The sequence below is a fragment of the Streptomyces sp. NPDC102283 genome, from assembly GCF_044766265.1.
In the GTDB taxonomy this organism is placed as follows: Bacteria; Actinomycetota; Actinomycetes; order Streptomycetales; family Streptomycetaceae; genus Streptomyces.
The window spans coordinates 110337-165255 of record NZ_JBIWLQ010000001.1 but is presented as its reverse complement, the minus strand read 5'-3'; the positions used below and the strand labels follow the sequence as shown (position 1 = coordinate 165255).

The window sequence follows — 54919 nt, the reverse complement described above, 5'->3', positions numbered from 1 at the left end:
CGGCCCCGACGACGCCCCGGGCCGCTTCAACAACGTCGACCTGGTGCACGGACTGCGGCTGTCCCCGGGCCGGACGGCGGACCTGGCCGTCACCTCCGACCGGGGCCACGACCGGCTGCGTATCCACCGCATCGACCCGTCCCGGCCGGGCGGCCCGCTGACCGACGTCACCGACCCGGCGGCGCCCCGGGTGTTCTCCGCCGATCAGGACGAGGTGAACGAGCAGACGACGGCGTACGGCCTGGCCACCTGGACGGACCGCCGCAGCGGCCGTTCGTACGCCCTGGCCAGCCGGCGCAACCGCACGTCGGTCGCGCTGCTGGAGCTGCTCCCGACCCGGTCCGGCACCGTGACGTACCGCAAGGTCCGCAGCCTCGACCTGCCCTCCGCGTTCCGGCTGCCCGACGGCACGTCCTGGACGCCCTGCGGCGAACCGGGCGAACTGCCCCAGGTCGAGGGGATGGTGGTCGACCCGGCGGACGGCACGCTCTACGCCGGCCAGGAGGACGTGGGCATCTGGCGGATGCCCGCCGACCTGCGGGGGAAGCCGGTGCTGGTGGACAGGGTCCGTGAGTACGGCGTGCCGGGGACGTACGACGAGGAGAGCGAGGAGTGCGCCCCCGGGAAGGACCCGGGCTTCGGCGGCACCCGTCTCTCGGCCGACGTGGAGGGGCTGACCCTGCTCCCCGAACGGAACGGCGACCGCTATCTGCTGGCCTCCAGCCAGGGCGACGACACCTTCGCCGCGTACGCCCGCCGGACCGGCCGTGAGAACGGGACCGGCCGCGAGAACGGGACCGTTCCCGTGTACGCGGGTGGCTTCCGCGTGACGGCGGCCTCGGCGACGCTGGACGGGGCCGAGGTCTGCGACGGCGCGGCGGTGCTCAACGAGCCGCTCGGCAGCCGGTACCCGGGCGGCCTGCTCGTCGTCCAGGACGGCAGCGCCGCCCCCGCGCAGGACGAACGGGAGGCCACCGGCTTCAAGTTCGTCGATCTGAGGAAGGTGCGGGGAGCGCTGGGCCTCACGGGCGCCGGTGGAAGAACCGGCGCGGAAGAAGTCACCGAATAAATCGGTTGAAGCGCGATCCGGGGCGCTCCTAGGCTGTGGGCACACAGGAAAGGAGGTGTTCCGGAAGTGATTTCTTCTCGGACTCGTGAGGTGACTGCGGGCTGACGCCCGTCGTCGCACTCTTTCTGCAGTGCAGGCCGGACGCCGGCCAATCCCCAGCAGTCACCGACCCGCAGGCTCGCCGGTAAGTCCGGCCGGCTCCTCTGTGCACGGAGGAACCAGAGCCTGCGGGTTTCTGCGTTTCCCGGCCCCCGCAGGCCCTCGCGGAGTGAGGATCACGGGCAGAGCCGCTCCACCCGCCATTTTCCGACGCCCGGCTCGTCGCCCTCCCTCACGTACCGCAGCCGGTCGTGCAGCCTGTTCTCGTGCCCCTGCCAGAACTCGATGGTCTCGGGCACCACCCGGAAGCCTCCCCAGTGCGGCGGGGCCGGGACCTTCTCGCCCTCGGGGTAGCGGGCGGCCAGTTCCTCGTACCGCCGGATCAGCTCCTCGCGGGAGCCGACGACCGTGGACTGGGCGCTGGCCCACGCGCCGAGCCGGGAGCCGTGCGGGCGGGTGCGGAAGTAGCCCACGGTCTCCTCGCGGGAGGTGCGCAGGGCCGTGCCGGTGACGATGACCTGGCGGGCCATCGGGTGCCAGGGGAACAGCAGCGAGACGTACGGGTTGGCGGCCAGCTCGCGGCCCTTGCGGGAGTCGTAGTTCGTGAAGAAGACGAAGCCCCGGTCGTCGTACTGCTTGAGCAGCACGGTGCGCGAGGACGGGCGGCCGTCCGGAGCGGCGGTGGAGACGATCATCGCGTTGGGCTCGTGCAGCACCCCGCCGACGGCGACCTGGCGGAACCAGCGGGCGAACTGGTCCATCGGATCGGGGCTGAGGTCACGCTCGGTGAAGTCCTCCGAGCGGTACTGCTCGCGCATCGCCGCCGGATCGGTGGTGGAATCGGTAGGGGAGGGCTTACGGGAGGGCCCGGCGGAAGGAGCCTGATGATGGGCGGCGTGATCCGGTGCGGGCACAGCATGATCCGGATTCGGCACGGAGTGATCTGGTGTGGTCACGGGCCCATCCTGCCGCAGCAGCCCAGTGTGCCCGGCGGGGAGGGCCCGTAATCACGCGCCGTCGAAAGGGACCCCTGTGCCGGATGTCACGCTTCCCCGCTCCGTGGGAACCCGCCAATATCTTGGGGCAGGCCCCTGTGTCCTGGGGAGTCCTTCGCACAGCAGCGGCCTTCGCACACAGCAGCCTTGACGCACGTGCTCCGCGTACGCCACGGCCGCCCGACCACAGCACGCTGCCCGCCGCCCGCCGCCCGCCGCCCGCCGAACTGAGGGAGCCGCCTGATGTCCGACTTCGTACCCGGTCTTGAGGGAGTCGTCGCGTTCGAAACGGAGATCGCCGAACCGGACAAGGAAGGCGGTTCGCTCCGTTACCGCGGGGTCGACATCGAGGATCTCGTCGGCCACGTCTCGTTCGGAAACGTGTGGGGCCTGCTGGTGGACGGGGCGTTCGACCCCGGGCTGCCGCCCGCCGAGCCGTTCCCGATCCCCGTGCACTCCGGTGACATCCGGGTCGACGTGCAGTCGGCCCTGGCGATGCTGGCGCCCGTCTGGGGCCTGAAGCCGCTGCTGGACATCGACGAGGCGACCGCCCGCGACGACCTGGCGCGAGCGGCCGTGATGGCGCTGTCCTACGTCGCCCAGTCGGCGCGCGGCCAGGGGCGGCCGATGGTGCCGCAGAGCGAGATCGACAAGGCGCAGTCGGTGGTGGAGCGGTTCATGATCCGCTGGCGCGGCGAGCCGGACCCGAAGCACGTGCAGGCGGTCGACGCGTACTGGACGTCGGCGGCCGAGCACGGCATGAACGCCTCGACGTTCACGGCCCGGGTCATCGCCTCGACGGGCGCGGACGTCGCGGCCGCCCTGTCCGGCGCGGTGGGCGCGATGTCGGGCCCGCTGCACGGCGGCGCCCCGTCCCGGGTCCTCGGCATGATCGAGGAGATCGAGCGTACGGGCGACGCGAGCGCGTACGTGAAGCAGGCACTGGACCGGGGCGAGCGCCTGATGGGCTTCGGCCACCGCGTCTACCGCGCCGAGGACCCCCGTGCCCGTGTCCTGCGCCGCACGGCCCGCGAGCTGGCCGCCCCACGCTTCGAGGTGGCGGAGGCGCTGGAGAAGGCCGCACTGGAGGAGCTGCACGCGCGGCGTCCGGATCGCGTCCTGGCGACGAACGTGGAGTTCTGGGCGGCGATCGTGCTGGACTTCGCGGAGGTCCCGGCGCACATGTTCACGTCGATGTTCACCTGTGCCCGTACGGCAGGCTGGTCGGCGCACATCCTGGAGCAGAAGCGCACGGGCCGCCTGGTGCGCCCCTCGGCGACGTACATCGGCCCGGGGACGCGGGACCCGCGCGAGATCGACGGGTACGACGACATCGTGCGATGAGCCGGTCGGGGCAGCGTCGGGGCCCGGCCGGTGGGTGCGACGCGACGGGGTAGGCGCGGACGCCACGGGGTAGGCGCATCGGCACACCTTCGGCACGAGGAGGCTCACCGTGACCACGCCCCGCCCGACCCTGACCCTGTCCAGCACGGTGCTCGACGCCCCGGACCCGGTGGAACTGGCGGACTTCTACCGCCGGCTCCTCGGGTGGGAGCCGGTGCAGGAGGAGCCCGGCTGGGTCAAGCTCCTCCCGCCCGGCGGCGGCTCGGGCCTGGGCTTCCAGACCGCGAAGCCGTACGTCCCCCCGGTCTGGCCCGCATCCCCCGGCGACCAGCTGATGATGCTGCACCTGGACTTCGAGGTGACCGACCTGGAGGCAGGCGTGGCCCACGCGGTGGCGGAGGGCGCCACACCTGCGGAGTTCCAGCCGCAGCCCGACGTACGGGTGATGTTCGACCCGGTGGGCCACCCGTTCTGCCTGTTCGTGAGCGACAAGCTGCCGGGCGAGCCTCCGGCGATCAGCCCCGAGTGGGTGGCGGAGCAGACCCGGGAGATCGCCGGGCAGGACCGGGTGACGGCCGAGGACGCGGTGGCCTCTCCTGACCCGCGCGGGCCGGCACGGCAGGCGGAGCCGGACACGTCGGCGTAGCGGGCGGCGCCGGGTCGTGGTCGCGACGGACGGCCCCGGCCGTGGTTTCGGAGGACGTCTTCAGTCGCGGTCGCGACGGACGGCGATGACGTTGTCGGTCACGGTCGCGGTCTCGCCGCCGGGTCCGGTGGCGGTCCGCCGGGGCGCGTGGCACCGCTCGGTCCGCCATGCGTCGCCGAGCCGCAGGGACGCGAGCACGTCGTCGGGGGCGGGGAAGCGTACGTCCTCGTGGCCGTCCCGCCAGGACCAGGGGGCGAGCGAGGCGTGCTCGACCAGCACGAGCAGGCCGCCGGGGGCGACGGCCTCGGCGGCGCGCCGGAGCACCTGCTCGCGGGGGATCTCCACAGGGGTGTGGAAATAGCTGGCGGTCACCAGACCGAAGGTCCCGTCGGGGAAGGACCGGGCCAGGTCGTGCCGGCTCGGGTGGACCCGGTCGGCGAGCCCTGCCGCGGCGGCTCCGGCGGCGACCCGGCCCAGGGCGGTCGCCGAGACGTCGACGGCGGTGACGTCCCAGCCGAGCGAGGCGAGCCAGAGCGCGTCGCCGCCGTGCCCACACCCCAGGTCCAGCGCCCGTCCCCCGTCGCCCGGTGCGGGGGCCAGAGCGGTGACGACCTCGGAGAGTACGGCGTTGGGGCGGGTGCCCCACTGCGCGTCGACGCCGGCGTAGTGGTTCTCCCAGAAGGCGGCGGAGTCGGTGGCGCCGGTGGCACCGGTGGTGTCGCTGCTCATCGCTGTTCCCTTTCATGCCCGTGGAGGCCGCTCCGGACGAGCCGCCCACTGGACAGGAAGGTGCGCTGCGGCCTGCCTCCCTTGCAAGCTCCCATGCCGTTTCGGCAACCTGGCAGACATGGCACCCGGCGAAGGCACAGCAGACACAGCAGACTCGGAAGACACAGCAGGACGGACGCCCAAGGACACCAGGAAGCCCAAGGACGACGTCCTGGCCGCGGTGGGTCCCCGCCTCCGCGTACTGCGGCGCAGGCACGGGATGACGCTCGCCGAGCTGGCCGAGCGGACCGGGATCAATGAGAGCACCCTGTCCCGTCTGGAGGGCGGCACGCGCAGGCCGACGCTGGAGTTGCTGCTGCCGCTGGCGGAGGTCCACGCGGTACCGCTGGACGAACTGGTGGGCGCGCCCCGCACGGGCGACCCGCGCATCCACCTCCGCCCGGTCACCCGCGACGGCCTCACCTACGTACCGCTCAGCCGCCCCGGCGGCGTCCAGGCCCACAAGCTGCTGATCCCGCCGGGTCCGGACACCGAACCGACCCTGCGGACCCACGAGGGCTTCGAGTGGCTGTACGTCCTGGCCGGCCGGCTGCGCCTGATCCTGGGCGAACGCACCCTGGTCCTGAAGCCCGGCGAGGCGGCCGAGTTCGACACCCACGTGCCGCACTGGCTCGGCCCCGACGACGACCGGACGGTGGAACTCCTCGTCCTCTTCGGCCACCAGGGCGAACGGGCCCACCTGCGGGCCCACCAGGGGCCTTTGGGAGGATCAACCGATGCGCCCCACTGACGCGGCATCCGTACGCCACTCCCCCTCGACCTGGCAACAGCCCTGCCCCGCTACGGCGTCGGCCGAGCGCAGCGCCCTGACCGAAGCACTCGCGGAACGCATCCTGACCGCCGGTCCGGGCCGCCTGCTCGTGGGCATCGACGGCTTCACGGCAGCGGGAAAGACGAGCTTCGGCCACGAACTGGCCGCGCAGATCGCGGCGTCGGGCCGCCCGGTGCTCCGGGCCACGCTGGACGACTTCAAGAACCCGTGGAAGGACCGCCACCTGTACGACCGGGAGTCGGGCGAGGGCTACTACCGCAACGCGTACGACTACGACGCGGCCCGCCGCCTGCTGCTGGACCCCTGCCGGAACCCGGAGGCAGCACATCCTGCACGCTGTGTTTCATAGACCCGCTCACGCAGAAGAACCACGCGACGGAGACGACCCCGCTCGCCCCGGACTCGGTCCTGATCGTGGACGGAGTCTTCGCGTTCCGGCCCGAGATCGACACGTACTGGGACGTCCGCATCTGGATGGACGTGGACGCCGAACTCTCCGTACGCCGGGGCGCGGAACGCGACCAGAACTGGGCGGGCTCGGACGCGGAGGCGATCCACCGCGACCGCTACCTGGTGGCGGAGCGCCTCTGCCTCAGGGAGGTGGACCCGCTGCCGAGGATGGACGCGGTGGTGGACAACACGGATTTCGCGCGACCGCGGCTGGTCACGAGCTGACCCGCCGCCCCTCCGCGAGGTGGTCGCGTCGGCCGGGGCGCAGGGCCGGGAAATCCGCGTGCTCCGGCGGCGGAGCCGCGCTATCGTCGTCCGTATGAACGTCACCGGCCCACGCACCACCGCGACCGCGCGAGCGACCAGCTCGCCGGTTGCCGCCGCCTGACCTTCTCTCCCCCCGGCGACCGGAAACGGTCCGTCGGCAGTGCCGTGGAGCCTCTGGCCCCGGCCGGGTGACCGAACGGTCCCGTTCTCCGGTGCCTCCCCGCCGCAACGCGAAGGAGCCACACCCATGCGTACGGACCAACTGGTCAACACGTTCGTCGAGTACTACGAGGAGCGCGGCCATCGCCGCATCACCGGCTCGACCCTGCTGCCGCCCGACGGCGACCCCGTGCTCTTCACCACCTCCGGCATGCACCCGCTCACGCCGTACCTGGAGGGCCGCCCCCACCCGCTGGGCCGGCGGCTGGTGAACGTACAGCGCTGCCTGCGCACCACGGACCTGGACGAGGTCGGGGACGCCACCCACCTGACGGTCTTCGAGATGCTCGGCACCTGGTCGCTGGGCGACTACGAGGGCCCGCTCAGCCTCGACTGGGGGTACGGGCTGCTCACCGAGGGCCTGGGCATCGACCCCGGTCTGCTGCACGCCACCGCCTTCGCCGGGGACGGACGGACAGGGCCGGACACGGCCTCCGTCGACCTGTGGCAGGGCCTGGGCGTCCCCGTGGAACTCACCGTGGAGGACAACTGGTGGCCCAACGACTCGGTCGGCCCCTGCGGCCCCGACTCGGAGATCTTCCTGTGGACCGGCGACGGCCCGCCGCGGTCGACGCCCACCCTCGACGACCGCTGGGTCGAGGTGTGGAACCACGTCACGATGACCCACCGCCGCCTCGACGACGGCTCCCTCGTCCCCCTCCCCCAGCGCAACGTCGACACCGGCCTCGGCCTGGAGCGGCTGGCCTCGCTGCTCCAGGGCAAGTCGTCCGTCTTCGCATGCGACGTCTTCGACCCCTGGCGCCATCTGGTGCCCGCCCTGTGGCCGCTGGACGAACCTTCACTGCGCCTGGTCTGCGACCACCTGCGCTCGGCCGTCGTGGTGCTCGGCGACGGCGTACGCCCGGCCAACACAGGGCGCGGCTACGTGCTGCGCCGCCTGGTACGACGGGTACTCACCGTGCTGTGGCGCGCCGATCCCTCGCGCAGCGTCGGGGACCTGCCGCACGAACTGGTCGAGCACACAGGGGACCACTTCCGGCAGGACATGCGCCCGGGTGATGTGCTCCGGACGCTGCTCGAAGAGGAGCACCGGTTCCGCCGCCTCCTGGAGCGCGGCCGAGGAGTGCTCGCCAAACCCCGGTTCCAAGGTCCCCTGACCGAGGAGGACTTCCACTACCTCCACGACACCCATGGGCTGCCCCGCGAGCTGGTGGAGAGCCTGCGCCGGGAGTGAGGACGTGAAGCGCACCGCCACCGCCACCACGGTTCCAGCGGTTGGACGTGCGGTGATATCCGTTCTGACCGCTGGGGATGTGGTGGCAGAGCCTGTCCGTGTGCGGAGCCGAGGGCGAGTCCCAACCCGTTGTGCTCCAAGAACTCAAGCGTGCCTGTGCTGCGACAGATCGTGGCCCGGGGCAGCACGGTGTGAACCGTACGGCGATCCGCCGACGCCGTGGAGCCGAGGGCGCGGGCGGGAGCGCGCCGGAGCAGGGCCCGGCCCACCAGGGCTGCCCGAGCCCATGGGGCCGCGAACGCTCGGACTGCCCAAAGCCGCGCGCCAACTGGCCACCTGTCGTGCTCAATCAAGATCGCACTGGGGCGTGTTTCGAAAGTAGCGCCGTCCGCCCGGAGGGCGGGCTCGGCGGCGTCCGGTGCGTGCGATCGCACGGCGGAGGGCCGCCCCGATACCGGCTGTATCGGGGTGATCCCGACAACGCGGCGAGGGATGGGGCCGCCCCTGCTCGAGCGAGGCCGAGAGCTTGGGGAAGGGCCAGGCGTCGTCGAGCAGGCGGGACTTTCGAAACGCGCCCCAGGGCCAACGTCGCCTGCACTGGCCTGCCGCACGGACAGGCATCATGATCCGGGCACTTTCGCAGGACTTTGGCACACTGCGGGGTCCCGAAAGGCTCGCTCCTGACAGACGACGCCAGGTGCGGATGACGGAGGCAGATCATGGGAGCAGACGCGGACGCGGGTTCGCTGGACTGGGCGAAGGCCTGGATGTGCGCTACTTTCATCCGCGGTCTCGGCCCCGAGGAGGTGTTCGCCCGCTACGGCGCCGATCCGGAGCGGGCGCGCCTGCTCGACTGGGACGCGGCCTCGGATCTGCCCTCGGGCGCATCGGACCACGGGACGGTCTCGCTGCTACGGGCCGGCAGGATCGGTGAATGGGCCTTCTGCGTCGAGGAGGAAGGCGGCATCGGCTGCCGGGAAGAATCGCTCGCGAAGCTGTCCAAGGGGACTGAGACGTACAGCGTGGCGACCACCGAGGGCATCGACGTGTTCCAGCACTGGCGCGACGGTGAGTGCGTCGAGTATTTCGAGCCGGGCATGGAGCACAGTCGGTCCGAACCGCTCGGCCCCTGGTGGGATCGGGTGGACGAGGCGCTCGCCGCACACGCAGGCGAGGGCTCCGGGGTGGCCCCGGTGGTGGCCCTCGTGCTCGACCACCTCGGCATCGTCCTGGACGACGCGATCCTCGCCGGGCCCTGGCCCAGCCTGACGCTCGCCGAGGACGACACACCAGCGGCACCGCCGGGCCCTGCCTACGCGGGCGAGGGGACGGTTCCGACCGGGACCGTCCTGGATTTCGGCCCTTCAAGTGGATGGTCCTGAACGGCAGAATCGTCGTTCGCCGCCCTGGGCCACGACCTGCGGCCGGCCGACGCTACGCCCTGCCGGGCCGGGTGTCCTCGGCCGGGTCCCGGAGCCAGACGTGCCGGCCCCGGTCGGTCACGGTGAGCCCGAACTGCTCGGCGTCGGGCCGTCCCACAGCCTCGTCATCCCGTCCTGAGCCTCTACGGAGAGTCCACGACCCGGGGAGCGTAGGCGCGCAGGAACGTGTCGACCGCGGCCCGCCCCACGGCGCGCAGTTCGGCGTCGGACACCTTGCGCGTGCCCAGCCGGGTGCGCAGCGTCATCGGGCCCGTGAGCAGCGCGAGGAACTGCTCGGCGGCCAGGTCGGGGTCGCTGGTGTGCAGGCGCCCGGAGAGCACGAAGCGTGCCAGGCGGTCGGCGAGCGCGTCGTGGAGGCGCTGCTCGCTCTCGCGCTGGATGGTCTCCAACAGGTCGGGAAACCGCGCCGCTTCCGCGGTGAGGAGCCAGCGCAGCGCCTGGGACTCCGGGTCGCAGTGGTTCTTCAGAATGCGGTGGCCGGCTTCCTCCAGCATGGGGCGCACGTCACCGTCAGGCTCCCGGAGCTGTTCGAGCGCTCCGAGCCCCGCGCCGCTCGTACGGCCGCCGGCGGCCAGCATCGCCTCGCGGAACAGCGTCTCCTTGTCCCCGAGGTGGTTGTAGATGGTGGGCTTGGCCACGCCCGCCTCGGCCGCGATCTCCCGTACGCAGGACTGTCCGTATCCCTCACGGGCGAACGTCCTGAACGCGGCTTCGAGGATCGCCTGCCGCTTGTCGATGCGCCCGCGCGGCGCCTCGCGTCTGCTCGCGTTCGAGGTCTTGGATCCGTCCACGCGGCCATCGTACCGCGCCAACCCCATAGATGAACCGTGCGGTTCAATTCTTTGGTCGTGTTGGTTGCAACAGGTCTTGGCGGGTCGTTACATTGAACCGCCCGGTTCAACAAGTGCTCGCGTGTCGCTCTCAACGGAGTTGGAAAGTGATGTCTCAAGTCAGAGATGACCGGCTGGATCCCGGGCTGTTACGGCTCATCGGGGTGACCCTGCTGGGCGGGATCATGGGGATCCTCGACAGCACGATGGTCACCGTTGCGGCCGACACCCTCGCGGCGGAGTTCACCACCTCTCTGAGTTCCATCAGTTGGGCGACGACCGGCTACCTGCTGGCGCTCACGGTCACCATTCCCGTCACGAGCTGGGCGGTCGGCCGGTTCGGGGTCAGGAAGCTCTGGCTGTTCGGACTGGTGCTCTTCCTGGTCGGTTCACTCGCCTCGGCCCTCGCCTGGAACGTGGAGAGCCTGGTCGCCTTCCGGGCCGTCCAGGGTGTGGGCGCCGGTGTCGTCGACCCGCTGGTCCTGGTGATCCTGGCCCGTGCGGCGGGCCCCAGCCGTGCGGGGCGCGTGATGGGCATGATGGGCGTGGTCCTGTCGCTCGGGCCGGTCCTCGGGCCCGTGCTGGGCGGGGTCGTGCTCGAATCCATGGGCTGGCGCTGGATGTTCTACATCAACCTGCCCATCGGGATCGTCGCGGTCCTGCTCGCGCTGCGGGTGATCCCGGCCGGCCCGCCCGTCACGCGCGGATCAGGGCCTCGTCTCGACATCGTCGGCGCCCTGTTGATGGCTCCCGGTCTCGCGGCGATCCTGCTCGCCCTCACGGAGGCGGGCGAGCGCGCCCGGTTCGCCGTGCCCTCCGTGCTCATCCCACTGGCCCTGGGCGTCGCGCTGCTCGTCGGGTACGTGATCCACGCGCTGCGAGCCCGCCGCACCGAACCGCTGATCGACATCCGACTGTTCAGCAGCCGGAGCTTCGCCGCGAGCGTGACCGTGCAGGGGCTCGTCGGACTGGCCACGTTCGCCGTCCTGTTCGCCCTGCCGCTCTACTACCAGGTGCTGCACGGGCACGGCGCCCGCGCGGCCGGACTGCTGGTGGCGCCGCTGGGCCTGGGATCGGCGCTCGCCATGCCTCTCGCCGGCCGCCTCAGCGACCGGCTGGGAGCGCGCAATCTCGTACGCGGCGGTGCGGTCGTGGCGGCGCTCGCCTCGGTCGGCCTCACCCGTATCGGCGCGGACAGCGGTGAAGTGTGGTCCGTGCTGGCCGCGTTCGCCGTCGGCCTGGGCCTGGGCGGCGTCGGCGCGCCGACCATGGGTTCGCTGTACCGGACGCTGCCACCGGAGAAGGTGCCACAGGGCAGTTCCGTCGTCTACAACCTCAACCAGTTGGGCGGCGCGCTCGGGGTCGCGTGTGTCGCCCTGATCCTGGCGGCCGTCGGAAGTGGTGCCGCGGCCGGCGACGCCGCCGGGATCGGTGGATTCCAGGGTGCCTACTGGTTCGTTTTCGCCATCACCCTGGTGATTCTGGCCGCCTCTCCGCTGCTGCCCGGCCGCCCCGAGGCCCCGACCGCGGTGCAGGCCGAGGCATCGTCCGCCGACGGCTCCGCCATGGCGCACCCATAGCGGCCTACCGGTGAAGAATCAGAACTGACGACGCGCACCGAAATCGCGGTAGTGAAGGCCGGGGCCGCGCCACGTGCGGGCCCGGCCCCAGCGCGCCCGCGCCCTCTAGCCCTCTGGTCGGGTCACTCTTCCGGGGGTACGTGAGCGGGCCTCCGGCCCGAAGCTCGGGTGCCGGGGCTCGGGCGTCGGGATGCGGGACCCGTGGTTCGAGCGCCTTCTTTAACCGGCAGGGAGAAATAGGGGTTTGGGGAAACCTCCCCTACCTCCCTGCCCTGTCACGGCCAGCAAGTATGACTAATCGTGACAGCTTGCGGCACAGCGTCACGACTGCTTACGGTGCGAGAACCAAACGACCCCGACCGGTGTTGCCACACCAGGCCGGGGTCTCACCGCAAGATCGATAACCCAGAAAGACGATCCCTTGGCTACCCAGCACCCTAGCTCCGCCCTGCACGCCCCCGCACACTCCGCCGCGTACCCGATGGCCAAGCCCGGCTACGGCAAACGCTCCGCACCGGATCAACTTCCCCGTGCGCGCCATGATTTCGCTCTCCTGCCGACCCGTGAGCGGTACGTCGCCGGGTTCGTCGACCACCTCCCCGAGGGCGCCGCGATGAGCGTGAAGACCCTCGCGAAGCAGCTTCCGCTCTACGGACAGCAGGCCATCTCCACCGCGCTGACGGCTCTGTCCGTCGCCGGGCATCTGCGGCGCGTGCGGTGCGCGGTCGGCGCGGGCGACGAGATGCGCTGGGTCTTCCGCACCTTCTGGTCGCGCACGGCACGCGACAACGAGTGGTGGAACACCTACCTCGCCACCGAGAAGGCCGCCATGGCCGCAGCCCCAGCCCCTGCCCCTGCCCCTGCCCCCGTAACAGTTGCGGCCGTTCCAGACGCAGCACTGCCGCCACCCTGGGTTCCGGCCGAAGGCCCGCCGCCTTCCGCGCCGCCGGAGGGGTTCCGGGGAGAAGCCGTCCGGGAGTCGCCGGAGCCACCTCACGCGGACGCCGCCCCGGGGGCCGCAGAGCCTGCGGAGGCCCCGGCCCCCACCTCCGTACCGCACCAGCGCACCCCGGCCGAATCTCCGGACACCGCACCCGCGCCGGGCTCGGCCCAGACAGCTGCCCCGGCAAAGAATCCGACAGGTCCGGCGAACCCGACGGACCCGACCGGCTCGACGGGCTCGACGGGCTCGACGGGCTCGACGGGCTCGACAGCACCGGCACCTCACCACTCCCCCGCCTACCTCGCCCTGGCCCGGCTCGGCCGTACGGATCATCGCCTGGGGCTGTCCGCCGACGACTGCGCCGTGCTGGAGGCGCAGGCCGCCGAATGGCTCGCCCGAGGTGTGACCGTGGACTACCTGACCGCCGCCCTCACCGCGGGGCTCCCCGCCACGGTCGACAGCCCCCTCGGCTTCGTCCGCCGCCGCCTCGCCGACAAGATCCCGGCGCGGCTTCCCGCCGAGCAGGCCCCGCCCGGCGCACCCGCCCGCCGTGTCCTGATGGAGTGCACCGACTGCGGCGCCCCCGGACGCCCCGAGGCCCTCCCGGACGGGCTCTGCCGCCCCTGCCGCGAGGCCCACCGCCCCGGGTCGGCCGGGTCCCCGCCCCGGTCTGCCGAGGTTCCGGCCGACGCCCGCGACATCGGGGCGTACATCACCGGCCTCCGCGACCTGCTCAAGGCTCCCTGAGAACGACGCGGGTGTCGTCACGCCATCTGAGACCGTGGTGCGGTGTGACGAACTGGTTCGTGACGCCGGTCAGGTCCGGTGATCGAGCGATCTAGAGTGAGCCCCTCGACGACTCGGCGGAGGCACGCGGGGGTACGCCATGGAGATCACCGTCCAGTGGATACGGACGTCCTGGACGAAGGAGTCCCGGGGAGGGGAGGCTGCCTCACGCAGGAACGCGGCCCCGATCGGCTTCGCTCTCCCGCCTGCCGAGACCGCCACCTCCGCACACGTGATTCGTATGCATGAGCGTGATGGCTTTGAGCCCCTTCGCACCCAGGAAGACCTGCGCGAAGTCGATGTCCAGCTTCGGGAAGCCGACGGACGACTGCGGGTCTTCCCCCGAGTCCAGCCCCTGTTCGCTCTGCCGCCCCGGCCGCGACGGCCCCCGGCAGTGCGGCTCGCCGCCGGCCAGTGGGTGCGCTGGCAACTCAACTACCGCTTCAGCAGTGCGCTGGGGATCCGGGGCTGGTCGTACTGGCTGGACACGTTCAACATCGCCTACGGGCCGGTGGACCCTGGTGTGTTCCTGTCCACGCCCACCGTGTTCATCGACGAACAAGGACCGCTCCGATAGCGACAGCCCTGTCCTGAACGCAGGCAGCGCCGGTAACGCAGGCAGCGCCGGTTGTTCACGAGAACGGGGCCCGGCTCAGGTCGCTCCCGTCAGCAGGCCGTGTACCGGAAGTGACCAGCGCGCATAGGGTGCTGATATGTCGCTCAGCCACATAGCCCTCTCGTCGGGCCGCTCGATCGAGCTCACCGAGCTGCGGATGTCTTCGACGTATGGAGGTTTCCTGGAGGGCTACCCGTGGAAGCTCGTCAATGACATGAAGGTCAGCAGCCTCCAGCAGCAGGCTGAACATGCGTTTCCGTCCACGCCGGTCCATCTGGTTCCGCCGGCTCGCGAGTACCCGGACGAGGCTCCCGGCGGCTTCGGTCCCGTCGAGGTGCTGCCTTCCGTCGCCTGCATCGGCTCTTTCCGCTCGACACCGGTCGCCCCCGAGCTGGACTCGGTGCTGCACCGTTCCACTCTCACGGTGGTCTGGTTCCAGAACGGCTTGGACGTCCCGCCCGGCGAGGACGCGGACCTTGCGCTTCGCGGCATTCGCTGGCAGGAGCTGGCCCGGGACGAGGAGGTCTAGGGCACTTCTTTCGGATCTTTCGACCGGAGCGTGCCGACGGCGACGGCTTAGACGATCATCAGGTTGTGAACACGGAATACTGGACAGTGCTCGGGGACTCCGAGCGAGATCAGTGGACGTATTTCCCACGTCAGACCATTGGGCCGCTGAGCTTCGGGATGGACCGGGAGGAGGCCATCACCGCCATGGCGGCGTACGGCTTCGCCGCGGAACAGAGGGACATGGGGAGCTGGCACTTGACAGGCCGTACTCAGTGGCGCGTCGAGTTCCTCAAGCCCAGACCGGTGGCCTGGAGCCGACCAGGCGGGGTGAAGTGCTACTTCATCGAAGGCGCGGGCCTGACGTGTGTACTGGTCGATGGCCTAGCCGGCCCGCAGGTAACCCATGAAGGGATCCGCCTGATCGGGCGCGTGCCATCGGAGCTCTACCGAGACATGGAAGCCTATGCGCTCCAGCATGACCTCGGTCTCCAATCCAGCCCAGGAGGTGACCTGTTCGTTGAAGGCTTCGAGATCGAGCTGGGCGCCCAGCGTGCTGGTGACACGGTCCTGACCTGGGCCCTGTTCTTCAATACGGGGACGATTGCAGGTACCTCTTGGGACATTGCCCCCGCAGAAGTTTGGCACCAATGGTAAAACGCCACCCCAGGACAGAGACCTGAACACCTCGGGCTACCGATGGCGCGTGAGGAGTACGCCTTATCGGCCAGGACCACGATCGGCCTGGTCCGAGGCCGTCCCGTGGGGCGAGGAACACGCAAGCGCGTCATGACATCCGCGAAGGCGGGGGCGTCACCCGCGTCGGCCTGGGCCATCAGGGCGGCGAACACCCGCTCCCAAGTCCCGTCGCGGACCCACGTCCGCAGCCTGGTGTAAACGCCTCGCCAGTTGCCGTACTTCTCAGGCAAGTGGACCCACTGCATTCCGGTCCGGAACTTGAAGGCAATCGCGTCGATCACCTCACGATAATCCCGCCGTCTGCCACCCCGTATCGGAGTCCGGTCAGGCAGCAACGGCTCGATCCGTGCCCACTGCGCATCGGTCGACGACATGACCTGACAACGAGGTACATCGTGGCCGGATGCCCATCTATTCAGCCACGTCCGGCATCTGACGTCGCGCCTCCGAGATCCACAACCCTTCACCTCCGCGCGTCATGGACTCATCACACCCCTCGGCTGCATCCTCCAGGTACTCCAGCCGGGCCTGTCTCAAACTCAGCCTGCCGTTGGGCCCACCACGCACGATGTGCGCATCCGCGTCATCCTGGCCGTCGTCCTCCCATCCGCACTCCGGACAGATCTCGAAGTTGGCCCGTTCCTCCAAGGTCTTCTGGTAACAGCAAGGGCACGCGATGAGGCTGTCACCGGCGTTGGTCGACAGACTGGGGAACGGTTCTTCAGAGGCCATGGCCGACATCATTCCGCCCTCGCCGCAATGATCCAAGCGAAAGGCCCTAGTGCTCTGACCTGGATGGTTCACCGGGTTTCGGTTCACACTGTTGGATGGCGGGCCCGTTGGATGGGAGCTGACAGGCCGTCCGACAGGTGGAGGCGTGGCGACAGAGCCCGTTCGAGTCCGCCGACCAACTGACCGTTTCACAATGAAGCGTCGTAGTCAGACGTTGGCTGCGGGCTCGGACGTGGTCTCCGTCGCTCTCGGTGGAAACATGTCCGAGCCTGCCGTCTCTGAAGAGTCGGCCAGGAGCGAGCGCGTCGTGGAGGTGGTGGCCGGAGCACCGCCCCGGTCCACCCCCGACCGTCGTGCTGATGCGCTCACATGCCGATCGCCAACGCAGCCCCAATCAGGGCGATTCCCAGCCCTCCGTACAAAAGGGCTGCCACCTTGTGTGCGAACAGTGGCATGGTGTCCGGCAGATACATGCGGGTCGGCTCTCGCGGGTCGAGCTCCACCTTCACGGCCTGGCCGACTGAGATCCGCAATTTCTTCCCGTAGAGCGAGCCTTTTATCACGCGCCCTTCGTGCACGACCGGCCCCAAGTGATAGCGCGTCTCATCCGAGGAGAACCGGCCCGGCCCGTACCCGGAACACGGAACCTCCAGAGAGATCCGCCGCTGCCGGCTCCGCACGTCAGACACCGACAGCGCTACCGCCCACACGACAGCCCCGGCTGCCAGAACAAGAACCACGAGCACGTTCGCCCACCCCAGTCTCAGAAACGAGCAAGTAGCAAGAAGTCGGGTTTCAGATCACGGCGCGCTGCAGAGTCCCTGCTGTCCGCTCACACTCACCAAGCGATTTCACTGGTGAACAGACCCGCCGGTCGGGCTTCTTCCGCCACGATCTCGACGTGATCAGAGATCTCGTGCCCGACGATTTGTGGGCCCGCATCGCTCCGATTCTGCCACCCCCTCCGCAGCGGCGGAATCAACATCCGGGACGACGCCGGACAGACGACCGCACCGCCCTGGCAGGCATCCGTTGGGGCGGACGTCCCCTCGACACCGCGGCCCGACCAACTGCGAGCCGCAGCCCCGGAGGGCCGAACGGGGCCGGTTCAGGAGAAGGACGACTCAGGAGGCGGACGGGTCGATCTCCCCCGCGAAGACGATGACCTGGTCGATGAGGCTCCGCCGCAGATGGACGACGTCCGTTCCCGCCAGGCGGGGGCCTCCATCCGGCGTGGTGAAGACCCACTGGTACCGGGCCCACTCGTCCGGCATGTCCACCGCCGAACAGCGCACCATCGTGCCGGTCCCCGCCGGGTGGCGCCGGATGTCCAGCACGAACCGCTCGACCGCCTCGATCCCCTCGCTGCGGCCCAACGGCCCCCAGAAGACCACGTCCGAGGTCAGCGCCTGGGAGAGGAGCGCAGTCACATAGCTGTCGTCCGAGGCGTTGAACGCGGAGATGAACGTGTCGATCGCGGACCGCGCGGTTTCTTCCTGCATACACCAGTAATACCAGTCGTTTCGCGGAACACGCTCGCCCCGTAAGCCGTCTTCCGATCACAGTGAACCATCCCGGTCACAGCACTAGCTCGAGTTCTGGCCTCTGTCTGTTCCTATGGCGCCGGGTGCGAGGGTGTAGGGCACGCTCTGTGTATGTCCTCCACTAGATCACTTGCGGGTGTCGACGAGATACACGCCTATCTCATCGAGCAGTTGAACTCCGCCCTCCGGCGTCCCGGCACGTTCTCGCAGGGTGACGCTGCGCTGTGGATGCTGGTGAACCACCTGCTGTTCGTGGAATGCCAGCCCGAGGTATGGGCTGAGGAGCAGCGCTCCTGGGCGAGCCGAGGGTCCGGGAGCAGCACCGGTCTGGGCGGCATGTTCGGGGAGTTGATGCCGGGAGGCAACGACCAGGATTGCGTCGCCTCGGTCTACACCGAGTTCGCGCACCGCCGCGGCTGGCTCCGGCCTGATCGCCTTCTGGCCGCCGACGAGCATCACGCACTGCGGGCAAGAGTGCGCCAGTGGGCTCGGACGGACCGCTCGTGGGCAGACGTCCTCTCCGAGTTCGGCCCCCCGTCCATCCTGTGCGGAGGGGACAGCCCCCTGTACAGCAAGACGCTGGGCTACCTGGGGGAGGACCCCGAGGAGCCCATGGTCTTCTTCCATCTCTGGAATGGCAGCACCACGGCAGCCGGGTCCACATGGCACGAGCTCGACGAACCGGTTCTGCTCGCTGTCCGCTTCGCCGACGCACTCTTCGATGAAGCCTTCACCTTCACCCCTGAGGGGCAACGACGTCGCCCCGAGCCAGGCTCGCTCTGCGGCTGAGCACCGGAGAGGTTGCGCGATAATAGCAGGGCGGGCCTCTGCCCTGCTGGTGTTCCCCAACCCACCCACCGCTCCCTGCGCGATCGACCGCGAGAAGGCCTGACCGGCCGGACCTTCTCCAGCACGGACTCGCGCTGCGGCGAGTCCCCGCGGTGTCCAGCGGTCGCTACGATCGGCATGACTCAACAGGCGCTTCGCGCCACAGAACACCGGTCCGGACCCGGAACCGTTCGACCGCTGCGCGGGCGGCGTTCCGAGGTGATCAGTGAGCCTCGACCGGTGCGGCCGCCCGGGCGACCCGCTCGATCTTCGCGCGGTAGGCCGCACGGGCTTCCTCGTCGATCGGCCTCTCGTGTTCGGCGCGCATCCCGGTCCGGCCGTCGATGCGCTCGCGCAGGATGTCGGCGTGCCCGGCATGCCGGTTGGACTCGCCGAGGACATGGACCATGACGGCGAAGAGGTTCGTGTCGTGGTGAGGCTGCGGCCACCACGGCACGTGGCCGGGGGTGTCGAGCGGAAGTTCGTTGATCGTCGCGTCCGAGTGTTCCCACGCGCGCCGGCAGAACCCGAAGATCTGATCGCGGGTCTCGTCCTCGGCCGCCCACTGATCGCTGCCGTCGTTGTCCTCCCACCGGGCCAGCGGTTCCGGGAAGGGGCGGTCGAAGACCTCGCCGAAGTACCTGGCCTCGACGTTGGCCATGTGTTTGACCAGGCCGAGGAGGTTGGTCCCGGTCGCCGTCAACGGCCGGCGGGCGTCGTATTCGGACAGGCCGTCGAGCTTCCAGAGCAGCGCCTCGCGGTCCCGTCGCAGTCTCACGTGCAGGTTGTCCTTCGCGAATTCATCGATCATGCGGCATGAGCCTGCCATGGGCTGCTCGTCGTCTCAAGATCCATCAAGTGGCCGGCAGACGAATGGCAGTTGGGCCCGCAGGTGACGGGCAGCGCCTGGACCGGGCATGGCCGCCGCCCTGATCTGGTTCGAGAGCATCACCCGAGAGCCCCACCCGAGAAGCTCGCCCGCGAGCCTCGTCCGAGAACAGTGTCCGTCTGTGTCCTCAGCCCGAGCCGGCGACCAGTGCCTCGCCGAGCGGGGTACGCCGGTAGAGCACCGACCGTCCGGACCGGGCGCGGACCAGCAGCCCCGCGCCCCGCAGGATGGCGAGGTGGTCTCCTACCGCGCCGGGTGCCATGGCGAGGCTCCGGGCGAGGTGGCTGGTACTGGCCGGGGCGTCCAGCGCCAGCAGCAGCCGGGCCCGGGACCGGCCGACCAGGGCGGTCAGGGCGGTCAGCGCTTCCGGTTGCGGGACGGTCTCCGGTTCGCCCCACAGGGCGGCGGTGCCGCGGGCGGCATAGATCAAGGTCCGGGGCCAGGGGTCCTCCGTGTGGGCGGCGATATTCCTGACGAAGACCGAAGGGATCAGCAGGAGCCCGTCGCCGGCGAGGCGGACCGTTCCGACTCGGGGGAAGTGGCCGATCTCGATGTCGCCGTCGTGCCAGGTGATGCTCGGGTGCAGGCTCTCGATGGTCGTGGCCCATCCGTGTTCGCCGATCACCCCCACCCGGTGCACGATGTCGCGCTCACAGACCGCCCGCAGTTGCGGCCAGTCCGGGGCGAGCAGTTCGTACCACGCCCGGTCCATCGCCTCGGCGATCCTGCGGACGGCGTCCGTCGAGTCCAGCACCGCGCGTACGCGGGGATCACGGGCGGACGGGCCGGTCGCGGTGGTGGCGAGTTCGTGGCGGGCCGCTTCCAGCGGTGTGGCCCGGATGACGGCCAGGTCGTCCGCCCAGGTCTGGTTGAGGCCGCGCGGGGGCGGCGCGACGAAGTTCGGTCCGCCCTGCGGGGTGTACAGGGCGAGGGCGGCGTCCAGTTCGGTCTCGCGGCGCAGCCGTTCGAAGGCCGGCAGGAGCCGGGTGGCCCAGGCTCGCGGCAGTCGCCTGTCCCGGCCGGCGAGCGAGCCCAGCAGGAAGCACAGGTCCATGGCCGGGGACAGTGCGAAGCGGCTGCGCAGCAGGTCCTCGACGGAGACTTCGAAGCGCAGCACCCTGTCACGCTACCGCGGGCCGTTGTTCGGATTCGTCCAGCGACGAATCATTGGTGGGTGGTGTGGTCGCACAGCGAGGCTGCGCGTCATGACCCCGATGACCCCAACCGCCGAACCCGCGCAGGGCAACCACCGTGCCACCTACCGGGAGGTGCTGGCCGAGCCGCGGTTCCGGCTGCTCTTCTCGGCACGCGCCGTCGCGATCACCGCGGACGCGCTGCGGATCACCACGTTCTCGGTTCTGGTCTTCTCCTCCACCGGCTCCGCGCTACTGAGCGCGGTGGCCTTCGGCATCGGCTTCATCCCGCAGCTGTTCGGTTCGCTGCTGCTGGGCTCACTGGCCGACCGGCTGCCGCCCCGCGCGCTCATCACCGGTGGCTACGCCGTGACGTGCGCCACCGCCCTGCTGCTCGCCCTGGTGCGGATGCCGGTCGCGGCGAGCCTCGGAGTCGTGGCGCTGGTCTCTCTCGCCACACCGGTGTTCCACGGCGCGTCGAGTCGGCTGGTCGCCCAGTGCCTGGACGGTGACGCCTATGTACTGGGCCGTTCGCTGAACAACATCGTCGGCGCCGGCGCGCAGTTGCTCGGTCTGGCGCTGGGAGGTGCGGCCGTCGCGGCACTCGGCCCACGCCGGGCGCTCGCGGTCAGTGCCGTCCTCTACCTCGGCTGCGCGCTCGCTGTCCGCATCCGGCTCCCCCGGCTGCTACCGGGGGAGTTCGGCGGCACACCCGGCAGCGTGGGGGGCGAGGGCGGGGCGGACGGCGGGGCCGTCCGTGCCAGCCTCCAGGGTGCGGGCCTGCTGCTGCGCGGACGCACGGTGCGACGCCTGATGCTGGCCCAGTGGCTACCCGTCGCGCTCGTAGCGGGCGCGGAGGGCCTCATCGTCGCCTACGCGGGAGAACGCCGATTCGCGCCCGGCTGGTACGCGGTGCTGATGGGCTGCCTTCCGGTCGGCATGCTGGTCGGCGACCTGCTGGTGGGGCGGCTGCTGCGGCCCCGCGCCCGGGAGCGACTGGTGGTCCCGTTGGTCGCGCTGGCGGGTCTGCCTCTGATCGGCTTCGCCGCCGAGCCCGGGGTGGGCGTCTCGTCCTGTCTGCTGCTGCTCAGCGGCCTCGGATACGCCTACGGCCTCGGCCTGCAACGCCCGTTCCTGGACGCCCTGCCGCAGGACGGCCGGGGCCAGGCCTTCGGCCTGCTCGGCTCCGGCAGCATGACGCTCCAGGGCGTCGGACCGGTCTGCTCGGGCGCGGTGGCCGCCGGCATGGGGGCCGGCGGCGCCATCGCCCTGGCGGGCGGTGCGGTGGTGCTGACCGCCGGCTGGATTCTCACCTGGCGACCGCCCGCCTCGACGACATGGCGCTGACCTGGTCGGCGGCGGCTCCCCCGGCACCGAGGTCCGGAGCATTCCCCGTGGCTCCCCGGACCTGATCCGGACTGGCTCACAGCCGCTTGAGCCCCACGTACTGGAGGACGGCGAAGCCACCGACCGTCAGGCTCTGCAGCACGATCCAGACCGTGCCGACGCCGGTCGGAGACAGAACGCCGGAGATCGCCACCGCCAGGCTGAGCACCACCCACAGCAGGTTCGCCGCGATGACCGCCGTCAGTCCCGTGCGGCTGATCTCCTTCCGCGTCCCGATGGCGAGCACTCCCAGCGCGTAGAGGAGCAGGAACACTCCGACCGGGTACTGGACCGCCGTCGTGACGCCGAAGAAGGAGTCGAGGACCGTGGCGAGCGCCAGGTACGCGATGCCGTTGAGGCCGGTGACCACCGCGTCCAGCTTGAGCGCCGGCCTCGCGAGACCGTCGGATCCCGTCGCCCTCGCGTATGAAGTGGCCCCGTCGTACTGCGTCGAAGTCATGGTCGTCTTCCTCTCGTGCACCAGGGAGTTGCCCGGATACGGAAGCGACCCTCCGTGCGGCCGTCCGAACCATGCTGAAGGTAGGCGGCCCTCACGGGGGGCATCAATTACCTCCGAGGTAATCAGCTGCCTCCGATCAGCTGCCTCCGATCAGCTGCCGCGCTCCGCGCGAGCACAAGCGCGGCCACCGCGATCATCGGTCTGCGAAGACAGACGGTCACGCGGTGGCCGGGGAGGAATACGGGAATACGGGGCCCTGTGTCAGCTCTGCGCGGCGTCGTCGCCCGCCTGTGCGGTGTCGTCGCCCGGCTGCCCGGCGCCCTCGGCCGTGCCGGTCCTCTCGCGCATCTTGCGCACCAGCTCCGCCTTCTGGTCGGCCGCGCTCCGGCGGTCGAGGTTGCGGTGCGGGCCGTTGTTCTGCCGTTCGGCGCGGGACAGCTTCTTGCGCTGGCCGCCGCCCTGGCCCACGGGGTTGTTGATGTTCTTGCTCACGGTCACGGGCTCTCCCGGTAAGGGTGTGAAGTGATCTACGGATTCACCGGTGGGGGACGGGCGGCGACGTCGGCAGGACGTCAGCGGCGGCCCATCACGCGCTCACTCGTAAATCGGCGTCTGGAATGACGAAGACGTTACCCGGTTCCGCCGACCCCCGCACACCACCCATTCCGGGTGGCGGCTGCCGGACTCACCTAGCATGTAATCCATGAAGATGAATAATGACCCTTACGAACTGTCTGTCGAGCTGCCTACCGTCGAGACCTACCTGCGGCTACGACCTGCGGCGGGACTGAGTGCGATGCCCCCCGAGGCCGCGGCGCTGGGCTTGCCGAACACCTGGCATGCGGTTCAGGTCCGCCACGGCGGTGAGCCGGTCGGTATGGGGCGGGTGATCGGCGACGGCGGTTGCTTCTTCCAGGTCGTCGACATCTGCGTCCTCCCCGGACATCAGGGGCGCGGCCTCGGGAAGCGCATCATGGCCGAGCTGGTCGGCGAACTGGAGCGCCGGGCCCCGGCCGGCGCCTATGTCTCCCTCATCGCCGACGGCGACGCCCGGCATCTCTACAGGAAGTTCGGCTTCCGCGAGACCGCACCGGCCTCGGTGGGCATGCACCGCACTGTGTGAAGAAGGCGGTAACCCGCGCCGCCGTGACCGATGAGTTCCGCTCCCGCGTGCGGTCACCATCGATGCAACCAACCGCGCAGGACAACCGTGCAGGACAACCGCACAGACAGGGAACAGCACATGGGTCAGCTGGTCGTGGTCAACTTCGTCTCCTTGGACGGTGTCATGCAGTCGGTCCTCTCGGCCGACGAGGACCGGGCCGGTGGGTTCGATCAGGGCGGCTGGGTGCTGCCGTACGTCGACGAGGTGGTCGAGCGGTTCATGAGCGAGGCCACGGCCGGTGCCGGCGCCCTCCTCCTGGGGCGCAGGACCTACGAGATCTTCGCCGCCACCTGGCCCTACGCCGACCTGAACGACCCCGCCGTGGCCGCGATGAACGCGATGCCCAAGTACGTCGCATCCCGCACGCTCAAGGAGCTGGGCTGGGCGAACTCCGTCCTCCTCGGGGCCGATCCGGTGGAGGAGATCAGCCGGATCACGGCCGCGTCCGGGAGCGAGACGGTGGTGCTGGGCAGCGGAGAGCTGCTCGCGACCCTGATCGAGCACGATCTCGTCGACGAGTACCGGCTGCTCGTCTTCCCTCTCATTCTGGGCGGTGGCAAGCGGCTCTTCGCCGATGGCGGGAGCCCTCGTCACCTGGCGCTCACCGCCACGCGGCCGACACCGTCCGGCGTGCTGATCAACACCTACCGCCGCCCCGAGGAATGAGTGCGGGTCGGTGGCGTTCCGCGGCCGGATCAGGAAGGCTGGGACGCATGGTTTCAGTGGTACAGAACGTGGCGATCGACTGTGCGGATGCCTACGAGCTCGCACGGTTCTGGAGCGGTGTGACAGGTCGTCCGCTGCACCCGGAGGACAGGCCGGGTGTCCGGGAGGCTCAAGTGCTGCTGGCACAGGGCCCGGTACTGCACTTCAATCAGGTGCCCGAGGCCAGGACGGTCAAGAACCGGCTCCATCTGTGCCTGCGCCCGGAGACCTCGCGCGATCAGGAGGTGGAGCGGCTGATGGACCTCGGCGCCACGTTCGTCGCCGATCACCGGAATCCCGATGGTTCGGGCTGGGCGATCCTCGCCGATCCCGAAGGCAACGAGTTCTGCGTCCTGCGGAGTGAGTCCGACCGGGCCGCCATGAATTCCTGACGCTCGCGCCACCCGGGACGGATGACGCCTGCGACTCATCGGCGACGATGGCCGGATGAGCCCGGAGAACGAAGACATAAACGCGGCGATCGAAGGCGAGTTGCGGCTGATGGACCCCGCCGTCCGTCTCTCGCGGCCCATCGCCGGGACACTGCTCGACCCGGAGTTCGTCGAGATCGGGGCTTCCGGAAGGCGGTGGACGTACGAGGAGATGCTCGTCGCGCTCCCCGGCCTGGACGGCGGAGGCGCGGACAGCCCGCGCTACGAGCCCTCCGGTATGACCGGAGTGGTGCTGGGGCCCGGGCTGGTGCACCTCACGTACGAGACCGTCCTCGGCGTCGAACGGGCCCGCCGGGGTTCGCTGTGGCGCAGGCGGGCCGGGGAGACGTCGTGGCGGATGTACTACCACCAGGCGACGCCCGTTCCGGACGGGGTGCGGTCCCGGGGCCGTACCCCGTCCGGCACCGCCTGACGCCGCCCGGCACCGCTTGACACCGCCTGACGCCGACGGGTCCGACGTCCCTGTGCCGCGCGGCTCCGAACGAGTGGACTTCGCAGGGCGCGGCCGGGATGCGGTAAGGAGTCCGGAGGGCGGGTGGTGTCGTTGCCGTCGCTCCGCTCCCCTCCCTCCCGGTCCGGAAGAGGCCCCCATGCGACGCTCCCCCACCCGACGTCTGTACGCCGCGATGCTGCTCGTGGCGTCCGTACTGGCCCCGATGGCCGTGGCCCCCGCCCCGGCGGTCCACGCCGCAGGCCTCGACCGGCACGATCAGCACCACGGGAACGACCGGCTCGGCGGACACGACCGGCGCGGTGAGGACGACTGTCCGTCCGGCGGCCTCGGTCCCGGGCTGACCGCCAAGCTGGACAGGGCCATCGAGGACGTCCGCGAGCAGGCCGGCATTCCCGGGGTGGTGGTCGGGCTGTGGATGCCGGGGAAGGGGAGTTACGTCCACGCGGGCGGCGTCGCCGACACGGTCACCCGTGAGCCGATGTCGGCCGACACCCGGATCCGGATCGGCAGTGAGACCAAGACGTTCACGGTCACCGCGCTCCTCCAACTCGTCGACGACAAGCTCGTCAAGCTGGACGACCCGATCTCCCGTTACGTCTCCGGCGTGCGCAACGGCGACCGGATCACGCTGCGCCAGCTCGCCGGGATGCGCAGCGGGCTGTTCCCGTACACCGCCGACGCGGACTTCGTGCACGACCTGCTGAGCGACCCGTACCGCTCGTTCACCCCGCGGGGCGTGCTCGCGTACGGCATGAAGCACAAGAACACCTTCGAGCCGGGCGCGGAGTTCCAGTACTCCAACTCCAACCTCGTGCTGCTCGGCCTGGTGATCGAGAAGGTCACCGGTCAGAAGCTCCGCCAGGTCATCCACGAGCGGGTGCTCCGGCCCGCCCACCTGCACGACACGCTCTTCCCGACCGGGGCCGAGTTCCCCGAGCCGCACGCCCGCGGCTACACCGACCAGACGCTGAGCGGCGCGACCGAGGACGCCACGGACTGGAATCCCTCCTGGGCGTGGGCGGCGGGCGCGATGATCTCCGATCTGCACGACCTGCGCCGGTGGGCCAAGGTCGTCGCCACCGGCGAGCTGCTGAGCCCCGCGACCCAGGCACAGCGGCTCAGGACCCGGCCGACCGGCTTCCCGGGGCTCAGCTACGGCCTCGGCATCTTCGACGCCGACGGGTGGATCGGGCACAACGGTTCCCTGCCGGGGTACGAGACCGTGACCGTCTACCTGCCCTCGCAGAAGGCCACCATGGTCATCATGATCAACACGGACTCCCTGAGCGACGGTCAGGAGCGGTCCACCCTGCTCGCCCGCGCGGTCACGCGGATCGCCACCCCGGACAACGTCTACGACGGCAACGCCTCCCGGAAGCCGACCGCCCCGGCCACTTCCTGAGGCCACCCCGGCCGCTCCCTGAGGCCGCCCCGAAGCCCCGTCCGGGCTCTCACCCCAGCCCCTCCTCCACCAGCGCCGCCCACTGCGCCACCACCCTCGCCCGCCGGGCGGTGTCGTCGGTGAGGAGGTTGGCGAGGCCGAGGCCGCGGGCCATGTCCAGGAGGCCCTGGACCGTCTCGCGGGCTCCGGGGCGGGATTCGTCGGCGCCCAGGAGTTCGACGGCGATCCGGTGGGTCTCGCGGCCCACCCGCGCCTCCAGTTCCGTCACGCGCGGGCGGAGCTGGGCCTCGTTGGAGGCGGCGACCCAAAGCTGGAGCGCGGCCCGGAACAGGGGGCCGGTGTAGAGGTCGACCAGGGCCGCGACCACCTCGGCGCGGCCCTGGTCGGGAAGCGCGCGCAGGGCCGCGGAGCGTTCCTCGGCGACGTACTCCACCGCCCCCGTGAACAGGTCCTCGCGGGTCGGGAAGTGGTGCTGGGCCGCGCCGCGCGAGACGCCGGCGCGCTCGGCGACGACGGAGACGGTGGAGCCCGCCCAGCCGTGTTCGGCCAGGCAGGCCACCGCCGCCTCCAGGAGCCGCTGCCGGGTCGCCCGGCTGCGGTCCTGCTTCGGCGCGTGAGCGGCCTTGGAAGGGGAGGAGGAGGTCGTCACCGCACCCATGCCGGGTCCCGTCGTTCGAGGAAGGCCGTCATCCCCTCCCTCGCCTCGTCGGAGGCGAACAACGCGGCGGATCGGGCGACGAGGTCTTCGGCGTACTGGTCGAAGCTCCTGAGCACCGTAGTCGTGACCAGCTCCTTCGATGCGGCCAGCCCCTGTGGCGAGGCCCGGCGCAGCCCGTCCAGGACGGGGACGAGTGCCTCGTCGACGTCCTCGGCGGCCACCGTGACCAGCGAGATCCTGGCCGCCTCGACCGCGTCGAAGCGCTCACCGGTCAGGTAGTAGCGGTTCGCCGCCGTGCGGTCCAGGCGGGGGAGCAGGGTGAGCGAGATGACCGCCGGGGCCAGGCCGAGGCGGGACTCCGTCAGGGCGAAGGTCGAGGCCGGGCCCGCCACCGCGATGTCGCACGCCGCCAGCAGGCCCAGGCCGCCCGCCCGGACATGGCCCGTCACCCGGGCCACGACCGGTTTGGGCAGCGCCACGATCTCCCGCATCAGGCCCACGAACGCCTCCGGGTCCGGCGGCGCCTTCAGGTCCGCCCCGGCGCAGAACGTCGTGCCGGTGTGGGTGAGCAGTACCGCCCGTACGGTGTCGTCCGCCGCGCACGCCGCCAGGGCCGCGCGGAGTTCGCCCACCAGGGAGGCGGAGAGCGCGTTGCGGTTCGCCGGGGAGTCCAGCGTCAGCGTCGCCACTCCCCGGTCCGCCGTCCGTCCGATCAGGGTCACTTCTCCTCCGGGGTTTGCGCAGGGTCCCTCTTCTGCCGGTCGCGCAGCTCGCGCCTCAGGATCTTGCCGGACGCCGCCCGGGGCACGGCCTCGACGAACTCGGCCTGCCGGACCTTCTTGTACGGGGAGACGCGTTCGGCGACGTAGGCCATGACGGCGTCGGCGGTGAGGTCCCCCGCACCCGGGCCGCGGACCAGGAACGCCTTCGGGACCTCGTTGCCCTCCGCGTCGTACACCCCGATCACCGCCGCGTCCGCGAGGTGCTCGTGGGTCAGGAGGAGTGCCTCCAGCTCGGCGGGGGCCACCTGGTAGCCCTTGTACTTGATCAGCTCCTTGACCCGGTCGACGACGAACAGCCAGCCCTCCGCGTCCACCCGGCCGACGTCGCCCGTGTGCACCCAGCCGTCCGCGTCGATCATGTCGGCGGTGGCGTCGGGGCGGCCCAGGTAGCCCTTCATCACCTGGGGGCCGCGGATGAGGATCTCGCCGTCGGCCCCCGGCTCGGCGTCCTTCGCCGGGTCCTCCAGCGACACGATCCGCATCTCGGTACCCGGCAGCAGCTTGCCGACCGTGCCCGGCGGCGGCTGCTCGACGGAGAGCGGCACCACGTGCGTCCCCGGCGACAGCTCCGTCATCCCGTACGCCTGCCGCACCGGCGGCAGCCCCAGGCGGGCCGAGCAGGCGGCGGCCAGCTCGGCGTCGAGCGGGGCGGCGGCGCTGACGATGTACTGGAGCGAGGACAGGTCGTACTCCCCCACCAGCGGGTGCTTCGCCAGGGCCAGCACGATCGGCGGGGCCACGTACAGGCCGGTGATGCGGTGCGTCTGGATGGCCTCCAGGAACTGCGCCAGGTCGAAGCGCGGCAGCACGACGACGGTGGAGCCGCAGCGCAGCGGGACGTTCATGAGGGCGGTGAGTCCGTAGATGTGGAAGAAGGGGAGGACGGCCAGGATGCGGTCGCCCTCGCCCATCGGGATGAACGGTCTCAGCTGCTCCAGGTTGGTCACGATCGAGCGGTGCGTGAGCATCACGCCCTTGGGCGTGCCCGTCGTGCCGGAGCTGTACGGGAGCGCCGCGACGTCCTCGGCGGGGTCGATGGCGATCGTCGGTTCGGGGGCGGTGGAGGACAGCATGTCCAGGATGGAGGTGTGACCCTCCGCCTGGTCGCACACGTAGATCTGCCGTATGCCGCCCGCCAGTTCGGCCGCCCGGCGGGCGGTGTCGAGGAGTGGGGAGACGGTGACGATCCACTGCGCGCCGCTGTCGGCGAGCTGTTTGGCGAACTCCTCGGGCGTCGCCAGCGGGTGGGCCGTGGTGACGGAGGCCCCGGCGCGGGTGGCCCCGTAGAAGACCGCCGGATAGGCGATGGTGTTCGGGCTGTGGAGCGCGAGGACGTCGCCCTTGCGGAGACCGGCCTCGGCGAGCGCGGCGGCGATGCGCCGGTGGAAGCCGTCGAGCTGGGCGTACGTGAGGGAGGCGCCGTTCGTCCCGTCGATCAGGGCGACGGCGTCACCGAACCCGGCGGCCCCGCCGAGGACCGCTTCGTGGATGGGCGTGTCGAGGGCCGGTACGTCTGCGTACTCGCTGCGGAACACCATGGCGGTCCCCTGTCGTCGCGGATGCCCGCGCCGCCCGGGTGGCGGTGCGGGACGCCGTGCGGGTGTGGAGGGTGGAGGGTCAGAATCGCCTCTGTGGGGGAGGGATGGGGAGGGGTCGGACGTGCCTCTTCGCAAACAGGCTCTAGTACGACTTCGGCAGGCCCAGCGTCTGGTGCGAGACGTAGTTCAGGATCATCTCCCGGCTGACCGGGGCGATCCGGGCCACCCGGGACGCGGTGATCAGGGACGCGAGGCCGTACTCGCGGGTCAGGCCGTTGCCGCCGAGGGTGTGCACGGCCTGGTCGACCGCCTTCACGCAGGCCTCCCCGGCCGCGTACTTCGCCATGTTCGCCGCCTCGCCCGCCCCGACGTCGTCGCCGTCGTCGTACAGCCGGGCCGCCTTCTGCATCATCAGGCGGGACAGCTCCAGGTCGATGTGGGCGGTGGCGAGCGGGTGCGCGATGGCCTGGTGGGAGCCGATCGGGGCCTTCCAGACCTGCCGGGTCCTGGCGTACTCGACGGCCGTGGAGAGCGCGAACCGGCCCATGCCGATACCGAACGCGGCCGTCATGATCCGTTCGGGGTTGAGTCCCGCGAAGAGCTGGAGGAGGCCCGCGTCCTCGTCGCCGACCAGGGCGTCGGCGGGCAGGCGCACGTCGTCCAGGACCAGCTCGAACTGCTTCTCGGGGGCGTGGAGTTCCATGTCGATCCGACTCCGGCCGAAGCCCTCGGCGTCGCGCGGGACGATGAACAGGCAGGGCTTCAGCTTCCCGGAGCGGGCGTCCTCGGTGCGGCCGACGATCAGCGTCGCGTCGGCTATGTCGACGCCGGAGACGAAGACCTTGCGGCCGGTGAGCAGCCAGTCGGCGCCCGGCCCGGTGCCGTCGCGGCGGGCGGTGGTGGTGATGCGGTGGGAGTTGGAGCCGGCGTCGGGCTCGGTGATGCCGAAGGCCATGGTGAGGCTTCCGTCGGCGAGGCCCGGCAGCCACGTCCGCTTCTGTTCGTCGGTGCCGAAGCGGGCGATGACCGTGCCGCAGATCGCGGGCGACACGATCATCATGAGGAGGGGCGATCCCGCCGCACCCAACTCCTCCAGGACGATGGAGAGTTCGGCCATGCCGCCACCCCCGCCGCCGTACTCCTCGGGGAGGTTCACGCCGAGGTAGCCGAGCTTGGCGGCCTCCGCCCACAGCTCGTCGGTGTGGGCGCCCTCGCGGATGACGGTGGTCATGTAGTCGCGCCCGTACCGCTTGCCGAGGGCGGCGACGGCGGCGCGCAGGGCCTGGTGCTCTTCGGTTTCGAGGACGGTGCCGGCGGCGGTGCGGGCGGTGCTCATGCGGTCTCCTCCGGTACGGGGATGGCGGCCGGGTCCTCCTGGACCACGGCGAGCAGCGCGCCGACCTCGACCTGGTGGCCGGGGACGGCGTGCAGGGCGGTGAGGGTGCCGGCGGCGGGGGCGAGGATGCGGTGCTCCATCTTCATCGCCTCCAGCCAGATCAGCGGCTGCCCGGCCTCGACGGGGGCCCCGGCGGCCAGGCCCTCCGCGAGGCGGACGACGGTTCCGGGCATCGGGGCGAGCAGGGAGCCCGGCGCGGTGTGGGTGGCGGGGTCGGTGAAGCGGGGCAGGGCGGTGAAGGCGTACGAGGCGTCGGTCGTGTCCACGTACACCCGGTCGCGGTCGGCCGTGACCGTGAAGTGCCGTGCCACACCGCCCACTTCGAGGATGACCCGGCCTGGGGTGGCGGTGAGGACCCGGACGCCCGGGGCGTCGTGCGGTTCCGGGACGCCGGTGCGCGGAGTGTGGTGGGCGACCTCGTACTCGATCCCGTCCGGCTCGCTCCGGTAGCGCCGCCGCTGCGGTCTTGATGTCACGTTGCGCCAGGCCCCGAAGCGGGTGGGAGCGGGACCGCCGGGGGCGGTGGTGTTGCGGACGGCTGCCGCCAGGGCGGCGGCGAGGGCGGCCGTCGCCGGGTTCCGGCCGGCCGCCGGGGCGGTCAGCGTGGCGAGGTGCCGGTCGTAGAACCCGGTGTCCAGGCGTGCCGCCGCGAAGTCCGGGTGGCGCAGCGACGTCACGAGCAGGTCGCGGTTGGTCACGGGGCCGTGGATCCGGGCCCGCTCCAGCGCGCGGGCCAGCAGCCGGACGGCTCCGGCGCGGGTCGGGGCGTGGGCGATCACCTTGGCGAGCATCGGGTCGTAGTGGACGCCGATGGTGTCGCCGCCGGTGTATCCGGTGTCCAGGCGCAGGCCCGGGGCGTCCGGCACGTCCAGTGCGATGAGGACTCCGGTCTGCGGCTGCCACTCGCGGGCGGGGTCCTCGGCGTAGAGCCGGGCCTCCACCGCGTGGCCCGACGGCTGCGGGGGTGTCGCCGCCAGCGGCTCGCCCTCCGCCACGCGCAGTTGCAGGGCGACCAGGTCGATCCCGAACACGGCTTCCGTCACCGGGTGTTCGACCTGGAGGCGGGTGTTCATCTCCAGGAAGTACGGGCGCCCCTCGGCGGAGACCAGGAACTCCACGGTTCCCGCGCCCCGGTAGCCGACCGTCCGGGCCGCCGCCACGGCCGCCTCATGGAGCCGGGTGCGCAGGACGTCGTCCAGGGCGGGGGCCGGGGCTTCCTCGATGACCTTCTGGTGGCGGCGCTGGAGCGAGCAGTCCCGGGTGCCGAGCGCCCACACGGTGCCGTGCTCGTCGGCCATCACCTGGACCTCGACGTGCCGGCCACGCTCCACGTACGGCTCGGCGAAGACCTCGCCGTCCCCGAAGGCCGACGCGGCCTCGGCGGCGGCCGCGAGAAGTTCGCCGGGCAGCGCGTCGAGTTCGCGGACGATCCGCATGCCGCGTCCACCGCCGCCGGACGCCGCCTTCAGCAGCAGCGGCAGGTCGTCGGGGCCCGCCGTCGCCGGGTCCACGGGGGCGAGCAACGGGACCCCGGCCCCGGCCATCAACTCCTTGGCCCGGGTCTTGGACGCCATCAGCTCGATGGCCTTCACCGGCGGACCCACCCACACCAGGCCCGCGTCCAGCACGGCGGCGGCGAACGCGGCGTTCTCGGAGAGGAAGCCGTACCCGGGGTGCACGGCGTCCGCCCCGGCGGCCAGCGCGGCGGCCACGACGAGGTCGCCGCGCAGATAGGTGTCGGCGGGGGCCGCGCCCGGCAGGCGCACCGCGAGGTCCGCCTCCCGTACGTGCAGGGCCTCCGCGTCCGCGTCGGAGTGCACGGCGACCGTGGTGATGCCCAGGTCACGGCAGGTGCGGAAGATCCGGCAGGCGATCTCGCCCCGGTTGGCGACGAGCAGGGTACCGATGGTCATCTGGGCCTCACATCCGGAAGACGCCGAAGCCGCCGCGGGCGCCCTCGACCGGTGCGGTGTGGATCGCGGACAGGCACATGCCGAGGACGGTGCGGGTGTCGCGCGGATCGATGACCCCGTCGTCGTACAGCCGCCCGGACAGGAACACCGGCAGCGACTCCGCCTCGATCTGCTGCTCCACCATCGCCCGCAGCCCGGCGTCGGCCTCGTCGTCGTAGGGCTGCCCCTTGGCGGCGGCGGAGGCGCGGGCGACGATGGACAGGACCCCGGCGAGCTGCTGCGGGCCCATGACGGCGGACTTGCTGCTCGGCCAGGCGAAGAGGAAGCGCGGATCGTAGGCGCGGCCGCACATGCCGTAGTGGCCCGCACCGTAGGACGCCCCCATCAGGACCGACAGATGCGGGACCTTCGAGTTGGCGACGGCGTTGATCATCATCGCGCCGTGCTTGATGATGCCGCCCTGCTCGTACTCCTTGCCGACCATGTAGCCGGTGGTGTTGTGGAGGAAGAGCAGCGGGATGTCGCGCTGGTTGGCGAGCTGGATGAACTGGGCGGCCTTCTGCGACTCCTCGCTGAAGAGAACACCCTGCGCGTTGGCGAGGATCCCGACCGGATAGCCGTGCAGCCGTGCCCAGCCGGTGACCAGGCTCGTCCCGTACAGCGGCTTGAACGCGTCAAAGTCCGAGCCGTCGACCAGGCGGGCGATGACCTCGCGCGGGTCGAACGGCGCCTTCAGGTCGCCCGGCACGATGCCGAGCAGTTCGTCCTCGTCGTACTTCGGCGGCTCGGCGGGACCCGGATCGGCGTGCGCCTTGCGCCAGTTGAGGCGGGCGACGATCCGCCGGGCCTGGCGGATCGCGTCCTGCTCGTCGACGGCGAAGTGGTCGGCCAGCCCGGAGGTACGGGCGTGCATCTCGGCGCCGCCGAGGGACTCGTCGTCGCTCTCCTCGCCGGTCGCCATCTTCACCAGGGGCGGTCCGCCGAGGAAGACCTTGGACCGGTCCTTGATCATCACGGTGTGGTCGGACATGCCGGGCACGTACGCACCTCCGGCGGTGGAGTTGCCGAACACAACCGCCACGGTGGGTATTTGGGCGGCGGAGAGCCGCGTGAGGTCGCGGAAGAGAGCCCCGCCCGGGATGAAGATCTCCTTCTGGGACGGCAGGTCGGCCCCGCCCGACTCCACCAGGCTGATGGCAGGGAGCCGGTTGGCGAAGGCGATCTCGTTGGCACGCAACGCCTTCTTCAGCGTCCACGGGTTCGAGGCCCCGCCGCGTACGGTCGGGTCGTTGGCGGTGATGAGGCACTCGACGCCCTCCACCACCCCGATGCCGGTGACGAGCGAGGCCCCGACCGTATAGTCGCTGCCCCAGGCGGCCAGCGGCGACAGCTCCAGGAACGGGGTGTCGGGGTCGACGAGCAGCTCGATCCGCTCCCGCGCCAGGAGCTTGCCGCGCTCGCGGTGCCGGGCGATGTACTTCTCGCCGCCGCCCGCGAGGGCCTTGGCGTGCTCGGTCTCCAGCTCGGCGAGCTTCTCCACCATGGTGGACCGATGGGCTGCGTATTCGGGGCTCTTGGTGTCGAGCCCGGTGGGCAGGACGGTCATGCGGTCACCTCCGGGAGGGGGACGCCTTCCAGCAGCGGTACGGGGACGGGCAGCGACCGGGACCGCAGCCACTCCCCCAGCGCCTTGGCCTGGGGATCGAACCGGGCCTGGGCGGCGACGCCCTCGCCCAGCAGCCCGTGCACGGTGAAGTTCAGGGCGCGCAGGCCCGGCAGCACATGGCGCACGACGGTCAGGTCGGCTGTCTCCGGCAGGAGTCCCTTGAGCCGCTCCACGGTCAGCTCGTGCGCCAGCCACCGCCAGGCGTCGTCGTCGCGCACCCAGACGCCCACGTTGGCGTCGCCGCCCTTGTCGCCGCTGCGGGCGCCCGCGACCAGACCGAGAGGTACGCGGCGGGTGGGGATGGCGGCCGGATACGGCTCGGGGAGCGGCGGCGCGTCCAGACCGGTCAACTCCTGCGTGCGGGCCGGTGGTTCCTGAACCTCTCGGCGGCCGTCCGGGAGCACGGCGGTGTGCTCGACGTCCGCCACCGGTACGGGCCTGGCCTCGAACACCCCGTAGGGTGCGCCCTTTCCGGGCGGGGCGGTGACGTGGAAGCCCGGGTAGCTGCCGAGGGCCAGCTCCACGGCCGCCGCGGAGACGGCCCGGCCGACCGCGTCGGCTTCCGGGTCGCGGACGACGAGCCGCAGCAGCGCGCTGGCCCGCTCCTCGGTGTCGGCGTCTGCGTGGTCGGTCCGGGCCAGCTCCCAGCGCACCTCGGCGGGCCCGCGCCCGCCGGTCCGCTCCAGGGCGTCGGCGAACTGGTCCTTCACCAGGTCCGCCTTGGCCTCGACGTCCAGGCCGGTGAGGACGAAGACGACCTCGTTGCGCCAGCCGCCGAGCCGGGTGAGCCCGGCCTTGAGGGTGGGTGGCGGGGCCTCGCCGCGTACACCGTCGATACGGACCCGGTCCCGGCCGTCCGGGGTCAGCGTCACGGTGTCGAGGCGGGCGGTGACGTCAGGGCCCGCGTACCGGGCTGCGCCGGTCTCGTAGAGGAGCTGGGCGGTGACGGTGCCGACGTCGACGACCCCGCCCGTACCGTCGTGCTTGGTGATGACCGAGGAGCCGTCGGCGTGGATCTCGGCGAGCGGGAAGCCGGGGCGGCGGCGGAGGCGGGCGTCGTGCTCGCGGAAGAACGCGTAGTTCCCGCCGGTCGCCTGCGTACCGCACTCCAGGACGTGCCCGGCGACCACGGCCCCCGCGAGCGCGTCCAGGTCGTCCGGGCCCCAGCCGAAGTGGGCGGCGGCGGGCCCGGTGACCAGGGCAGCGTCGGTGACCCGGCCGGTGACGACGACATCGGCCCCGGCCCGCAGGCAGGCGGAGATCCCAAAGCCGCCGAGGTAGGCGTTGGCGGTGAGGAAGCCGTCCGGGACGGGCAGGCTGTCGCCCTCGACGTGGGCGACGGTGACGGGCACGCCGAGCTTCTGCGCCAACTGCCGCACGGCGTCGGCCAGTCCGGCCGGATTGAGGCCGCCCGCGTTGGCGACGATCTTCACACCGCGCTCGTGGGCGAGGCCGAGCCCTTCCTCCAACTGGCGCAGGAAGGTGGTGGCGTAGCCCTTGTCGGGGTCCTTGAGACGGCTGCGGCCGAGGATGAGCATGGTCAGCTCGGCGAGATAGTCCCCGGTGACGACGTCGAGGGGGCCGCCGGTGAGCATCTCGCGCAACGCGTCGAAGCGGTCGCCGTAGAAGCCGGAGGCGTTGCCGATCCGGAGGGGGCCGGGACCGGCACCGGGGCCGGGGACGTTCACCGGCGGTCGCCCTGTTCGGCGTGCTCCGCGCGGGGCGGGCGGCCCGGTCCGGGAGGCCCGGCGAAGGCCTGGGCGATGGAGAGCCACTGGTCGGCGTCGCGCCCCTCGGTGGTGACCGCGAGGTCGGACCGATGGGCGCGCTGGGTGACCAGGAGGCAGAAGTCGAGGAGCGGCCCGTTGACCCGCTGGGCGGCACCCTCCGGCCCGTACGCGATCATCTCGCCGTCCGGGGTGTGGAGTTCGACGCGGAACTCCTCCTCGGGCGCGGTGATCCCGCGTACCGCGTAGGCGTAGTCCCGGGCCCGTACGCCGATCCGCGCCACATGCCGGAGCCGGGCGGTGGGGGCCCGGGTCGCCCCGAGGGCGTCGGCGATGTCCTGGCCGTGCGCCCAGGTCTCCATGAGCCGGGCGGTCGCCATGGACGCGATGCTCATCGGGGGCCCGTACCAGGGGATCCGGGTGCCGGCCGGGGCGTCCCTGAGGACCTGGTCGAGCCGCTGCCGCCCCTCCCGCCACCGGGCGAGCAGGGCGTCCGGGCCATGGGCGGCGACCAGGGTGTCGGCCGCCTCGTCGACGAAGGACTCGGGCGCGGCCAGCGCCTTGGCCACCTCGTCCCCGAAGAGGTCCGGCTCCGTGGCCGCCAGCAACGCGACCTCGTCGGTCCAGCCGAGGTGGGCGATCTGGTGGGCGACGGTCCACCGCTCGGCGGGCGTCGGGCAGCGCCATGCCAGGGTGTCCAACCCTCCGACCAGGGCGTCGAGTTCGTCGCTCTCTTCGCGCAGATCATCGATCACGGCTACGACAGCGGACACGTGCGCCCCCCTCGGGACCGGGTGTGGTGCCCAGGAGCATGGCAGCGGGCCGGGAAACAATCAAGCACGCTTGCATGATTTTCCGCCGCCCTCCGCCGCCCTCACCCTCCTCCTGCCGTCCCCCTAGCCGGCTGCCGGCGCTCCCTGCCGCTCGCCCGCGAGGTCCGGTCCCGCCCGGACGGGATATTCCGGCAGCCGTCGGCCGTGGTGCGCTGTTAGCCTCCGTCGATGACTGCCCAACCCCGTGCGGTGACCGTCCGGTTCGACTCCGACAAGCTGGTCCTGGAGCCCCGGTACGACGCCGGGGGCCTGCACTACGCCTTCCCCGACGGGCACCCCGGCGATCCCGGTGCGCCGCGCGCCGCACTGTCCCTGGCGGAGGCCCTGCACGCGCGCATCCGGCCGGTCGGGACGGCGGAGAGGGTCCTGCGCGCCTGGGCGGAAGGCGCACCCCCGCGGGGCCCGGTGTGCCTGGAGGATCCTGCGGCCGTGCCGCCGGCACGGGTACGGGCCGGGGCGATCGTCATCCGTGACGGGGCCATGCTGCTGATCCGCTTCGAGGAGGACGGCGCGCCGTACTACGAGATCCCGGGCGGCGGGGTCGAGGCGGGCGAGACCCCGGAGGCGGCCGTCGTGCGCGAGCTCGACGAGGAGACCGGCCTGGCCGGGACCGCGGGGCCCGAGGTGGCACGCGTCTGGAAGGGCGGACGCCGCGAGCACTACTTCACCGTGTCCGCGACGGGCGAGGTCGGCCCTCCGGAGACACTGGACACCTACGGCGGCACCCCGGTCTGGATACCGGTGGAACGCCTGCCCGTCACCCCGCTGTGGCCCCGGCGGCTGTCCTGGCGCATCGAGCACTGGCACCGGACGGGATGGCCCGGGCGCCCGGCCGAGCTGGCCGACTCCATCACCGAGCTGGGCCTGCCGTGCGCCTGGTGAAGCGCTCGCGTACCCGGCTGGGCCTGCCGTGCGGTTGGTGAGGCGCTCGCACTGAGCCCGTCCGGCGCGCGGGCCGCTACCGGGAAGCGCCGGGCGGCCCGGCCGCATCCAGGGCCGGGGCGAGGAAGGCGAAGGCCCGGTCGGTGAGCGCGGCGGGGTCCTCGGCCCCGTCGCTGTCGCTCCAGCGCCGCAGCACGGTGTCGAACGCCGCGAGTGCGGCCCCGGCGGCGAGGCGCGGGGGGAGGTCCGCCTCCGGGTCGAGCCCGAGGCGGTGGCCCAGCTCCACGGCGAGGTCGTCGCGCCACTGGGCCTGGTGCTCCAGGAAGCGGGCGCGCAGGGCGGGTGTGCGCAGGATCAGCTGGACGACCCGGAGGGCCCGACCGGAGTGCTCGACACCGTCGGCGCAGGCCGCCATGGCGATCCAGACGGCGTGGCGCAGGGCCGCCGAAGGGGACTCGGCCGCGGGGCGGGCGGCCAGTTCGGCGCGCATGCCCGTTCCCATGTCGGCCAGGAACTGGACCACCACGTCCTCCTTGGACGCGAAATACCGGAAGAACGTCCGCTTGGACACTCCGGCGGCGGCGGCGATCGCGTCGACCGTGACCGCGTCGAACCCCTCCCGTGCCATCAACTGGAGCGCCGCTTCGGTCAGTTCGTCCGTGACGAGCTGACGTTTGCGCTGGGCCATGGTCACTGCGGGGCGGGTGCTCACTGCGGGGCGGGTGCTCACACCCATCATCGTAACGCCATGCCATCTTCGACACTCGGTATCCTCTTGAAACTCGGTATCTTCTTGACACCGAGTGCCACGCACGACAACGTATGCCGCATGAGGACACAGGACGGGAAGCAGAAGAAGCCGCGCTGGACCGCCGAGCAGATCCCCGACCAGAGCGGCCGGGTCTCCGTGGTCACCGGGGCCAACAGCGGCCTCGGGCTGGCGACCGCCCGGGCCCTCGCCCACCGCGGCGGGCATGTGGTCCTCGCCGTGCGCGACGAGGAGAAGGGGCGCCGGGCCGCCGCCGCCATCACCGCCGACCGGCCGGGGGCCTCGCTGGAGGTGCGCCGCCTGGACCTGGCCGACCTCGACTCCGTACGCGCGTTCTCCGACGCCCTGCGCACCGACCACGCGCGGCTCGACACGCTGGTCAACAACGCCGGGGTGATGGCACCGCCCCGCTCGGCCGGCGCGCAGGGGCACGAGCTCCAGTTCGCCTGCAACCACCTCGGGCACTTCGCGCTCACCGGCCTGCTGCTCGACCTGCTGGCGGCCGGGGGACGGGACCCGCGCGTCGTCACGGTGACCTCGGTCAACCACCGCAAGGCACGCCTGCGCTTCGACGACCTGAACGGCGAACGCGACTACGGACCGATGGCCTTCTACGACCGGTCGAAGCTCGCCAACGCCGTCTTCGGGCACGAGCTGCACCGCCGGCTGACCGCGTCCGGCAGCCCGGTCCGGAGCCTGCTGGCGCACCCGGGCTACACCGCCACCAACCTCCAGACGAGCGGGCCGACCGGCCTGGTGAAGCTGCTGTTCGGCCGTGTCCTGCGGCCCCTCGCCCAACACCCCGGCGCGGGCGCGCTTCCGCAGCTGTACGCGGCGACCGCCCCGGACGCGCGGGGCGGCGACCTCATCGGCCCGGACGGCCCCGGGGAGCTGCGCGGCGGGCCGACCCGGGTGCCCCTCGCCCCGGCGGCCGTAGACGCCCCGACCGGGCGGCGGCTGTGGGAGGTGTCGGAGGAGCTGACCGATGTCCGCTTCCCGCTCCCGGCCCCCGCGTGACGGGCATGCTTCGCAACTGGGCGGCGCACGCATCAAGGCACGCGCGTGCAGGCACGCGCATCGGGGCACGCACATCGGGGCACGCCCTGTAGGGGCGTCCGCCTGTACGCACGCCCGTGAACGGTACGGAAGGGAGCCCGGGTCGAATGGCACGGTGGCTTCCGCTGGCGGCGGAACTGGGGCCCGAGCGACGGCGGCTGACGGAGCGGCTCCGGCTGCTGAAGGACCGCTCGGGCCTGAGCCTGGGCGCGCTGGCGGCGAAGACGTCGTACAGCGCCTCCTCCTGGCAGCGCTGTCTCAACGCGGCCGCGGTGCCTCCCTGGGCGGCGGCGGAAGCGCTCGGGAAGCTCGGCGGCGCGGGACGGCAGGATCTGGTCCGGCTCCGGGTGCTGTGGGAATCTGCCGCGGAGGCGAAGCCAACGCCCCGAAAGAGTGAGGCGGTTCCGGCCATTCTCCGGACCCGGCAGGACGGGCACCGTGAGGAGCGGCGGGAACAGCCGTCGGAGACCGGTTCGGGTCCGGTCGGCGTCGAACGGCCGCAGGCGCGCACACAGGCGCAGGCGCAGCCACAGGTCCGGGCCCTTTCGCGGGTTCGGTCGTCGGCACGGCTGCGGTCCCTCGCGGCCGGCTTCGCCGTGGTCTGCCTGCTGGCCGTGCCGAAGTCCTCGGGCAGGACCTTCGAAGGCCCGTCGTGGCCCTGGCCGGCCCACCCCGGCCCCGCAGCCGACGTCGCGGACCGGGTGGCTCAGTGCCGGGGGCCCGGCTGCGAGGGGCTGGACCCGGTCCGCACGGGATGTGCGCGCGACGGGCGCGTTCTGGGCCGGCTCGACCGCGACGCACAGCGCCTGGAGCTGAAGCACAGCGCGCACTGCGGGACGGTCTGGGGCGAGGTGTCTCCCGTACGGGCATCGGACCGGCTGTCCGTCAGCTCACCGCAGCCGGCCCACCTGGACGAGCGACCCGGCACCGGCCGCACCCGCATGCTCCCGGTGCCGGACAGCGCGGGGACCGGCGCGCAGGCATGCCTCCGGGCGCGGGACGCGCATGCGTGCGTCGCCTCGGACAACCGCTCCTGGACGGACTGACCGCCGCCCGGATCAGCCGGGCCGCTCCGCGCACACTTCCAGGGTCGCCCGATAGCGGTGCAGTGGCTTGAACCGGCCCGCGTCCTTCACCAGATACCTCCCGTCGGCGGCGCGCCGGAAGGGCACGGAGTGCTTCGCCCCCTCGTAGTACACGGCGTCCGCGCGCTCGGTGAGCCGCTCTCCCGCCTTGCCGAACGACTGGGGGCCGATGATGCCGTCCGCCGGCAGCCCCCTGTTGCTCTGCCATGCACGGGTGGCCCGGATGGTCGACTCGCCGTAGAAGCAGTCGATCCGCGACCTGTTGACGTATCCGTCGGCCCACAGCACCGCCTGCCACAGGGCCACCAGGTCGCTGCGCGATGGCAGGTTCTCGCCCAGGAGGCCTTCGTCGTCCCAGTGCCCGGCAAGGGGACCGGCACCACGGACGTACGTTCTCTCCCGTGCCGAATCCGACGGGTCCGACGGGTCGGACGCGTCCGACGGGTCCGACGCGTCCGATGGAGGCGTCGGGGGCGTCGGGGGCTGTGACCGTTCGGCCGGGGAACCGCCCGTCGGGGAGCGGGAGTCACTTCCCGCGCAGCCGCTCGCCACGACAATGGCCACCAAAGCGAACACTGTCGACCATGACCGATGCATGCGGCCTTCCTCGCGCTCGCTGCCATCCCCTGGGCATATCCCCAGCAGTGTATGAGCGTTCGGGCGGGCGTGGACAAGGAAGGAAAATGGGTCTGTTATATGACTGAAGGGAAATCCTTACCCGAGCACATGAATCCCGATGTCGGCCGGCTCGTCGGGGAGTTGCGCCGGGCGAAGGTCGCGGCGGGCATGAGCCTGGCGGCACTGGCCGAGGCGACTCCGTACAGCAAGTCGTCCTGGGAACGGTTCCTCAACGGCTCGCAGCTTCCGCCGCGCGGCGCGGTCGAGGCCCTGGCCGTGGGGAGCGGAACCGACGGGGAGCGGCTGCTGGCCCTGTGGGAAGTGGCCGAGTCCGCCTGGAGCGGCAGATCACGCACCGCACGTGAGTCACCGCGTGAGTCACCGCGTGAGTCATCGCGGGAGTCATCGCGGGAGTCGCCCCGCCCCGGGCCTCCGACGGAGCCCGGGAACGGTGGCACGGTCGCGGAGGCCGCAGAAGCCGACTCCGTACAGGACCGGCCCGACCGGCCCGACCGGCCCGAGCTGCCCGCCCGTCGCCGTCGCCGTCGCGGGATCATCGCGGCACGGGTCGCGGCGGGTGCGGCCGTCGCCGCCGTCTGCGCGGCCGCCGTCCTCGTCGGCCTCGCCGACAGCGGGCCGGCGGACGGCGACGCCGCCCCGCCCGGGGCCGCGGATGTCCAGGAGCCCCCGGTCAAGGGCGTGGAGGCGAAGTGCTTCGGCACGGCGTGCGACGGCACGGACGCGGTGGAGATGGGGTGCGGCGGCGACGCCTGGACCGCCGCGATGACACGGGCGGGCGGGCGATTCGTCGAGGTCCGCTACAGCAGCACCTGCCGGACCGCGTGGGCACGCATCAAATCCGCGCGGCCCGGGGACCGGGTGAGGGCCGTCAGGAAGGACGGCCACACCTATGCCGAGGTGGTGCCCGACGACGCGAACCGCGCCGCGTACACCTTCATGATGTCGGCCCCGTCTCCCCGGGAGGTCAAGACCTGCTGGGAACTGTCCACCGGAGAGCAGGGATGTACGCGGCACGGCCGGGACAGGCCCCTTCCGGGGGCGTCACCGGTTCCTTCCTAGAACGCGGAACGCGGGAACGCCCGCCGACGAGCCGCTCGGGTGCGGTCCGCCGGCGGGCGCTCTGCGGGGCTGCTACTTGATCTTGTAGCGGATGTTGGCGGTGACCCTCACCGGCACGTCCCGGTCGGCCTGGATCTTGACGGCCTTGGACTTGCTGCTGCTGTTGGTCCAGGAGAGGACGTAGCCGGAGCCGGGGCGGACGTTGTACTCCTTGGCCAGCGCCTTCGAGCTCTTGTTGGCGATCCGGAGGTCGATCTTCTTGTTCCCGGAAGAGGTGAGCTCGACCAGGATGGTCCTGCCCTTCTTCACCGTGATCTTGCCGGCCTTCTTGCAGGTGGTCCACTTGGCGGTCTTCAGCACGCACTTGGCGGGCTTGGCCTTCGCCGCGGCGGAGACCCCCTGTGTCACCGCGGTGGGCTTGGCCGACGCGGTGCCGGGGGCGGCGGTGGCGACCGGTGCGAGGGCGAGGCCACCGCCGAGGACGGCGGCCGCGGTGATCAGAGTCAGGCCCTGACGTGATGCCATCACTGTGCTCCTTCGTAGGACGTTCTCGGTTCGCCCGACGCGGCGGCAGTCGTTGCCCGCCGGTCGGTACGTCACCGAGACTCCCCTCGTCCGCCGGGGCCCGTCCACGAAAACCGCCGGCCTGGGGGATCGTGGGACACCCACGTCTGTGACCTGCGGTGATACCGGCGCGGGTGACACCGCGGCGGGACGCCGGGAGGCCCGGAACCTCCACGGCGCCCGAGGTGCGGCTCACCCCTCGCGGCGCGGGCCCGTCCGGCTGCGCACCGCGCCGACGCTGGCCCCGATGACCAGGGCGATGGCGAGGGCGTCCGTGGTGGAGAGGGCCTGGTCCAGGATCAGGAAGCCCGCGCCGGCGGCGATGGCCGGCTCCAGGCTCATCATCACGGCGAACGTGGGCGCGGGCAGCCGGCGCAGCGCCATCAGTTCCAGGGTGTACGGAAGGACCGAGCTGAGGAGGGCCACCGCCGCGCCGAGCGCCACGGTGGACGGGACCGTGAGCTTCGCGCCGGACTCGATGATGCCCAGCGGCAGCGAGAGGACAGCGGCGACCACCATCGCCAACGCCAGCCCGTCCGCCTGCGGGAAGCGGCGGCCGGTGCGGGCGCTGAACACGATGTACGCCGCCCACATCGCCCCGGCCCCCAGGGCGTACGCCGCGCCGACCGGGTCGAGGCGGTCGAAGCCTCCGCCGCCCAGCAGCACGACGCCGGCGAGGGCGAGGCCCGCCCACACGAGGTTGATCAGCCGGCGCGAGGCGAACACCGAGAGGGCGAGCGGGCCGAGCACCTCCAGGGTGACGGCGATACCGAGCGGGATCCGGTCCAGCGCCTGGTAGAAGAGCGTGTTCATGCCGCCCATCGCGACGCCGAAGGCGAGCACCGTGCCCCAGTCGGCGCGCGAGTGGCCGCGCAGCTTCGGGCGGCAGATCACCAGCAGGATCAGCGCGGCGGCCGCCAGCCGCAGGGTGACGACGCCCAGCGCGCCCGCCTTCGGCATCAAAAGAGCCGCGACGGCCGAGCCGAACTGGACGGACAGGCCGCCTGCGACCACCAGCACGATCGGCGTCAGCGCCGCCCGGCGCTCGGCCCCGGTCCGCCCGGCGGGTGCGCCCGTGCCCACGCCGCCCTGGACGTCCGCACCCGCCCCGGCGCCTTCGAGTGCCGTCACCGCTTCGGGTACGGCGACGGCTGCGGCGGCCGGTTCGGCGGCGCTGCGCTGGTCGTTCACGGGGGACCTTCCGAGGGAGCGGGAACGGAGCGGGGACGGGGAGACAGGCGGGGAGACGAGACGGCTCAGTGCACTCTAATGGACTGGACGGTACGACAGAGCGCACTGTTCCGCCAACGGCTTTCCTTCACCGTAAGGACACCCGCGCGTTCCGTGAAATACCGATCAAGCTCCCGTTATGCTCCCCACGCATGAGCGAAGCGCCCTCCACCGGCCGCCCCGTGGAACTCCGGCACCTGCGGGCCTTCCTCGCGGTCGCCGAGGAGTCGAACATCACGCGGGCCGCCGCCCGCCTCCGGCTGACCCAGCCCGCCGTGTCCCGCACCCTGGCGGCGCTGGAGCGGCACCTGGGGGTCCGGCTCGTCGACCGTTCCACCCACCACCTCGCCCTGACCCCCGACGGCGTCGCCTTCCGCGACAAGGCAGCCGCCGCGGTCGCCGCCTTCGACGAGGCCCTCGACGCCGGGCGGCTGCGCACCTGGCCGCTGCGGCTCGGGCACGCCTGGTCCGCGTTCGGGCCGTACACCACGCCGCTGCTGCGGGCCTGGCAGGAGCGCCACCCGGGGACCCCGCTGGAGCTGCTCCGGATCGACGACCGCACCGCCGGCCTGACCCGGGGCGAGGTCGACGCGGCGCTGCTGCGGGGTCCCGTGGACGCGCCGGGGCTCGTCGCCGAGGTGCTGTTCACCGAGGTCCGGGTGGCGGCGGTGACCGCGGACGGGCCGCTCGCGGGGCGGGCCTCGCTCGCCCTCGCCGATCTCGCGGAAGGGCCCGTCGTCCTGAACACCGTCTCCGGCACCACCACCGCCGACCTGTGGCCGCCGCACGCCCGCCCGGCCGCCACCCTCACCGTCGGGAACACCGACGACTGGCTCACCGCCATCGCCGCCGGCCGCGGCAGCGGGGTGTCCACCGCCTCGACCGCGGCCCTGCACCCGCACACGGGGGTCGCCTACGTCCCGCTCGACGACGCCCCGGGCGTCCCGGTCCTCCTCGCCCGCCGCGACGCCCCCGGCCACCCGGCGCTGCCGGAGCTGGCCGCGCTGGCCCGGGAGATCGTCGCGCGGGGCTCGACGCGCTGAGCCGCGGGCCCGACCGCCCTACGCGTCGTCCTCCAGCCCCTCCGCGACGACCTCCGCGAGGTGCCGGGCCCGCCGTCCGGCCAGCTGGTCGAGCTGCGTACGGCAGGAGAACCCGTCCGCGAGGAGTTCCGTACCGGGTTCCGCTTCCCGTACGGCGGGGAGCAGCCGCTCCTCCGCGCAGGCGACGGACACCTCCCAGTGGCCCTTCTCGAAGCCGAAGTTCCCGGCGAGCCCGCAGCAGCCGCCGCTGAGTTCGCCGGTCAGGCCCATCCGTTCGCGCAGCCCGCGTTCCGCCGCGTCGCCGAGGACCGCGTGCTGGTGGCAGTGCGTCTGGCCGGCGGCCGGGCGGTCCAGTCGGGGCGGGGTCCAGTCGGGGGCGTACTCCTCCAGATACTGCGCGAACGTCCGCACGGCGGAGGCCAGTTCGGCGGCGCGCGGGTCGTCTGGGAGGAGTTCGGGCAGGTCGGTGCGGAGCGTCGCGGCGCAGCTCGGTTCGAGGACGACGAGCGGTCGGCCCGGCAGGAGGTCGAGGCGGTCCAGGGTGCGGCGCATCACGCGGCGGGCCGCGTCGAGCTGGCCCGTCGACACGTAGGTGAGACCGCAGCACAGCCCGCGCGGGGGCGGCAGCACCGTGCGCCCCGTCGCCTCCTCCAGGACCCGGACCGCCGCCCGGCCCACCTGCGGGGAGAGGTGCTCGGTGAAGGTGTCCGCCCAGAGGTGCACCACCCGGTTCGTGGAAAGGACGCGTGTGCCCTTGCCCTGACGTGCGCGCAGCCACCGGCTGTACGTCTGTGTCGCCAGAACCGGGATCGTGCGCTCGGGCGCGATCCCGGCCAGCCGTTTCACGAGCGCGGCGAGGGGGCGCAGCCGGGCCAGCGCGTTCAGCGGCCGGGCGAAGGGGGCGGCCAGGCGGAGCCAGCGCGGGAGGCGGCCCATGGCGTAGTGGGCGGCGGGGCGGAGCCGGCCCCGGTAGTGGTGGTGCAGGAACTCCGCCTTGTACGTGGCCATGTCGACGCCCACCGGGCAGTCGCTGCGGCAGCCCTTGCAGGAGAGGCACAGGTCGAGCGCGTCCCGGACCTCCTCGCTGCGCCAGCCGTCCGTGACGATCTCGCCCGCGAGCATCTCGTGGAGCAGCCGGGCCCGGCCCCGGGTCGAGTGCGCCTCCTCGCCGGTCGCCCGGAAGGACGGGCACATGACGCCCGCGCCGCTCGCCTCCGTCGTACGGCACTTGGCGACGCCGACGCAGCGGCGGACCGCGCCCGCGAAGTCCCCGCCGTCCTGCGGGTATCCGAACTCCACGTCCACCGGGCGTCCGGGGAGGACGGCGAAGCGGAGGTTCGCGTCGAGGGGTGCCGGGCGGGCCAGGATCCCCGGGTTCAGGCCGCCGTCCGGGTCCCACAGGTCCTTGTACCGGTGGAAGAGGGCGACGAGTTCGCCCCCGTACATCCGGGGCAGCAGCTCCGCGCGCGCCTGGCCGTCGCCGTGCTCGCCGCTGAGGGAGCCGCCGTGCTCGACGACGAGGGAGGCCGTCTGTTCGGAGAAGCGGCGGAAGCGGGCCACCCCGGCGTCGGTCAGCAGGTCGAAGTCGACGCGGACGTGGACGCAGCCGTCGCCGAAGTGGCCGTACGGGGTGCCGCGCAGGCCGTGTTCGGCCAGGAGGGCCCGGAAGTCGCGGAGGTACGCGCCGAGCCGGGCGGGCGGCACCGCGCAGTCCTCCCAGCCGGGCCAGGCCTCGGCTCCGTCGGGCATCCGGGTCGCTGTTCCGGCGGCGTCCTCGCGGATCCGCCACAGGGCCCGCTGCCCGGCCGGGTCCGTGACGACCGCCCCGTCCACCGCGTCGGCGCCCCGCAGGACGCGTTCCGCGTGCGCCCTCGCCTCGGCCGGGGTGTCGCCGCCGGTCTCGACGAACAGCCAGGCTGCCCCGCGCGGCAGCCCGGCGGACCGGGTGACGAGGTCGGCGGCCATGCCCTCGACGGTGAGCGGGCGGTACGGGAGGAGGCCCGGGGCGGCGTCGGCGGCGGCGGACTCGTCGGCGTATCCGAGGACGACCAGGGCGCGGGCGCGCGGGGCCTCGACCAGGCGCACGGTGGCCTCGGTGACGACGCCGAGGGTGCCCTCGCTGCCGCAGAACGCCCGGACCGGGTCGGGGCCGCCGGGGTGTTCGGGGAGCAGCGCGTCGAGCGCGTACCCGGAGATGCGGCGCGGGAGCGCGGGGTAGCCGGTGCGCAGGAGGGCGAGGTGGGCGGCGACGAGTGCGCCGACGCCCTCGGGCCCCTCGCCGCGCCCCTGTTCCAGGTGCAGCCTCTCGCCGCCGTAGCGGACGACCGACAGCTTCCGCACGTTGTCCGCCGTCGTGCCCCAGGCCACCGAGTGCGCGCCGCAGGAGTTGTTGCCGATCATCCCGCCGAGGGTGCAGCGGCTGTGGGTGGAGGGGTCGGGGCCGAAGGTCAGGCCGTGGGGTGCGGCGGCGGCCCGCAGGTCGTCCAGGATCACTCCGGGCTGGACGACGGCGGTGCGGGCGGCGGGGTCCAGGTCGAGGATCGTGCGCAGATGGCGGGTCAGGTCGAGGACGAGGCCGGTACCGGTGGCCTGTCCGGCGATGGACGTGCCGCCGCCGCGCGCCACCACCGGCACCCCGTGCTCCCGGCAGACGGCCAGGGCGGCGGCGATGTCGTCGGCGTCGAGCGGGGCGAACACACCGAGCGGGACCCGGCGGTAGTTGGAGGCGTCCATCGTCGTCAGTGCCCGGGCGGCGGCGCCGAAGTCGCTCGCGCCGCGTACGGCGGAGCGGAGCGCCGCGACGAAAGCCGGGGAAGCCGGGGAAGCCGGGGAAGCCGCCCGGGAGGTCGCCGGTCGAGTGTCGGTATGCGGTCGATGCTGTTCGGCCATGGTCTCAGCATGGAGCCGGGACGGGTGAACTCTTGGGATACGGGCGGATCAAAGCACGTAAGCAGTACAAAAAAGCCCACAAGATCTTCCCAAACAGACCGTCAAGTCTCCTATAGTGACCAAGACTTGCGCAGGAATTGGCAGCTCCAGTTGTGCAGGATCGCCCACACCCGTGCTGAACTGTCCTGAATTCGACTGGCCGATTTCACCTTGTTCGCACCACTTCGCACCACTTCGCACCACTCCGCACCACTCCGCACCACTTCGCACCGTCTCGCTCCACTCAGCACCGCCTCATACCGTCCCGCACCGTCCGCCACCGAGGACTCCGATTGCGCCCCTCACACCGGCCCACCGCACTCGCCCTGCTGATCTCGGCAGCCGCAACCGGCACGCTGACCCTGTGGGGCGTCGCCGCGGCCCCCGACGAGGTACGGACCCCGCTGGCCTGGGGCGCGGGCGCAGCCGCCGTGCTGCTGAGCGTCTGCGTGGCCATCACCGTCCACACCCTGGGGACCGCGCGGACCCTGCGCGCCCTGCGGGCCGCCGACGCCCAGCGGTTCACCGCCGAGACCTCGCGCCTGGTCTCCGCCTCCGCCGTCGAGGGCCAGCGCTTCACCGCGGAGACCGCCCGGATCAAGGGCGCCGCCTCCGCCGAGACCGCCCGCGTCGCCGCCGACGCCCGCGCCGAGAACGAGCGGATCGCCGCGGCCGCCGCCGCCGAACAGGGCCGGCTGGCCGTCTCCGTCGACCGGCTGACCGCCCGTGCCACCCGCGCCGAGACCGAGCGCTCCGCGGCCGTCGCCGCCTGCGCCAACGCGGCGGGGCGGATGCAGGCGCTGGCCACCAGCATGCTGGCCGACCTCCGCGAGATGGAGCACCGGCACTCCGACGAGTCCGTCCTCGGGGACCTGCTCCACCTGGACCACCGCACCGCCCAGGCGGGCCGCCTCGCCGACTCCATCGCCGTGCTGACCGGGGCCCGTTCCGGCCGGCGCTGGGCGAAGCCGATCGTCATGGAGTCGATCCTGCGCGGCGCGATGGGCCGGATCGGCAGCTACCAGCGGGTCCGCCTGCACTCCACCAGCGATGTCGCCATCGCCGGCCACGCGGCCGAGGGCGTCATGCACGCGCTCGCCGAACTCCTCGACAACGCTGCCAACTTCTCGCCGCCCACCGCCGAGGTCCATGTGTACGTGGAGGAGGTCCCGGCGGGCATCGTCATCACCGTCGAGGACAGCGGGCTCGTCATGAGCGAGGTGCAGCTGCGCCGCGCCGAGAAGGCGGTCTCCGCCGATCACCAGGACCTCACCAACCTCTCCGGCACCCGCCTCGGGCTCGCCGTCGTCGGCAGGCTGGCCCGCAAGCACGGTCTGACCGTCTCCTTCCGGCCGTCCGCCCGGGGCGGCACCGGCGCGCTGATGATGCTCCCCCAGGACCTCATCTCCCGCTCGCCCGCACCCGCGCCGGCGATCCCGGCCCAGGCTGTCGCGGCCCCGGCGGCCCCGGCCACCGCCACCGCCCCCGCCGAACCGGAGCCCTCGCACGCCTCGGCCGCCGGAGCGGACCCCACCGGCGCCGCCCCCGCGGCCCGGTCCCTCCCCGAGGACGACGCCTCCACGCCCCCGACCCCGGCGGCGGAGTCGGAGTCCGAGTCCACGGGCGCCGTGCCCGCGTTCGGCGAGAGCGGCCTGCCCAAGCGCCGCCGAGGCCGCACGCTGGCCGCCGCCGAGTCCCGTACCGGCAACGCCACCCCCGGCGGAGCCGACACCCCCCGGGCCCGCACCACCGACCCGAAGGTCCAGGCAGCGCGCTTCAGCACCTTCAGCAAGGCGGTACGGGCCAACTCCACGCACCCGGAAGGCAACACCCGATGACCGCGACCACCGACGAGAAGCTCAACTGGCTGCTGGAGGGGCTGCTCGACCGCACCCCCGGTACCCGCCACGCCCTCGTCCTGTCCCGCGACGGCCTCAAGCTGTGCCGCACCCCCGAGCTCTCCGTCGACCAGGCCGACCAGCTGGCCGCGATCTCCGCCGGGATCCAGAGCCTCTCGCACGGAGCGTCCATCGAATTCGGCGACGGCACCGGCGGCGTACGGTCCGCGATGGCCGAGTTCTACGGCGGCGTGCTGTTCATCGTCGAGGCGGGAGCCGGGGCCCACCTGGCCGTCGTCGCCGACGAGGACTCCGACGTGGGCCTCGTCGGCCACAACATGAGCGAGCTCGTCGAGCAGCTCGGCGAACACCTCGTCGCGCCGCCGCGCGAACCCGCCGAGACCCCGGCCGTATGACGACGGCACCCCGCCCCCGACCGGGCCGCGACGAGGATCCGGACCGGCTGTACACCCTCACCGGGGGCCGCAGCCGCTCCGACTCCGCCGCGTTCGACCTGGTGACGCTCGTCGTCGCCGAGTGCGACCCGGCCCCCGGGATGCAGTCCGAGCACGTCGCGATCCTGCGGATGTGCCAGGGACCCACCGCCGTCGTCGAGATAGCCGCGACCCTGAACCTGCCGGTCAGCATCGTCCGCATCATGCTGTGCGACCTGCTCGACACCGGCCGGATCAGCGCCCGCCACCCCCGTACAGCCCGTGTCGCGGACCGGCTCCCCGACCCCGACATCCTGGAACAGGTGCTCGTTGGACTCCGCAACCTCTGACCGCGCCGCCCTGAGCGCGACGGCCGACAACGGACTGAAGATCGTTGTCGTCGGCGGCTTCGGGGTCGGCAAGACCACCATGGTCCGATCCGTGAGCGAGATCCGTCCGCTCAACACGGAGGAGAGCATGACCCGCGCGGGCGAGGCCGTCGACCACCTCGACGGCATCCAGGCCAAGTCGTCCACCACCGTGGCGTTCGACTTCGGCCGCATCACCCTCGACGAACGCTCCGTGCTGTACCTCTTCGGCGCGCCCGGACAGGAGCGCTTCTGGTTCCTGTGGGACCGGCTGTTCTCCGGCACGCTCGGCGCGGTCGTCCTCGTCGACACCCGGCGGCTCGCCGACTCCTGGTACGCCATCGACCGCCTGGAGCACCACGGCACGCCGTTCATCGTGGCGTGCAACGACTTCGGCGGCCCGCTCCACAGCGAGCAGCAGATCCGCGAGGCCCTGGACCTCTCGGAGGACGTACCGCTGGTGGAGTGCGACGCCCGCGACCGCTCGTCCAGCAAGTACGTGCTCATCACGCTCGTCGAACACCTCGCCGCGCTCTCCGCCGCCCGCCTCCGCGCCCCCGAGGCGGCCCTGGCGGCGGCCGGCCCGACCCCGGAGCCCGCCCCGTGACCCCTGTCTCCGGCTGCCCCGTCACCCACGGGTCCGTCCCCCTGTCCGGGCCCCGCTTCCAGAGCGACCCCGTCCAGCTCTACCGGGACATGCGGCGCGACCACGGGGCGATCGCCCCCGTCGTCCTCGACGGCGACGTGCCCGCCTGGCTCGTCCTCGGCTACCGCGAACTGCACCAGGTCACCGGCGACCCGGCCCTCTTCAGCCGGGACTCCGACCTGTGGAACCAGTGGGACCGCATCCCCGACGACTGGCCGCTGCTGCCGATGATCGGGCGCAAGCAGCCCTCGATCCTCTACACGGTCGGCGAGCGCCACAGCGTCCGCGCCATGATGATCAGCAACGCGCTGGAGGGAGTCGACCCGTTCTCCCTGAAGCGGTACGCGGAGGAGTTCGCCGACGAGCTGATCGACCGGTTCTGCACCAAGGGCTCGGTCGACATCATCGCGGAGTACGCCAAGCTGCTGCCGGCCCTCGTGCTGGCCAGGATCTACGGCTTCTCCGACGAGGAGGCCCACCCGCTGGTCGGCGCGATCAACGACATGATCGACGGCCGGGAACGGGCGCTCGCCGGACAGCAGCACCTCGGCACGTCGATGTTCCAGCTGCTGGCCGACAAGCACGCCGAGCCCGGTGACGACGTCGCCACCCGGATGCTCGCCGACCCCGGCGGCTTCACCGACGAGGAGGTCGCCCAGGACCTCATGGTGATGATGGCGGCCGGCCACCAGCCGACCGCCGACTGGATGGGCAACTCGCTGCGGCTGATGCTCACCGACGACCGGTTCGCCGCCTCGCTCTCGGGCGGCCGGCACAGCGTCGCCGAGGCGATGAACGAGGTCCTCTGGGAGGACACCCCCACCCAGAACGTGGCCGGCCGCTGGGCCGCCCGCGACACGCACCTCGGCGGCCGCCACATCCGCGCCGGCGACCTGCTGCTCCTGGGGATCGCCGCCGCCAACGGCGACCCGCAGGTGCGGACCCACGCCTCGGCACTGACCGGCGGCAACAACGCCTTCCTCTCCTTCGGCCACGGCGAGCACCGCTGCCCGTTCCCGGCCCAGGAGACCGCCGAGGTCATCGCCCGTACCGGCATCGAGGTCCTGCTCGACCGGCTGCCGGACGTGGACCTCGCCGTCCCCGCCGAGCAGCTCACCCGCCGCCCGTCGCCCTGGCTGCGCGGGCTGACCGACCTGCCGGTGCTCTTCACACCCACCCCCGCCGTCGGAAGACCCGGAAACTTCGGAGGCCCCGCATGACCCGCATCACGCTCGACCCCTTCGTCAGAGACCTCGACGGCGAGAGCGCCGCGCTGCGGGCCGCCGGCCCGCTGGCCGAGGTGGAGCTGCCCGGCGGTGTACACGTGTACGCGGTCACCCGCCACGCGGAGGCCCGCGCGCTGCTCACCGACAGCCGCGTGGTCAAGGACATCAACGTCTGGAACGCCTGGCAGCGCGGCGAGATACCGATGGACTGGCCGCTGATCGGCCTGGCCAACCCGGGCCGCTCGATGCTGACGGTCGACGGTGCGGACCACCGCCGTCTCCGTACGCTGGTGGCGCAGGCGCTCACGGTGAAGCGGGTGGAGCGGCTGCGCGCCGGGATCGAAACGCTGACGAACGCGAGCCTGGAGCGGCTGGCGGCCCTCCCGGCCGGAGCGCCGGTGGACCTGAAGGCCGAGTTCGCCTATCCCCTCCCCATGAACGTGATCAGCGAACTGATGGGCGTGGACGCGGCGGACCACCCGCGGTTGAAGGAGTTGTTCGAGAAGTTCTTCTCGACGCAGACGCCGCCGGAGGAGGTCCCGCAGATGATGGCGGACCTCGGGACCCTCTTCACGAAGATCGTCGACTCCAAGCGGGCGAACCCGGGCGACGACCTGACCAGCGCCCTGATCGCGGCCTCCGAGGACGGCGACCACCTCAGTGACGAGGAGATCGTCAACACGCTGCAACTGATCATCGCCGCCGGGCACGAGACCACGATCAGCCTGATCGTCAACGTCGTGGAGGCGCTGGCGACCCACCCCGAGCAGCGCAGGAAGGTGCTGAACGGGGAGATCGGGTGGGACGGCGTGATCGAGGAGACGCTGCGCTGGAACACCCCGACCTCGCACGTCCTGATCCGCTTCGCGACGGAGGACATCGAGGTCGGCGACAAGACCCTGCCGAAGGGCGAGGCCCTGATCGTCTCGTTCGGCGCGCTGGGCCGCGACGAGGAGCAGTACGGCCCGACGGCCGGCGAGTTCGACGCCACCCGCACCCCGAACCGCCACATCGCCTTCGGCCACGGCCCGCACATCTGCCCGGGTGCGGCGCTCTCCCGCCTGGAGGCGGGCATCGCGCTCCCGGCGCTGTACGAGCGGTTCCCGGAACTGGACCTGGCGGTGCCCGCCGCCGAACTGCGCAACAAGCCGATCGTGACCCAGAACGACCTGCACGAACTGCCGGTGGAGCTGGGCTGCCCGTTCGGCCACGACGCCTAGCTCCTCCCTCTACCCGGGTCTCCACGGGCCGGAGCGCGCGTCTCATCCGACGGACACGGTTGCTGAGCCGTGCCACCGAGGGACTACGCTCCGTCCCGTGGCCGACATCCAGATTCCCGCTGACATCAAGCCCGCAGACGGACGCTTCGGCGCCGGTCCTTCCAAGGTGCGGACGGAGGCGCTCGACGCGCTGGCCGCCACCGGCACCTCTCTCCTCGGTACGTCCCACCGCCAGGCCCCGGTCAAGAACCTGGTCGGCGAGGTACGGGACGGCGTGCGCAGCCTCTTCTCCCTCCCCGAGGGGTACGAGGTCGTCCTCGGCAACGGCGGCTCCACCGCCTTCTGGGACGTCGCGACGCACGGACTGATCGAGTCGAAGTCCCAGCACCTGAACTTCGGCGAGTTCTCGTCCAAGTTCGCCAAGGCCGCGAAGCTCGCGCCCTGGCTGTCCGACCCCACCGTCATCGCCTCCGACCCGGGCACCCACCCGGACCCGAAGGCCGAGGCGGGCGTCGACGTCTACGCCTTCACCCACAACGAGACCTCCACCGGTGTCGCGGCCCCGGTCAAGCGCGTCGCGGGCGCCGACGAGGGCTCCCTCGTCCTGGTGGACGCCACCTCCGGTGCGGGCGGCCTGCCGGTCGACATCACCGAGTCCGACGTCTACTACTTCGCCCCGCAGAAGTCCTTCGCCTCCGACGGCGGCCTGTGGGTCGCCGTGTTCTCCCCGGCCGCCCTGGAGCGCGCCGCCCGGATCCACGCCTCGGGCCGGCACATCCCGGAGTTCTTCTCGCTGCCCACCGCGATCGACAACTCCCTCAAGAACCAGACGTACAACACCCCGGCGCTCTCCACCCTCTTCCTGCTGAACGAGCAGTTGAAGTGGATGAACACCCAGGGCGGCCTGGACTTCACGACGGGCCGCACGGCGGCTTCGTCGGGCCACCTCTACGGCTGGGCCGACGGGTCGAAGTACGCCACCCCGTTCGTCACGGACCCGGCGAAGCGCTCGCAGGTCATC

Annotated in this window: 55 protein-coding genes and 2 pseudogenes (2 of these 57 only partly in view); 32 read left to right on the top strand and 25 right to left on the bottom strand. The window is 71.9% G+C overall.

Annotation, left to right across the window (positions count from 1 at the left end; all coding sequences use genetic code 11):
• Positions 1–1069 carry the 3' portion of a phytase gene (locus ACIRJT_RS00850; RefSeq protein ID WP_403902780.1) on the top strand. Its footprint begins 344 nt before the window's first position, so the window shows 1069 of its 1413 coding nt (coding positions 345–1413); its start codon lies beyond the left edge, outside the window; its stop codon occupies positions 1067–1069.
• A 275-nt stretch (positions 1070–1344) separates the two neighbouring features.
• On the opposite strand, the gene pdxH is transcribed toward ACIRJT_RS00850, so the two are convergent.
• A complete protein-coding gene (gene pdxH / locus ACIRJT_RS00845; protein WP_403902777.1) occupies positions 1345–1986 on the bottom strand; it encodes a pyridoxamine 5'-phosphate oxidase in 642 nt (213 codons plus the stop codon).
• 420 nt (positions 1987–2406) lie between these two features.
• Between pdxH and ACIRJT_RS00840 the strand changes: the two genes are divergently transcribed.
• Positions 2407–3507 (top strand): citrate synthase 2, encoded by a 1101-nt coding sequence (locus ACIRJT_RS00840; RefSeq protein ID WP_403902775.1) that lies wholly within the window; start codon positions 2407–2409, stop codon positions 3505–3507.
• Between the two features lie 109 nt (positions 3508–3616).
• Positions 3617–4153, top strand: a complete 537-nt coding sequence (locus ACIRJT_RS00835; protein WP_403902772.1) for a VOC family protein — start codon at positions 3617–3619, stop codon at positions 4151–4153.
• 60 nt (positions 4154–4213) lie between these two features.
• Here ACIRJT_RS00835 and ACIRJT_RS00830 read toward each other — a convergent pair whose 3' ends face one another.
• Complete coding sequence (locus tag ACIRJT_RS00830) at positions 4214–4882, bottom strand: class I SAM-dependent methyltransferase (RefSeq protein WP_403902769.1); 669 nt, start codon at positions 4880–4882, stop codon at positions 4214–4216.
• 118 nt (positions 4883–5000) lie between these two features.
• Here ACIRJT_RS00830 and ACIRJT_RS00825 point away from each other — a divergent pair, with 118 nt between their 5' ends.
• The 5 genes from ACIRJT_RS00825 (at position 5001) to ACIRJT_RS00805 (ending at position 9227) form a co-directional block, all read left to right on the top strand.
• Entirely contained in the window at positions 5001–5672 is a 672-nt protein-coding gene (locus ACIRJT_RS00825; protein WP_403902766.1) for a helix-turn-helix domain-containing protein, read from the top strand.
• Positions 5659–6063, top strand: a complete 405-nt coding sequence (locus tag ACIRJT_RS00820; protein ID WP_403902763.1) for a hypothetical protein — start codon at positions 5659–5661, stop codon at positions 6061–6063. Before ACIRJT_RS00825 ends, ACIRJT_RS00820 begins: the two co-directional genes overlap by 14 nt.
• Positions 6064–6128: 65 nt before the next feature.
• On the top strand, positions 6129–6389 hold the full coding sequence (locus tag ACIRJT_RS00815) for a hypothetical protein (protein ID WP_403902761.1): 261 nt from the start codon (positions 6129–6131) through the stop codon (positions 6387–6389).
• Between the two features lie 289 nt (positions 6390–6678).
• Positions 6679–7845 (top strand): alanine--tRNA ligase-related protein, encoded by a 1167-nt coding sequence (locus tag ACIRJT_RS00810; RefSeq protein ID WP_403902758.1) that lies wholly within the window; start codon positions 6679–6681, stop codon positions 7843–7845.
• A 719-nt stretch (positions 7846–8564) separates the two neighbouring features.
• Positions 8565–9227, top strand: coding sequence for a DUF6461 domain-containing protein (locus ACIRJT_RS00805; protein ID WP_403902756.1), 663 nt, complete (start codon positions 8565–8567; stop codon positions 9225–9227).
• Between the two features lie 52 nt (positions 9228–9279).
• Here the strand turns inward: ACIRJT_RS00805 and ACIRJT_RS00800 are convergent.
• Together ACIRJT_RS00800 and ACIRJT_RS00795 are read right to left on the bottom strand one after the other, a co-directional pair.
• Positions 9280–9390 (bottom strand): annotated as a pseudogene (locus tag ACIRJT_RS00800) (methyltransferase); the annotation flags it as partial.
• Between the two features lie 19 nt (positions 9391–9409).
• Positions 9410–10078, bottom strand: coding sequence for a TetR/AcrR family transcriptional regulator (locus tag ACIRJT_RS00795; RefSeq protein WP_403902753.1), 669 nt, complete (start codon positions 10076–10078; stop codon positions 9410–9412).
• Positions 10079–10227: 149 nt separating this feature from the next.
• Between ACIRJT_RS00795 and ACIRJT_RS00790 the strand changes: the two genes are divergently transcribed.
• From ACIRJT_RS00790 to ACIRJT_RS00770, 5 genes are all read left to right on the top strand, one after another.
• On the top strand, positions 10228–11697 hold the full coding sequence (locus ACIRJT_RS00790; protein WP_403902751.1) for a DHA2 family efflux MFS transporter permease subunit: 1470 nt from the start codon (positions 10228–10230) through the stop codon (positions 11695–11697).
• A 421-nt stretch (positions 11698–12118) separates the two neighbouring features.
• Positions 12119–13387, top strand: coding sequence for a MarR family transcriptional regulator (locus ACIRJT_RS00785; protein ID WP_403902749.1), 1269 nt, complete (start codon positions 12119–12121; stop codon positions 13385–13387).
• A gap of 139 nt (positions 13388–13526) precedes the next feature.
• Positions 13527–14003: a hypothetical protein gene (locus ACIRJT_RS00780; protein ID WP_403902746.1), complete on the top strand. Its 477-nt coding sequence runs from the start codon at positions 13527–13529 to the stop codon at positions 14001–14003.
• Positions 14004–14139: 136 nt separating this feature from the next.
• A complete protein-coding gene (locus ACIRJT_RS00775; protein ID WP_403902744.1) occupies positions 14140–14571 on the top strand; it encodes a hypothetical protein in 432 nt (143 codons plus the stop codon).
• 65 nt (positions 14572–14636) lie between these two features.
• On the top strand, positions 14637–15206 hold the full coding sequence (locus tag ACIRJT_RS00770) for a hypothetical protein (RefSeq protein ID WP_403904480.1): 570 nt from the start codon (positions 14637–14639) through the stop codon (positions 15204–15206).
• Positions 15207–15247: 41 nt separating this feature from the next.
• Here the strand turns inward: ACIRJT_RS00770 and ACIRJT_RS00765 are convergent.
• The 4 genes and pseudogenes from ACIRJT_RS00765 to ACIRJT_RS00750 all read right to left on the bottom strand — a co-directional run.
• Positions 15248–15622 (bottom strand): annotated as a pseudogene (locus ACIRJT_RS00765) (transposase); the annotation flags it as partial.
• A gap of 37 nt (positions 15623–15659) precedes the next feature.
• Entirely contained in the window at positions 15660–15980 is a 321-nt protein-coding gene (locus ACIRJT_RS00760; RefSeq protein WP_109174342.1) for a CPCC family cysteine-rich protein, read from the bottom strand.
• A gap of 365 nt (positions 15981–16345) precedes the next feature.
• The gene (locus ACIRJT_RS00755; RefSeq protein WP_243316114.1) at positions 16346–16726 is read right to left on the bottom strand and encodes a hypothetical protein; all 381 of its coding nucleotides are present in this window, start codon (positions 16724–16726) and stop codon (positions 16346–16348) included.
• A gap of 378 nt (positions 16727–17104) precedes the next feature.
• Positions 17105–17482, bottom strand: coding sequence for a nuclear transport factor 2 family protein (locus tag ACIRJT_RS00750; RefSeq protein WP_389547361.1), 378 nt, complete (start codon positions 17480–17482; stop codon positions 17105–17107).
• A 153-nt stretch (positions 17483–17635) separates the two neighbouring features.
• Between ACIRJT_RS00750 and ACIRJT_RS00745 the strand changes: the two genes are divergently transcribed.
• Entirely contained in the window at positions 17636–18313 is a 678-nt protein-coding gene (locus tag ACIRJT_RS00745) for a hypothetical protein (RefSeq protein ID WP_403902741.1), read from the top strand.
• 262 nt (positions 18314–18575) lie between these two features.
• Here ACIRJT_RS00745 and ACIRJT_RS00740 read toward each other — a convergent pair whose 3' ends face one another.
• Positions 18576–19163, bottom strand: a complete 588-nt coding sequence (locus ACIRJT_RS00740) for a DinB family protein (protein WP_403902739.1) — start codon at positions 19161–19163, stop codon at positions 18576–18578.
• Between the two features lie 205 nt (positions 19164–19368).
• A complete protein-coding gene (locus tag ACIRJT_RS00735; protein WP_403902737.1) occupies positions 19369–20358 on the bottom strand; it encodes an ArsR/SmtB family transcription factor in 990 nt (329 codons plus the stop codon).
• Positions 20359–20455: 97 nt separating this feature from the next.
• Between ACIRJT_RS00735 and ACIRJT_RS00730 the strand changes: the two genes are divergently transcribed.
• The gene (locus tag ACIRJT_RS00730; protein WP_403904381.1) at positions 20456–21721 is read left to right on the top strand and encodes an MFS transporter; all 1266 of its coding nucleotides are present in this window, start codon (positions 20456–20458) and stop codon (positions 21719–21721) included.
• A 76-nt stretch (positions 21722–21797) separates the two neighbouring features.
• On the opposite strand, the gene ACIRJT_RS00725 is transcribed toward ACIRJT_RS00730, so the two are convergent.
• On the bottom strand, positions 21798–22220 hold the full coding sequence (locus tag ACIRJT_RS00725; protein ID WP_403902734.1) for a hypothetical protein: 423 nt from the start codon (positions 22218–22220) through the stop codon (positions 21798–21800).
• Positions 22221–22481: 261 nt separating this feature from the next.
• Positions 22482–22718, bottom strand: coding sequence for a DUF6243 family protein (locus ACIRJT_RS00720; RefSeq protein ID WP_403902732.1), 237 nt, complete (start codon positions 22716–22718; stop codon positions 22482–22484).
• 205 nt (positions 22719–22923) lie between these two features.
• Between ACIRJT_RS00720 and ACIRJT_RS00715 the strand changes: the two genes are divergently transcribed.
• The 5 genes from ACIRJT_RS00715 to ACIRJT_RS00695 all read left to right on the top strand — a co-directional run bounded on the left by ACIRJT_RS00715 (position 22924) and on the right by ACIRJT_RS00695 (position 26398).
• Positions 22924–23343, top strand: a complete 420-nt coding sequence (locus ACIRJT_RS00715) for a GNAT family N-acetyltransferase (RefSeq protein ID WP_403902729.1) — start codon at positions 22924–22926, stop codon at positions 23341–23343.
• 120 nt (positions 23344–23463) lie between these two features.
• A complete protein-coding gene (locus ACIRJT_RS00710; RefSeq protein WP_403902726.1) occupies positions 23464–24051 on the top strand; it encodes a dihydrofolate reductase family protein in 588 nt (195 codons plus the stop codon).
• 47 nt (positions 24052–24098) lie between these two features.
• Positions 24099–24482 (top strand): VOC family protein, encoded by a 384-nt coding sequence (locus ACIRJT_RS00705; RefSeq protein ID WP_403902724.1) that lies wholly within the window; start codon positions 24099–24101, stop codon positions 24480–24482.
• Between the two features lie 55 nt (positions 24483–24537).
• On the top strand, positions 24538–24954 hold the full coding sequence (locus ACIRJT_RS00700; protein ID WP_403902722.1) for a DUF4440 domain-containing protein: 417 nt from the start codon (positions 24538–24540) through the stop codon (positions 24952–24954).
• A gap of 178 nt (positions 24955–25132) precedes the next feature.
• Positions 25133–26398 carry a serine hydrolase domain-containing protein gene (locus ACIRJT_RS00695; RefSeq protein ID WP_403902719.1) on the top strand — a complete coding sequence of 422 codons (1266 nt, stop codon included), beginning with the start codon at positions 25133–25135 and terminating at the stop codon, positions 26396–26398.
• A gap of 49 nt (positions 26399–26447) precedes the next feature.
• On the opposite strand, the gene ACIRJT_RS00690 is transcribed toward ACIRJT_RS00695, so the two are convergent.
• From ACIRJT_RS00690 to ACIRJT_RS00655, 8 genes are all read right to left on the bottom strand, one after another.
• A complete protein-coding gene (locus ACIRJT_RS00690; RefSeq protein WP_403902716.1) occupies positions 26448–27056 on the bottom strand; it encodes a TetR/AcrR family transcriptional regulator in 609 nt (202 codons plus the stop codon).
• Complete coding sequence (locus ACIRJT_RS00685) at positions 27044–27778, bottom strand: enoyl-CoA hydratase family protein (protein WP_403902714.1); 735 nt, start codon at positions 27776–27778, stop codon at positions 27044–27046. Before ACIRJT_RS00685 ends, ACIRJT_RS00690 begins: the two co-directional genes overlap by 13 nt.
• Positions 27775–29376: a 4-coumarate--CoA ligase family protein gene (locus ACIRJT_RS00680; protein ID WP_403902712.1), complete on the bottom strand. Its 1602-nt coding sequence runs from the start codon at positions 29374–29376 to the stop codon at positions 27775–27777. Before ACIRJT_RS00680 ends, ACIRJT_RS00685 begins: the two co-directional genes overlap by 4 nt.
• Before the next feature lie 142 nt (positions 29377–29518).
• Positions 29519–30712 (bottom strand): acyl-CoA dehydrogenase family protein, encoded by a 1194-nt coding sequence (locus tag ACIRJT_RS00675; protein WP_403902710.1) that lies wholly within the window; start codon positions 30710–30712, stop codon positions 29519–29521.
• Positions 30709–32685 (bottom strand): acetyl/propionyl/methylcrotonyl-CoA carboxylase subunit alpha, encoded by a 1977-nt coding sequence (locus ACIRJT_RS00670; RefSeq protein ID WP_403902708.1) that lies wholly within the window; start codon positions 32683–32685, stop codon positions 30709–30711. Before ACIRJT_RS00670 ends, ACIRJT_RS00675 begins: the two co-directional genes overlap by 4 nt.
• Before the next feature lie 7 nt (positions 32686–32692).
• Positions 32693–34291, bottom strand: coding sequence for an acyl-CoA carboxylase subunit beta (locus tag ACIRJT_RS00665; protein WP_403902705.1), 1599 nt, complete (start codon positions 34289–34291; stop codon positions 32693–32695).
• Positions 34288–36039, bottom strand: coding sequence for an acyclic terpene utilization AtuA family protein (locus ACIRJT_RS00660; RefSeq protein ID WP_403902702.1), 1752 nt, complete (start codon positions 36037–36039; stop codon positions 34288–34290). The genes ACIRJT_RS00665 and ACIRJT_RS00660 overlap by 4 nt, the downstream gene beginning before the upstream one ends.
• Positions 36036–36851, bottom strand: coding sequence for a TIGR03084 family metal-binding protein (locus ACIRJT_RS00655; RefSeq protein WP_403902699.1), 816 nt, complete (start codon positions 36849–36851; stop codon positions 36036–36038). The genes ACIRJT_RS00660 and ACIRJT_RS00655 overlap by 4 nt, the downstream gene beginning before the upstream one ends.
• 228 nt (positions 36852–37079) lie before the next feature.
• Here ACIRJT_RS00655 and ACIRJT_RS00650 point away from each other — a divergent pair, with 228 nt between their 5' ends.
• Positions 37080–37793, top strand: a complete 714-nt coding sequence (locus ACIRJT_RS00650) for an NUDIX domain-containing protein (RefSeq protein ID WP_403902696.1) — start codon at positions 37080–37082, stop codon at positions 37791–37793.
• A 76-nt stretch (positions 37794–37869) separates the two neighbouring features.
• On the opposite strand, the gene ACIRJT_RS00645 is transcribed toward ACIRJT_RS00650, so the two are convergent.
• Positions 37870–38481, bottom strand: a complete 612-nt coding sequence (locus ACIRJT_RS00645; RefSeq protein ID WP_403904378.1) for a TetR family transcriptional regulator — start codon at positions 38479–38481, stop codon at positions 37870–37872.
• A gap of 141 nt (positions 38482–38622) precedes the next feature.
• Here ACIRJT_RS00645 and ACIRJT_RS00640 point away from each other — a divergent pair, with 141 nt between their 5' ends.
• Both ACIRJT_RS00640 and ACIRJT_RS00635 read left to right on the top strand, forming a co-directional pair.
• On the top strand, positions 38623–39579 hold the full coding sequence (locus ACIRJT_RS00640; protein ID WP_403902693.1) for an oxidoreductase: 957 nt from the start codon (positions 38623–38625) through the stop codon (positions 39577–39579).
• Positions 39580–39725: 146 nt separating this feature from the next.
• Entirely contained in the window at positions 39726–40664 is a 939-nt protein-coding gene (locus ACIRJT_RS00635) for a helix-turn-helix domain-containing protein (RefSeq protein WP_403902690.1), read from the top strand.
• 12 nt (positions 40665–40676) lie between these two features.
• On the opposite strand, the gene ACIRJT_RS00630 is transcribed toward ACIRJT_RS00635, so the two are convergent.
• Positions 40677–41009 carry a peptidoglycan-binding protein gene (locus tag ACIRJT_RS00630; RefSeq protein ID WP_403902687.1) on the bottom strand — a complete coding sequence of 111 codons (333 nt, stop codon included), beginning with the start codon at positions 41007–41009 and terminating at the stop codon, positions 40677–40679.
• 390 nt (positions 41010–41399) lie between these two features.
• Here ACIRJT_RS00630 and ACIRJT_RS00625 point away from each other — a divergent pair, with 390 nt between their 5' ends.
• Positions 41400–42401, top strand: a complete 1002-nt coding sequence (locus tag ACIRJT_RS00625; protein WP_403902685.1) for a DUF2690 domain-containing protein — start codon at positions 41400–41402, stop codon at positions 42399–42401.
• 72 nt (positions 42402–42473) lie between these two features.
• Here ACIRJT_RS00625 and ACIRJT_RS00620 read toward each other — a convergent pair whose 3' ends face one another.
• The gene (locus ACIRJT_RS00620) at positions 42474–42926 is read right to left on the bottom strand and encodes a hypothetical protein (RefSeq protein ID WP_403902682.1); all 453 of its coding nucleotides are present in this window, start codon (positions 42924–42926) and stop codon (positions 42474–42476) included.
• 231 nt (positions 42927–43157) lie between these two features.
• The gene (locus ACIRJT_RS00615) at positions 43158–44156 is read right to left on the bottom strand and encodes an EamA family transporter (RefSeq protein WP_403902679.1); all 999 of its coding nucleotides are present in this window, start codon (positions 44154–44156) and stop codon (positions 43158–43160) included.
• A gap of 191 nt (positions 44157–44347) precedes the next feature.
• On the opposite strand from ACIRJT_RS00615, the gene ACIRJT_RS00610 reads away from it, so the two are divergent.
• A complete protein-coding gene (locus ACIRJT_RS00610; protein ID WP_403902676.1) occupies positions 44348–45238 on the top strand; it encodes a LysR family transcriptional regulator in 891 nt (296 codons plus the stop codon).
• An 18-nt stretch (positions 45239–45256) separates the two neighbouring features.
• Here ACIRJT_RS00610 and ACIRJT_RS00605 read toward each other — a convergent pair whose 3' ends face one another.
• A complete protein-coding gene (locus ACIRJT_RS00605; RefSeq protein ID WP_403902674.1) occupies positions 45257–48127 on the bottom strand; it encodes an FAD-binding and (Fe-S)-binding domain-containing protein in 2871 nt (956 codons plus the stop codon).
• Positions 48128–48459: 332 nt separating this feature from the next.
• Between ACIRJT_RS00605 and ACIRJT_RS00600 the strand changes: the two genes are divergently transcribed.
• The 7 genes from ACIRJT_RS00600 to serC form a co-directional block, all read left to right on the top strand.
• The gene (locus ACIRJT_RS00600; protein ID WP_403902671.1) at positions 48460–50004 is read left to right on the top strand and encodes a sensor histidine kinase; all 1545 of its coding nucleotides are present in this window, start codon (positions 48460–48462) and stop codon (positions 50002–50004) included.
• Positions 50001–50420: a roadblock/LC7 domain-containing protein gene (locus tag ACIRJT_RS00595; protein ID WP_228989666.1), complete on the top strand. Its 420-nt coding sequence runs from the start codon at positions 50001–50003 to the stop codon at positions 50418–50420. The genes ACIRJT_RS00600 and ACIRJT_RS00595 overlap by 4 nt, the downstream gene beginning before the upstream one ends.
• Positions 50417–50788, top strand: a complete 372-nt coding sequence (locus ACIRJT_RS00590) for a DUF742 domain-containing protein (protein WP_003967208.1) — start codon at positions 50417–50419, stop codon at positions 50786–50788. The genes ACIRJT_RS00595 and ACIRJT_RS00590 overlap by 4 nt, the downstream gene beginning before the upstream one ends.
• Positions 50769–51413, top strand: coding sequence for a GTP-binding protein (locus ACIRJT_RS00585; RefSeq protein ID WP_403902666.1), 645 nt, complete (start codon positions 50769–50771; stop codon positions 51411–51413). Before ACIRJT_RS00590 ends, ACIRJT_RS00585 begins: the two co-directional genes overlap by 20 nt.
• The gene (locus ACIRJT_RS00580; protein WP_403902663.1) at positions 51410–52672 is read left to right on the top strand and encodes a cytochrome P450; all 1263 of its coding nucleotides are present in this window, start codon (positions 51410–51412) and stop codon (positions 52670–52672) included. Before ACIRJT_RS00585 ends, ACIRJT_RS00580 begins: the two co-directional genes overlap by 4 nt.
• Positions 52669–53898: a cytochrome P450 gene (locus tag ACIRJT_RS00575; RefSeq protein WP_403902660.1), complete on the top strand. Its 1230-nt coding sequence runs from the start codon at positions 52669–52671 to the stop codon at positions 53896–53898. The genes ACIRJT_RS00580 and ACIRJT_RS00575 overlap by 4 nt, the downstream gene beginning before the upstream one ends.
• Positions 53899–53995: 97 nt before the next feature.
• Positions 53996–54919, top strand: the 5' portion of a protein-coding gene (gene serC, locus ACIRJT_RS00570) for a phosphoserine transaminase (protein ID WP_403902657.1). It continues 195 nt past the right edge of the window; 924 of the gene's 1119 nt are visible here — the first part of the coding sequence; it begins with the start codon at positions 53996–53998; the stop codon falls past the right edge of the window.

Bases quoted from the DNA above. Each gene is read 5' to 3' on its own strand.
- ACIRJT_RS00635 (WP_403902690.1), top strand. From the start codon at position 39,726: ATGGCACGGTGGCTTCCGCTGGCGGCGGAACTGGGGCCCGAGCGACGG.
- ACIRJT_RS00810 (WP_403902758.1), top strand. From the start codon at position 6,679: ATGCGTACGGACCAACTGGTCAACACGTTCGTCGAGTACTACGAGGAG.
- ACIRJT_RS00610 (WP_403902676.1), top strand. From the start codon at position 44,348: ATGAGCGAAGCGCCCTCCACCGGCCGCCCCGTGGAACTCCGGCACCTG.
- ACIRJT_RS00620 (WP_403902682.1), bottom strand. From the start codon at position 42,926: ATGGCATCACGTCAGGGCCTGACTCTGATCACCGCGGCCGCCGTCCTC.
- ACIRJT_RS00790 (WP_403902751.1), top strand. From the start codon at position 10,228: ATGTCTCAAGTCAGAGATGACCGGCTGGATCCCGGGCTGTTACGGCTC.
- ACIRJT_RS00725 (WP_403902734.1), bottom strand. From the start codon at position 22,220: ATGACTTCGACGCAGTACGACGGGGCCACTTCATACGCGAGGGCGACG.
- ACIRJT_RS00670 (WP_403902708.1), bottom strand. From the start codon at position 32,685: ATGACCATCGGTACCCTGCTCGTCGCCAACCGGGGCGAGATCGCCTGC.
- ACIRJT_RS00830 (WP_403902769.1), bottom strand. From the start codon at position 4,882: ATGAGCAGCGACACCACCGGTGCCACCGGCGCCACCGACTCCGCCGCC.
- ACIRJT_RS00730 (WP_403904381.1), top strand. From the start codon at position 20,456: ATGACCCCAACCGCCGAACCCGCGCAGGGCAACCACCGTGCCACCTAC.
- ACIRJT_RS00715 (WP_403902729.1), top strand. From the start codon at position 22,924: ATGAAGATGAATAATGACCCTTACGAACTGTCTGTCGAGCTGCCTACC.
- ACIRJT_RS00840 (WP_403902775.1), top strand. From the start codon at position 2,407: ATGTCCGACTTCGTACCCGGTCTTGAGGGAGTCGTCGCGTTCGAAACG.
- ACIRJT_RS00595 (WP_228989666.1), top strand. From the start codon at position 50,001: ATGACCGCGACCACCGACGAGAAGCTCAACTGGCTGCTGGAGGGGCTG.
- ACIRJT_RS00780 (WP_403902746.1), top strand. From the start codon at position 13,527: ATGGAGATCACCGTCCAGTGGATACGGACGTCCTGGACGAAGGAGTCC.
- ACIRJT_RS00695 (WP_403902719.1), top strand. From the start codon at position 25,133: ATGCGACGCTCCCCCACCCGACGTCTGTACGCCGCGATGCTGCTCGTG.
- ACIRJT_RS00775 (WP_403902744.1), top strand. From the start codon at position 14,140: ATGTCGCTCAGCCACATAGCCCTCTCGTCGGGCCGCTCGATCGAGCTC.
- ACIRJT_RS00820 (WP_403902763.1), top strand. From the start codon at position 5,659: ATGCGCCCCACTGACGCGGCATCCGTACGCCACTCCCCCTCGACCTGG.
- ACIRJT_RS00740 (WP_403902739.1), bottom strand. From the start codon at position 19,163: ATGATCGATGAATTCGCGAAGGACAACCTGCACGTGAGACTGCGACGG.
- ACIRJT_RS00680 (WP_403902712.1), bottom strand. From the start codon at position 29,376: ATGGTGTTCCGCAGCGAGTACGCAGACGTACCGGCCCTCGACACGCCC.
- ACIRJT_RS00640 (WP_403902693.1), top strand. From the start codon at position 38,623: ATGAGGACACAGGACGGGAAGCAGAAGAAGCCGCGCTGGACCGCCGAG.
- ACIRJT_RS00625 (WP_403902685.1), top strand. From the start codon at position 41,400: ATGACTGAAGGGAAATCCTTACCCGAGCACATGAATCCCGATGTCGGC.
- ACIRJT_RS00705 (WP_403902724.1), top strand. From the start codon at position 24,099: ATGGTTTCAGTGGTACAGAACGTGGCGATCGACTGTGCGGATGCCTAC.
- ACIRJT_RS00750 (WP_389547361.1), bottom strand. From the start codon at position 17,482: ATGCAGGAAGAAACCGCGCGGTCCGCGATCGACACGTTCATCTCCGCG.
- ACIRJT_RS00650 (WP_403902696.1), top strand. From the start codon at position 37,080: ATGACTGCCCAACCCCGTGCGGTGACCGTCCGGTTCGACTCCGACAAG.
- ACIRJT_RS00590 (WP_003967208.1), top strand. From the start codon at position 50,417: ATGACGACGGCACCCCGCCCCCGACCGGGCCGCGACGAGGATCCGGAC.
- ACIRJT_RS00710 (WP_403902726.1), top strand. From the start codon at position 23,464: ATGGGTCAGCTGGTCGTGGTCAACTTCGTCTCCTTGGACGGTGTCATG.
- ACIRJT_RS00805 (WP_403902756.1), top strand. From the start codon at position 8,565: ATGGGAGCAGACGCGGACGCGGGTTCGCTGGACTGGGCGAAGGCCTGG.
- ACIRJT_RS00575 (WP_403902660.1), top strand. From the start codon at position 52,669: ATGACCCGCATCACGCTCGACCCCTTCGTCAGAGACCTCGACGGCGAG.
- ACIRJT_RS00760 (WP_109174342.1), bottom strand. From the start codon at position 15,980: ATGGCCTCTGAAGAACCGTTCCCCAGTCTGTCGACCAACGCCGGTGAC.
- ACIRJT_RS00825 (WP_403902766.1), top strand. From the start codon at position 5,001: ATGGCACCCGGCGAAGGCACAGCAGACACAGCAGACTCGGAAGACACA.
- ACIRJT_RS00665 (WP_403902705.1), bottom strand. From the start codon at position 34,291: ATGACCGTCCTGCCCACCGGGCTCGACACCAAGAGCCCCGAATACGCA.
- ACIRJT_RS00690 (WP_403902716.1), bottom strand. From the start codon at position 27,056: ATGGGTGCGGTGACGACCTCCTCCTCCCCTTCCAAGGCCGCTCACGCG.
- ACIRJT_RS00675 (WP_403902710.1), bottom strand. From the start codon at position 30,712: ATGAGCACCGCCCGCACCGCCGCCGGCACCGTCCTCGAAACCGAAGAG.
- ACIRJT_RS00745 (WP_403902741.1), top strand. From the start codon at position 17,636: ATGTCCTCCACTAGATCACTTGCGGGTGTCGACGAGATACACGCCTAT.
- ACIRJT_RS00700 (WP_403902722.1), top strand. From the start codon at position 24,538: ATGAGCCCGGAGAACGAAGACATAAACGCGGCGATCGAAGGCGAGTTG.
- ACIRJT_RS00605 (WP_403902674.1), bottom strand. From the start codon at position 48,127: ATGGCCGAACAGCATCGACCGCATACCGACACTCGACCGGCGACCTCC.
- ACIRJT_RS00645 (WP_403904378.1), bottom strand. From the start codon at position 38,481: ATGGCCCAGCGCAAACGTCAGCTCGTCACGGACGAACTGACCGAAGCG.
- pdxH (WP_403902777.1), bottom strand. From the start codon at position 1,986: ATGCGCGAGCAGTACCGCTCGGAGGACTTCACCGAGCGTGACCTCAGC.